The organism is Roseateles sp. L2-2, from assembly GCF_050613215.1.
Lineage (GTDB): Bacteria > Pseudomonadota > Gammaproteobacteria > Burkholderiales > Burkholderiaceae_C > Roseateles > Roseateles noduli.
Genome location: NZ_CP192509.1, coordinates 3,320,089 through 3,374,697, shown reverse-complemented (window position 1 = coordinate 3,374,697; position 54,609 = coordinate 3,320,089). Strand labels below are relative to the sequence as shown.

The 54,609-nt window shown below is 69.9% G+C and carries 57 protein-coding genes (2 of these 57 cut by a window edge); 37 read left to right on the top strand and 20 right to left on the bottom strand.

Annotated elements, in window-relative coordinates; genetic code table 11:
* On the bottom strand, positions 1 to 682 hold the 5' portion of the coding sequence (locus tag ACQZ13_RS15160; protein ID WP_431045758.1) for a response regulator. 8 nt of this gene lie to the left of the window's left edge; only the first 682 of its 690 coding nucleotides appear in the window; it begins with the start codon at positions 680 to 682; its stop codon lies beyond the left edge, outside the window.
* 376 nt (positions 683 to 1,058) lie between these two features.
* On the opposite strand from ACQZ13_RS15160, the gene ACQZ13_RS15155 reads away from it, so the two are divergent.
* Together ACQZ13_RS15155 and ACQZ13_RS15150 are read left to right on the top strand one after the other, a co-directional pair.
* The gene (locus tag ACQZ13_RS15155) at positions 1,059 to 1,886 is read left to right on the top strand and encodes a MipA/OmpV family protein (protein ID WP_431045756.1); all 828 of its coding nucleotides are present in this window, start codon (positions 1,059 to 1,061) and stop codon (positions 1,884 to 1,886) included.
* Between the two features lie 44 nt (positions 1,887 to 1,930).
* Complete coding sequence (locus tag ACQZ13_RS15150; RefSeq protein WP_431045754.1) at positions 1,931 to 3,130, top strand: sterol desaturase family protein; 1,200 nt, start codon at positions 1,931 to 1,933, stop codon at positions 3,128 to 3,130.
* 37 nt (positions 3,131 to 3,167) lie between these two features.
* Here the strand turns inward: ACQZ13_RS15150 and ACQZ13_RS15145 are convergent, their stop codons facing one another.
* On the bottom strand, positions 3,168 to 4,286 hold the full coding sequence (locus tag ACQZ13_RS15145) for a DUF4126 family protein (RefSeq protein WP_431045752.1): 1,119 nt from the start codon (positions 4,284 to 4,286) through the stop codon (positions 3,168 to 3,170).
* Positions 4,287 to 4,411: 125 nt separating this feature from the next.
* Positions 4,412 to 5,824 carry a PLP-dependent aminotransferase family protein gene (locus ACQZ13_RS15140; RefSeq protein ID WP_431045750.1) on the bottom strand — a complete coding sequence of 471 codons (1,413 nt, stop codon included), beginning with the start codon at positions 5,822 to 5,824 and terminating at the stop codon, positions 4,412 to 4,414.
* 119 nt (positions 5,825 to 5,943) lie between these two features.
* Here ACQZ13_RS15140 and ACQZ13_RS15135 point away from each other — a divergent pair, with 119 nt between their 5' ends.
* The gene (locus tag ACQZ13_RS15135; RefSeq protein WP_431045748.1) at positions 5,944 to 6,405 is read left to right on the top strand and encodes a carboxymuconolactone decarboxylase family protein; all 462 of its coding nucleotides are present in this window, start codon (positions 5,944 to 5,946) and stop codon (positions 6,403 to 6,405) included.
* Between the two features lie 28 nt (positions 6,406 to 6,433).
* Here the strand turns inward: ACQZ13_RS15135 and ACQZ13_RS15130 are convergent, their stop codons facing one another.
* Complete coding sequence (locus ACQZ13_RS15130) at positions 6,434 to 7,054, bottom strand: HD domain-containing protein (protein ID WP_431045746.1); 621 nt, start codon at positions 7,052 to 7,054, stop codon at positions 6,434 to 6,436.
* A gap of 48 nt (positions 7,055 to 7,102) precedes the next feature.
* Here ACQZ13_RS15130 and ACQZ13_RS15125 point away from each other — a divergent pair, with 48 nt between their 5' ends.
* Complete coding sequence (locus ACQZ13_RS15125; RefSeq protein ID WP_431045744.1) at positions 7,103 to 8,020, top strand: pyridoxal-phosphate dependent enzyme; 918 nt, start codon at positions 7,103 to 7,105, stop codon at positions 8,018 to 8,020.
* A gap of 117 nt (positions 8,021 to 8,137) precedes the next feature.
* Here ACQZ13_RS15125 and ACQZ13_RS15120 read toward each other — a convergent pair whose 3' ends face one another.
* From ACQZ13_RS15120 to ACQZ13_RS15085, 8 genes are all read right to left on the bottom strand, one after another.
* On the bottom strand, positions 8,138 to 8,359 hold the full coding sequence (locus tag ACQZ13_RS15120) for an AbrB family transcriptional regulator (RefSeq protein ID WP_431045742.1): 222 nt from the start codon (positions 8,357 to 8,359) through the stop codon (positions 8,138 to 8,140).
* Positions 8,352 to 8,561, bottom strand: a complete 210-nt coding sequence (locus ACQZ13_RS15115) for an AbrB/MazE/SpoVT family DNA-binding domain-containing protein (protein WP_431045740.1) — start codon at positions 8,559 to 8,561, stop codon at positions 8,352 to 8,354. The genes ACQZ13_RS15120 and ACQZ13_RS15115 overlap by 8 nt, the downstream gene beginning before the upstream one ends.
* 219 nt (positions 8,562 to 8,780) lie before the next feature.
* Positions 8,781 to 9,266, bottom strand: coding sequence for an Sbal_3080 family lipoprotein (locus tag ACQZ13_RS15110; RefSeq protein ID WP_431045738.1), 486 nt, complete (start codon positions 9,264 to 9,266; stop codon positions 8,781 to 8,783).
* 97 nt (positions 9,267 to 9,363) lie between these two features.
* The gene (locus ACQZ13_RS15105) at positions 9,364 to 12,546 is read right to left on the bottom strand and encodes an efflux RND transporter permease subunit (RefSeq protein WP_431045736.1); all 3,183 of its coding nucleotides are present in this window, start codon (positions 12,544 to 12,546) and stop codon (positions 9,364 to 9,366) included.
* Between the two features lie 10 nt (positions 12,547 to 12,556).
* A complete protein-coding gene (locus ACQZ13_RS15100) occupies positions 12,557 to 13,939 on the bottom strand; it encodes an efflux RND transporter periplasmic adaptor subunit (RefSeq protein ID WP_431045734.1) in 1,383 nt (460 codons plus the stop codon).
* An 8-nt stretch (positions 13,940 to 13,947) separates the two neighbouring features.
* Positions 13,948 to 15,255, bottom strand: coding sequence for a TolC family protein (locus tag ACQZ13_RS15095; RefSeq protein ID WP_431045732.1), 1,308 nt, complete (start codon positions 15,253 to 15,255; stop codon positions 13,948 to 13,950).
* Positions 15,256 to 15,382: 127 nt separating this feature from the next.
* Positions 15,383 to 15,766: a cation efflux protein, CzcI family gene (gene czcI, locus ACQZ13_RS15090; protein WP_431045730.1), complete on the bottom strand. Its 384-nt coding sequence runs from the start codon at positions 15,764 to 15,766 to the stop codon at positions 15,383 to 15,385.
* Between the two features lie 78 nt (positions 15,767 to 15,844).
* Entirely contained in the window at positions 15,845 to 16,999 is a 1,155-nt protein-coding gene (locus tag ACQZ13_RS15085; protein WP_431045728.1) for a beta family protein, read from the bottom strand.
* 301 nt (positions 17,000 to 17,300) lie between these two features.
* Here ACQZ13_RS15085 and ACQZ13_RS15080 point away from each other — a divergent pair, with 301 nt between their 5' ends.
* The gene (locus tag ACQZ13_RS15080; RefSeq protein ID WP_431045726.1) at positions 17,301 to 18,416 is read left to right on the top strand and encodes an alpha/beta fold hydrolase; all 1,116 of its coding nucleotides are present in this window, start codon (positions 17,301 to 17,303) and stop codon (positions 18,414 to 18,416) included.
* Between the two features lie 222 nt (positions 18,417 to 18,638).
* On the opposite strand, the gene ACQZ13_RS15075 is transcribed toward ACQZ13_RS15080, so the two are convergent.
* Positions 18,639 to 19,085, bottom strand: coding sequence for a DUF4148 domain-containing protein (locus ACQZ13_RS15075; RefSeq protein ID WP_431045724.1), 447 nt, complete (start codon positions 19,083 to 19,085; stop codon positions 18,639 to 18,641).
* A gap of 152 nt (positions 19,086 to 19,237) precedes the next feature.
* Here ACQZ13_RS15075 and ACQZ13_RS15070 point away from each other — a divergent pair, with 152 nt between their 5' ends.
* Both ACQZ13_RS15070 and ACQZ13_RS15065 read left to right on the top strand, forming a co-directional pair.
* Positions 19,238 to 20,089, top strand: coding sequence for an ATP-binding protein (locus ACQZ13_RS15070; RefSeq protein WP_431045722.1), 852 nt, complete (start codon positions 19,238 to 19,240; stop codon positions 20,087 to 20,089).
* Positions 20,086 to 21,420, top strand: a complete 1,335-nt coding sequence (locus tag ACQZ13_RS15065) for a 3-oxoacyl-ACP reductase (RefSeq protein WP_431045720.1) — start codon at positions 20,086 to 20,088, stop codon at positions 21,418 to 21,420. Before ACQZ13_RS15070 ends, ACQZ13_RS15065 begins: the two co-directional genes overlap by 4 nt.
* A 21-nt stretch (positions 21,421 to 21,441) precedes the next feature.
* Here ACQZ13_RS15065 and ACQZ13_RS15060 read toward each other — a convergent pair whose 3' ends face one another.
* On the bottom strand, positions 21,442 to 21,597 hold the full coding sequence (locus tag ACQZ13_RS15060) for a DUF3309 family protein (protein ID WP_067272324.1): 156 nt from the start codon (positions 21,595 to 21,597) through the stop codon (positions 21,442 to 21,444).
* 266 nt (positions 21,598 to 21,863) lie between these two features.
* On the opposite strand from ACQZ13_RS15060, the gene ACQZ13_RS15055 reads away from it, so the two are divergent.
* The 3 genes from ACQZ13_RS15055 to ACQZ13_RS15045 all read left to right on the top strand — a co-directional run bounded on the left by ACQZ13_RS15055 (position 21,864) and on the right by ACQZ13_RS15045 (position 24,864).
* Complete coding sequence (locus tag ACQZ13_RS15055) at positions 21,864 to 23,579, top strand: RecQ family ATP-dependent DNA helicase (protein WP_431045717.1); 1,716 nt, start codon at positions 21,864 to 21,866, stop codon at positions 23,577 to 23,579.
* Between the two features lie 82 nt (positions 23,580 to 23,661).
* Positions 23,662 to 24,279, top strand: coding sequence for a hypothetical protein (locus ACQZ13_RS15050; RefSeq protein ID WP_431045715.1), 618 nt, complete (start codon positions 23,662 to 23,664; stop codon positions 24,277 to 24,279).
* A 6-nt stretch (positions 24,280 to 24,285) separates the two neighbouring features.
* Positions 24,286 to 24,864, top strand: a complete 579-nt coding sequence (locus ACQZ13_RS15045; protein WP_431045713.1) for an RES family NAD+ phosphorylase — start codon at positions 24,286 to 24,288, stop codon at positions 24,862 to 24,864.
* Positions 24,865 to 24,866: 2 nt separating this feature from the next.
* On the opposite strand, the gene ACQZ13_RS15040 is transcribed toward ACQZ13_RS15045, so the two are convergent.
* Positions 24,867 to 25,757, bottom strand: coding sequence for a LysR family transcriptional regulator (locus ACQZ13_RS15040; RefSeq protein WP_431045711.1), 891 nt, complete (start codon positions 25,755 to 25,757; stop codon positions 24,867 to 24,869).
* A gap of 140 nt (positions 25,758 to 25,897) precedes the next feature.
* Here ACQZ13_RS15040 and ACQZ13_RS15035 point away from each other — a divergent pair, with 140 nt between their 5' ends.
* The 8 genes from ACQZ13_RS15035 (at position 25,898) to ACQZ13_RS15000 (ending at position 32,824) form a co-directional block, all read left to right on the top strand.
* The gene (locus ACQZ13_RS15035) at positions 25,898 to 26,593 is read left to right on the top strand and encodes a substrate-binding domain-containing protein (protein ID WP_431045709.1); all 696 of its coding nucleotides are present in this window, start codon (positions 25,898 to 25,900) and stop codon (positions 26,591 to 26,593) included.
* A gap of 79 nt (positions 26,594 to 26,672) precedes the next feature.
* Complete coding sequence (gene ligK / locus ACQZ13_RS15030) at positions 26,673 to 27,356, top strand: 4-carboxy-4-hydroxy-2-oxoadipate aldolase/oxaloacetate decarboxylase (RefSeq protein WP_431045707.1); 684 nt, start codon at positions 26,673 to 26,675, stop codon at positions 27,354 to 27,356.
* Between the two features lie 277 nt (positions 27,357 to 27,633).
* Positions 27,634 to 28,590, top strand: a complete 957-nt coding sequence (locus ACQZ13_RS15025; protein WP_431053252.1) for a Bug family tripartite tricarboxylate transporter substrate binding protein — start codon at positions 27,634 to 27,636, stop codon at positions 28,588 to 28,590.
* A gap of 2 nt (positions 28,591 to 28,592) precedes the next feature.
* Positions 28,593 to 29,570 carry a DUF1932 domain-containing protein gene (locus ACQZ13_RS15020; protein WP_431045705.1) on the top strand — a complete coding sequence of 326 codons (978 nt, stop codon included), beginning with the start codon at positions 28,593 to 28,595 and terminating at the stop codon, positions 29,568 to 29,570.
* A gap of 31 nt (positions 29,571 to 29,601) precedes the next feature.
* The gene (locus ACQZ13_RS15015) at positions 29,602 to 30,537 is read left to right on the top strand and encodes an amidohydrolase family protein (protein ID WP_431045703.1); all 936 of its coding nucleotides are present in this window, start codon (positions 29,602 to 29,604) and stop codon (positions 30,535 to 30,537) included.
* Between the two features lie 22 nt (positions 30,538 to 30,559).
* A complete protein-coding gene (gene ligA / locus ACQZ13_RS15010; RefSeq protein ID WP_431053250.1) occupies positions 30,560 to 30,958 on the top strand; it encodes a protocatechuate 4,5-dioxygenase subunit alpha in 399 nt (132 codons plus the stop codon).
* Positions 30,955 to 31,848: a class III extradiol dioxygenase subunit beta gene (locus tag ACQZ13_RS15005; RefSeq protein ID WP_431045701.1), complete on the top strand. Its 894-nt coding sequence runs from the start codon at positions 30,955 to 30,957 to the stop codon at positions 31,846 to 31,848. The genes ligA and ACQZ13_RS15005 overlap by 4 nt, the downstream gene beginning before the upstream one ends.
* 16 nt (positions 31,849 to 31,864) lie before the next feature.
* A complete protein-coding gene (locus ACQZ13_RS15000) occupies positions 31,865 to 32,824 on the top strand; it encodes a Gfo/Idh/MocA family oxidoreductase (protein WP_431045699.1) in 960 nt (319 codons plus the stop codon).
* A gap of 6 nt (positions 32,825 to 32,830) precedes the next feature.
* Here ACQZ13_RS15000 and ACQZ13_RS14995 read toward each other — a convergent pair whose 3' ends face one another.
* A complete protein-coding gene (locus ACQZ13_RS14995) occupies positions 32,831 to 33,343 on the bottom strand; it encodes a hypothetical protein (RefSeq protein ID WP_431045697.1) in 513 nt (170 codons plus the stop codon).
* Between the two features lie 187 nt (positions 33,344 to 33,530).
* On the opposite strand from ACQZ13_RS14995, the gene ACQZ13_RS14990 reads away from it, so the two are divergent.
* From ACQZ13_RS14990 to arsH, 16 genes are all read left to right on the top strand, one after another.
* The gene (locus ACQZ13_RS14990; RefSeq protein WP_431045695.1) at positions 33,531 to 35,693 is read left to right on the top strand and encodes a diguanylate cyclase domain-containing protein; all 2,163 of its coding nucleotides are present in this window, start codon (positions 33,531 to 33,533) and stop codon (positions 35,691 to 35,693) included.
* A gap of 24 nt (positions 35,694 to 35,717) precedes the next feature.
* Positions 35,718 to 35,900, top strand: a complete 183-nt coding sequence (locus ACQZ13_RS14985) for a DUF3606 domain-containing protein (RefSeq protein ID WP_088404346.1) — start codon at positions 35,718 to 35,720, stop codon at positions 35,898 to 35,900.
* 140 nt (positions 35,901 to 36,040) lie between these two features.
* On the top strand, positions 36,041 to 36,781 hold the full coding sequence (locus ACQZ13_RS14980) for a GntR family transcriptional regulator (RefSeq protein ID WP_431045692.1): 741 nt from the start codon (positions 36,041 to 36,043) through the stop codon (positions 36,779 to 36,781).
* 88 nt (positions 36,782 to 36,869) lie between these two features.
* Positions 36,870 to 37,844 (top strand): Bug family tripartite tricarboxylate transporter substrate binding protein, encoded by a 975-nt coding sequence (locus ACQZ13_RS14975; protein ID WP_431045690.1) that lies wholly within the window; start codon positions 36,870 to 36,872, stop codon positions 37,842 to 37,844.
* A 51-nt stretch (positions 37,845 to 37,895) separates the two neighbouring features.
* Positions 37,896 to 39,266 (top strand): MmgE/PrpD family protein, encoded by a 1,371-nt coding sequence (locus tag ACQZ13_RS14970; protein WP_431045688.1) that lies wholly within the window; start codon positions 37,896 to 37,898, stop codon positions 39,264 to 39,266.
* A 13-nt stretch (positions 39,267 to 39,279) separates the two neighbouring features.
* Positions 39,280 to 40,260: a zinc-binding dehydrogenase gene (locus tag ACQZ13_RS14965; protein WP_431045686.1), complete on the top strand. Its 981-nt coding sequence runs from the start codon at positions 39,280 to 39,282 to the stop codon at positions 40,258 to 40,260.
* A gap of 17 nt (positions 40,261 to 40,277) precedes the next feature.
* Entirely contained in the window at positions 40,278 to 41,159 is an 882-nt protein-coding gene (locus tag ACQZ13_RS14960) for an ABC transporter substrate-binding protein (RefSeq protein WP_431045684.1), read from the top strand.
* Between the two features lie 75 nt (positions 41,160 to 41,234).
* Positions 41,235 to 41,465 carry a DUF2789 domain-containing protein gene (locus ACQZ13_RS14955; RefSeq protein WP_431045682.1) on the top strand — a complete coding sequence of 77 codons (231 nt, stop codon included), beginning with the start codon at positions 41,235 to 41,237 and terminating at the stop codon, positions 41,463 to 41,465.
* A gap of 156 nt (positions 41,466 to 41,621) precedes the next feature.
* A complete protein-coding gene (locus tag ACQZ13_RS14950) occupies positions 41,622 to 43,322 on the top strand; it encodes a hypothetical protein (protein ID WP_431045680.1) in 1,701 nt (566 codons plus the stop codon).
* Between the two features lie 166 nt (positions 43,323 to 43,488).
* Positions 43,489 to 44,652, top strand: coding sequence for an alcohol dehydrogenase (gene yqhD / locus ACQZ13_RS14945; RefSeq protein WP_431045678.1), 1,164 nt, complete (start codon positions 43,489 to 43,491; stop codon positions 44,650 to 44,652).
* A gap of 9 nt (positions 44,653 to 44,661) precedes the next feature.
* Entirely contained in the window at positions 44,662 to 45,579 is a 918-nt protein-coding gene (locus ACQZ13_RS14940) for an AraC family transcriptional regulator (RefSeq protein ID WP_431045676.1), read from the top strand.
* Between the two features lie 194 nt (positions 45,580 to 45,773).
* The gene (locus ACQZ13_RS14935) at positions 45,774 to 46,184 is read left to right on the top strand and encodes a response regulator (protein ID WP_431045674.1); all 411 of its coding nucleotides are present in this window, start codon (positions 45,774 to 45,776) and stop codon (positions 46,182 to 46,184) included.
* Between the two features lie 165 nt (positions 46,185 to 46,349).
* Positions 46,350 to 46,700: an ArsR/SmtB family transcription factor gene (locus tag ACQZ13_RS14930; protein WP_431045672.1), complete on the top strand. Its 351-nt coding sequence runs from the start codon at positions 46,350 to 46,352 to the stop codon at positions 46,698 to 46,700.
* A 13-nt stretch (positions 46,701 to 46,713) separates the two neighbouring features.
* Positions 46,714 to 47,226: an arsenate reductase ArsC gene (locus ACQZ13_RS14925; protein ID WP_431045670.1), complete on the top strand. Its 513-nt coding sequence runs from the start codon at positions 46,714 to 46,716 to the stop codon at positions 47,224 to 47,226.
* Positions 47,227 to 47,230: 4 nt separating this feature from the next.
* Entirely contained in the window at positions 47,231 to 47,929 is a 699-nt protein-coding gene (locus ACQZ13_RS14920; RefSeq protein ID WP_431045668.1) for an aquaporin, read from the top strand.
* Positions 47,922 to 48,689 (top strand): arsenical resistance protein ArsH, encoded by a 768-nt coding sequence (gene arsH / locus ACQZ13_RS14915; protein ID WP_431045666.1) that lies wholly within the window; start codon positions 47,922 to 47,924, stop codon positions 48,687 to 48,689. The genes ACQZ13_RS14920 and arsH overlap by 8 nt, the downstream gene beginning before the upstream one ends.
* Positions 48,690 to 48,693: 4 nt before the next feature.
* On the opposite strand, the gene ACQZ13_RS14910 is transcribed toward arsH, so the two are convergent.
* Positions 48,694 to 49,545, bottom strand: coding sequence for a LysR family transcriptional regulator (locus ACQZ13_RS14910; RefSeq protein WP_431045663.1), 852 nt, complete (start codon positions 49,543 to 49,545; stop codon positions 48,694 to 48,696).
* A 132-nt stretch (positions 49,546 to 49,677) separates the two neighbouring features.
* Here ACQZ13_RS14910 and ACQZ13_RS14905 point away from each other — a divergent pair, with 132 nt between their 5' ends.
* Positions 49,678 to 49,812: a hypothetical protein gene (locus tag ACQZ13_RS14905; protein ID WP_431045661.1), complete on the top strand. Its 135-nt coding sequence runs from the start codon at positions 49,678 to 49,680 to the stop codon at positions 49,810 to 49,812.
* A 24-nt stretch (positions 49,813 to 49,836) separates the two neighbouring features.
* Here ACQZ13_RS14905 and msrA read toward each other — a convergent pair whose 3' ends face one another.
* From msrA to msrB, 3 genes are read right to left on the bottom strand one after another with little or no spacing between them, the layout of a single operon-like run.
* On the bottom strand, positions 49,837 to 50,610 hold the full coding sequence (gene msrA / locus ACQZ13_RS14900) for a peptide-methionine (S)-S-oxide reductase MsrA (RefSeq protein WP_431045659.1): 774 nt from the start codon (positions 50,608 to 50,610) through the stop codon (positions 49,837 to 49,839).
* A 30-nt stretch (positions 50,611 to 50,640) separates the two neighbouring features.
* Positions 50,641 to 52,560: a cytochrome c biogenesis protein DipZ gene (locus ACQZ13_RS14895; protein WP_431045657.1), complete on the bottom strand. Its 1,920-nt coding sequence runs from the start codon at positions 52,558 to 52,560 to the stop codon at positions 50,641 to 50,643.
* Between the two features lie 40 nt (positions 52,561 to 52,600).
* Positions 52,601 to 53,134, bottom strand: coding sequence for a peptide-methionine (R)-S-oxide reductase MsrB (msrB, locus tag ACQZ13_RS14890; RefSeq protein WP_431045655.1), 534 nt, complete (start codon positions 53,132 to 53,134; stop codon positions 52,601 to 52,603).
* Positions 53,135 to 53,311: 177 nt separating this feature from the next.
* On the opposite strand from msrB, the gene ACQZ13_RS14885 reads away from it, so the two are divergent.
* Positions 53,312 to 54,133 (top strand): response regulator transcription factor, encoded by an 822-nt coding sequence (locus tag ACQZ13_RS14885; protein WP_431045653.1) that lies wholly within the window; start codon positions 53,312 to 53,314, stop codon positions 54,131 to 54,133.
* A 2-nt stretch (positions 54,134 to 54,135) separates the two neighbouring features.
* A protein-coding gene (locus ACQZ13_RS14880; RefSeq protein WP_431053248.1) for a sensor histidine kinase crosses the window boundary here: on the top strand, positions 54,136 to 54,609 show its start. 1,125 nt of this gene lie beyond the right edge of the window; only the first 474 of its 1,599 coding nucleotides appear in the window; it begins with the start codon at positions 54,136 to 54,138; its stop codon lies off the right edge, out of view.

The window sequence follows — 54,609 nt, the reverse complement described above, 5'->3', positions numbered from 1 at the left end:
AGAGGCTGATCATGTGCGAGCGCGACTTGACGTCCAGCGCCAGCAGCAGCGAGGAGACGTAGTTCTTCACCGTGCCCAGCGAGAGCTGCGTCGAGTTGCTGATCTCCTGGTTGCTGCAGCCCGACAGCACCAGCTCCAGGATCTCCAGATGGCGCGGGCCGAGTTCGGCCACGCGGTCGTACATCGCCGACGACGGGAAACGCGGGAACAGCGTGCCCGACTGCGACTGGCGGTGGCGCTGGCCCTCGGCCAGCAGCGCGCGCAGCGTGCTGCGCATCTCGGCCATCATCGCGCCCTTGGGCAGGTAGCCCACCGCGCCCAGCGCCCGCGCCTGGCGGACGACGAATTCATCCTGCGTGCCGCTGAAGACGACGACGCGCGCCTCGGGATAGGCCTCCATGAACTGCCGCAGCCCTTGCAGGCCCTTGCAGTCCCCCAGGTTCAGGTCGAGCAGCACGGCATCCACCGCCCCGCCCTGCGCGTACGCCTGCAGACCTTCCTGCAGCGACGACGCCTCCAGCCAGTCGATGTCGATCTCGTCCAGCGACTGGTACAGCGTGCGGATCCCCGCCCTCACCAACTCGTGGTCGTCGACCAGCAGCACCCGCCGCTTCACCGCCGGCATCGCATAACCACCACTCCCAGCCGCCTCGAACGTGCGTGCAACGGACACTGCTTCCATAGGGCCTCCCTGTTTCGACTGACCGATGGGGTCTCCGGCTCGGTCGTCGTCACCCCTTACTGCACGCCGGAGAAGCTCCGCATGATAGGCCGATGGTCACTTGCGTCGCCCCCTCTTCAGGGGGAACCCTGAGGGGGTAGGCCGGAAACACTTGTGACGACATGTTGCGAAAGTAAGGCGTCAACGCTGTCAGGCGCCATCCCCATTTATAGGGCCTCGCGCCCCGCGGCTATCCCCCATGAGGTGGGATCTGCAAACGTACCCTGCACGGAGACGCGGGCGATCCCGCTGAGAGGGATGCTCCGCCGGACGACAGCCTCCAGCAAGGTCACGGAGGACCCCGGTCCCTAGAATTCCGTCCAGCTTCCGAGACCCAATGCACCCCGCCCTCCGATCTCCCTTTCTGCCGATCGCTCCGCTGCTGGTTGCCGGTCTGACGGCGGGATCGGTGTCCCTGCCGGCGGTGGCGGCGGGCAGCCTGGTGCTGATGGATGCGCCGCCCGCGCAGACGAGCTGGTCCGGCGGTGTCTCGACCCGCAGTTGGCCCTCCGCGCCCGGCAGCCGGGCCCGCAGCAACGACCTGCTGCCCGCCGTGGAAGTCCTGACCCCTGAAGGCGGCTTCGTCTCCACGGACCTGGGCATCGGCTGGAACCTGGTCCCTCTGCTGGCCGATGCGGACACCGCCAGGACCTGGCAGGCGGGCGCACGGCTGTGGCCGCAGTTCGGGCGACCATCCCGGGTCACCCCCAAGGGCATCGACCGGCTCGGCTCGCGTGTGACGACCGAGGCCTTCGCCAATGTGCAGGCCGCTTCGTGGTTGATGCTGCAGTCGGGCTTCTCCTGGGGTAGCGGCCGCCGCCACGACGGCCAGGTGCTCGAACTCGGACTGACCTCCGGGATCCCGATCGGCGACGACCTCATCGCCGTGACGCTGGGGGCCACCGCCGCCAACGGCGCGCACCTGCGCAGCAGCTACGGCATCGGCCCCGGCGAATCCCGCGCCAGCGGCCTGCCGGCCTGGCGTCCGCGCGCCGGGATGATGGACTGGAGCATCGCGCTCAGCGGCGAGCACAAGTTCTCCGAGCACTGGTCCGTCAGCGGTCAGTGGCTGGACGCGCGGCTGGTCGGGGAGGCGTCGCGCTCGCCGCTGACGACCTCCCGGACGCAGCAGACCTTCAGCGCCAGCCTCTGGTACCGCTTCTGAGGCAAGTCCTGCCCCATCCCGCCCGCCTCCCCCGCCGTCCCGCCATGCATCGCGTCCTCCTCATCGCCGTCCCGCTGTTCGGACTCCTGATCGCCTTCGAGTGGTTGTGGGGGCGGCTGAAGGGGCGCGACACCTACGGGCTGTCCGACTCGATCAGCAGCCTGAGCCAGGGACTGATGAGTCTGGCCGTCGCCGCGGTGACGCCGCTGTTCCAGAACGGCATGTACGCCTGGCTGCAGCCGCACCTGGCGCTGGTGCCCGGTTCGGTCTGGGACGGCTGGTGGGGCTGGGTCGTGGCGATCGTGGTCTACGACTTCTGCGACTACTGGCTGCACCGCGTCAGCCACGAGAGCGCCCTCTTCTGGGCGGCGCACACCGTCCACCATCAGAGCGAGCACTTCAACCTGACCACCGCCCTGCGCCAGGAGAGCTTCTACGCGGTGATGGGCTGGCCGTTCTTCCTGCCGATGGCGCTGCTGGGCATGCCGCTGGAACAGTACGTCGCGGCGGGGCTGTTCGTGCTGCTGTACCAGTTCTGGATCCACACCGAGCACGTCGGCCGGCTGGGCTGGCTGGACCGGGTGTTCTCGACGCCGTCCAACCATCGCGTCCACCATGCGGTCAATCCGGGCTACCTGGACAAGAACTACGGCGCGGTGCTCGTGCTCTGGGACCGGATGTTCGGGACCTTCGTGGAGGAGACCGAACCCTGCGTGTACGGCACGGTCAAGGCGTTGCACAGCTGGAATCCGATCCGGGCGGTCGGGCAGTTCTACGGAGAGCTCTTCGAGCGCGCCCGCGCCACGCCGCGCTGGTCAGACCGGGTCCGGGTGCTGTTCAAGTCTCCGGGCTGGGCACCGCCGGGAACGTCGACGATGTCGGAGCCGGACGGCGACCGGCTGCGCCAGCCGCGCTTCGATCCCGTGGTGAGCCGGCTGGACCGCTGGCGCGCGGTCAGTTTGCTGGCGATGACCGGCGCGGCGTCGGCGGTCTGGCTGGACGCCAGCGACGACATGAGCGAAGGCCGCAACCTGATCGCGGCCGCGGTGATCGCCGGCGGCCTCTACGCGGCGGGTGCGTTGCTGGCACGCGGCGCGGAGAGAGCCGGCGATCGCGACGGCCTCGACATCGAGGGCCGCGACATGGCGGGCAGCCGAAGCCGCCGCCGTCGCAGCCTGCGCGGTTGGGGCCTCTACCTCGGTGCGATGGCGCTCTGCGCCGCAATGATCGCCGTTCTGCTCTGATGCTCCGACGTCGCCCGTCCCCGGCGCGGATGCCCGTTCAGCTGTGCGGCCAACCCAGCACCGACAGCGCATCGTCGTAGGACTCGTCCGCGGCCGAAGCCGCTCGCGCGGCGTCAGCTTGGTTGCTCCCCAGTTGAGCCAGACACACCATCGTCGCGCCGCCGAAGGCGATCAGGTCCTCGACCGCCGCGACCGGGAAGTCATGACCGAGCGCGTCGGACAGCTTCTCGCGCAGCGTGTGGCCCGCGTAGGTGGCCACCACCGCGCCCATCGCGCCGGCGAATGCGGCCGGCCATGAGCGGCCGCCCGCCAGTGCCGCGCCTGAGATCGCCCCACTGACCGCGCGCGCCGCAAGCCCCGGCGGATCGGTGCGATCGGGCGTCGACGGCAGCTTGTCGACGACGAGCTCGCCGAGCGCCATCGGTGTCGTGACCGCCACGGCATGGGTGGAGCCCAGGAAGGCCAGCGGCGAATCCTTGACGTCGATCCAGCCGCACCTCGCGGCCCAGCTCGCGACGGTCAACGGCGCGCTGGTCCGCGGCCCGGCGGTGCTGCCCAGCAGGAAGGCCAGCATCAGCGTGCGCCTCGAATCGGCGGGCTTGGTCGCAACGACCGGCACGCCTTGCGCCTTCGCCTCCCGGACCACCTGGGCCCCTGCGCGCACGTGGCCGAAGAAGCGGCGGAACAGGTGCCGGGCCGATTCGGTGAACGCGCCGTAGACCAGATGCGAGACATAGGAATACGGATGCGACTGCAGCGGCGCCCGCGTGATCGGGTCGCCGAAGCGGAAGGCGGGCACCAGCGTCTCGTCGACGACGGTCGCCGCGGCGACGCCGAAGACCGTGCCGCATCCGGCGGTCACCCGCGGCTCGAGTTCGGCGGCGGCGCCGTAGAGACCGCCGACCAGCGACCCCATCGCGTAATGGACGCCTTCACCGGCGGCGGTGCGTCGGCGGCGAGGCAGACGACGGCCGGTGAGCTTGGCGAGCCGGTCGGCGGCGCGTTCGGTCGACGGCATGCCGCGCACGCCCGAGGTGATGCCGACCCGCTCCAGCCCCGCCTGGAAGGCGGTCATCGCGGCGGCGCCGATCAGGCCGCCCAGCAGTCCGGAGGCGGTGCCCACGCAGAGGTCGCGCGGTCGGTGGTCGATGTCCATGGCATTCCTGTCAAGGTCGAAGTGGAGCCGCCCTTGTGGCAAGGGTCGTTCCTCCCAGGATGACGGGATGCTTGCATGCGGTCGACGCCAGAAAAGGCGCATCGCCTGTGTTGACCAGGAAGGCCTCAGCGCGGCGTGTGCCGGGCGATCGCCTCCTGCAGGCGATCGCAGGCGCGGGCGATCTGGGCGCGCGGTGCGGTCGCGACGCTGAGCATCAGCCCGGACTGCGCCCGCTCCGGATCGGCAAACCAGACCGACAGCGGTGCCGGCGAGATGCCGAAGGCGAACAGCTCCCGCGCGATCGTCAGGTCCGACGCGCCCGGGGGCGTCCGCACGAGCACCGCCAGGGCCGCCGGCAAGGTCTCCAGACCGCGCGCGTGCAGCAGGTCCAGCAGGCCGTCGCGTTGCGCCTGGTACAGCCGTTTGGCGCGACGCAGGTGGCGCAGGTAGTGCCCGTCGCGCATGAAGGCCGCGATGGCGAGTTGGGCGGCCGGTCCCGGCGGCGGCGCCAGGCAGGCGGACACCTCCGCGAAGCGCGCCGCCATGGCCGCAGGCGTGACGATGAAGCCGAGCCGCAGCCGCGGGTCTATCGTCTTGCTGAAGGAACCGATGTGGATCACCCGCCCTTGCTGGTCCAGCGACGCCAGCGCCGGCGCGGCGCGCCCCTGCAGCTGCAGTTCGCTCAGGTAGTCGTCCTCGACGATCCAGCCGTCGGCGCTCGAGGCCCAGTCGAGCAGACGCAGCCGACGCTGCAGCGACATCGTCACGCCGAGCGGCGCCTGCTGCCCCGGCGTGACGACGGCGAGCCGGGCCTGCGGCGCGCGCCGCCAGGCGGCGTCGACATCGATGCCCTCCTCGTCCACCGGGACCGGGACCGGCGTCAGGCGGCCCAGCATCAGCGCCTGGCGCGTGAAGAAGAAGCCGGGTTCCTCCATCCACGCCGAGCCGCCGTCGAGCCCGAGCACGCGCAGCGTGATCCCGAGTCCCGCCGCATACCCGCCGGTGATGAGCACCTGCTCCGGCGAGCAGACCAGGCCGCGCGCCACGGCGAGGTAGCCGGCGATCTCGCGCCGCAGCTCGATCTCTCCGCGCGGATCCGGATACAGCGCGGCGCCGGTGGTCTCCGCCAGCAGCGCCCGCGCGCGTAACCGGTGCATCAGCTTGGAAGGCAGGCTCTCCCGCGAGGGAATGCCGGGCTGGAAGATCCCCGGTCCGGCGGTCAGTTCCCGGTACATCGAGATGAACGGCCCCGGATCGAGCGTCTGCTCATCGCGCCGCGCGGCGGCGGGCCGCTCCGCGACGCGCGTGCCGGCGGAGCGCGAGGCCTCGATCATCTGTGCGGCGGCCAGCTTCTCGTAGGCCACGCGCACGGTGCCGCGCGCGACGCCCAACTGCGCCGCCAGATCGATCCAGGACGGCAGCCGCATGCCGGGCAGCAGCGCTTGCTGTTCGATGGCGGTCGCGATGCCTCGATGGATCTGGTCGGTCAAGGGAACGGGCGACGACTTGTCGAGGGAAACCTTCAGCGACGCGCTCATCGTGGTACAGCGATTCCTTCGATTCTTGGGACTCTACTTTGCACCACGGCGGGAGAAGAATCCAGTCATCGATCCCCTTCCCCTCTCCTCCCGAACCCTTTCCCCCCAAGGAGCCCACCATGTCCCACCGTCTCGACTACAGCCAGATCGCCCCCGCCGGCGTCAAGGCGCTCGGCGGCGTCTACGGTTACGTCGCGCAGAGCGGCCTGCCGCCGGCGCTCGTCGAACTCGTCTTCCTGCGGATCTCGCAGATCAACAACTGTGCCTACTGCCTCGACATGCACACGCGCGACCTGCTGAAGAAGGGCGTGCCCGTCGAGAAGCTGGCGCTGGTGCAGGCCTGGCCGGAAGGCGGCGCGCTGTTCGACGCCCGCGAACGCGCGGCGCTGGCCTGGGCCGAGTCCGTCACGCGCGTCGCCACGACCGGCGTGCCTGACGCCGACTTCGCCGTCGTGAGCGCGGCGTTCAGCGAGAAGGAAGTCGTCGACCTCACGATCGCGATCGGCCTGATGAACACCTACAACCGGCTGGCCATCAGCTTCCGCAACGTGCCGCAGGCGGTCGTGGCCGCGGCGCGCTGATCAACCGATCACGCGTCGGGCGATCGCTTCAACCGATCGCCCGGCGCAGGTTCTCGCGGGCGCGGGCGTCCAGCCGCTCGCGCAGTGCGGGCGTGCTGTACAGCACCGGCCGATCGAGGAAGATCCTGAGGATCTGCTTGCGCTTGCGGCGGAACAGGAAGCCCGGCACGTAGGCGTACTCGTCGCGGATCTGGCGCTCGTATTCGTCGAAGCGCGGGCGTTCGGCGCCCAGGATCGCGAGATCGATGTCGACGAGCACCTGTTCGTCGACGCTGGCCGGCACACCGTCGTGCTTCGTCACCAGCACCAGTAGCCGGACACGGTCGGCGACCTCGCCTGTCGCGCCGGCGGCGAGCAGTGCCTCATGCGCCCAGTCGGCGCTGCGCTCCTCGTTGCCCGAGCCCTTCACGTCATAGATGGCGTCATGGAACCACAGGGCCATCTCGACCTCGGCGGGACGGTCGGCCAGACCGCCGAACTCGTCGAACAGCGCGAGGCATTCCTCGAGATGCTGACGGGTGTGGTACTTGCGTTGCGGCTCGGCGTAGCGGACGAGCAGCTCGTCGCGCAGCGCGTTCCCGTCGCCGCGGTCGGCACCGACGAGCGCGGACCACGCGCGCTGCCAGGATCGTTCGAAGAGAGCGTTCATGTGCGCTGGATGGTAGCGGCTGTCCGGCCCGCGGCTACGATCCTCGTCATGCCCATCCACATCACCACGCCGACCGTCGAGTCGGACGCATTCAGCACCCCGGACCAGCGCGTCTGGCTGAAGCTCGAAGCGCTCCAGCCCTGCGGGTCGTTCAAGCTGCGCGGCATCGGCCACGCCTGTGAAGTCCATGCGTCGCGCGGCGCGACGCGGCTGTTGTCGTCGTCGGGCGGCAATGCGGGCATCGCGGTGGCGTATGCGGGGCGCCGGCTCGGCCTGCCGGTTGTCGTGGTCGTTCCGGAGACCACGCGCGAATGGCCCAAGACCCTGATCCGCCGCCAGGGCGCGGAGGTCGTCGTCCACGGCAAGAGCTGGATGGAGGCCAACGATCACCTGATGTCGCTGCGACAGCCGACGGATGCCTTCATCCACCCGTTCGACGATCCGCTGCTGTGGGACGGCCACGCGTCGATGATCGCGGAGGCGGCGACGCAGGCGCCCAAGCCGGATGCGGTGGTGCTGTCGGTCGGCGGCGGTGGGCTGATGAGCGGCGTGTTGCAGGGCATGCACGCGGTCGGCTGGCAGGACGTGCCGCTGGTGGCGGTGGAGACGCACGGCGCCGATTCGCTGAATGCGGCGATCGCCGCGGGCGAGCTGGTGACGCTGGACGCGATCACGAGCCTGGCGACCTCGCTGGGCGCCAGGCGGGTCAGCGAGCGCGCTTTCGCGTGGACGAAGGAACATCCGGTCGTCGCCACGACGGTGACCGACGCCGAGGCCGTGCAGGCCTGCCTCGACGTGGCGAAGGAACACCGCGTCATCGTCGAACCGGCCTGCGGTGCCGCGGTCGCGGCGACGCTCAAGCGCGCAGTGCCGGCGCTGCAAGAGGCCAGGAACGTGCTGGTGATCCTCTGCGGTGGCGCCTGCGCGACCTACGAGGACCTGCTCGACTGGCGCGCTGGTCGCTGAATCACCGTCGTCTGCCCTTCTGCCTGTAGCGTTCCCGCAATCGAACGACTGCATCACATTGACGGTGATCGTCCTGAACGATGCACCGGATCAGGACGTTGGTATCGACGGCGCCCATCAGCGGAACGGACTCATCTCTTCGACGGATACCGTCTTGCCGTTGCGCGGCTTCAGCATTCCCGCCAGCGCCGCCAACGACGTCGTCTTGGCGCGAACATAGAGGGTATTGTCGCCGCGGGTGTACCAGACGAACGGAGTGCCAGGCTTTGCGCCCAATTCCTTCAAGATCTCCTCGGGCACCTGCAGGGTGCCTTGCTCGCTCAGAAACGTTTCATGCATTGCCATCTCCATTCAGTGAGTCACCGGAATTCGGCTGCGGCGACTCATCCGCCACCGGCCTTTTCGACTTCGCAACGACGTGGATGCTTCCGTCCTCCGTCAGCTTCCAGATGAAGCGCGTGCCGAGCCTGGCGCCGACGGCCTTCCGGATGTCCTCGGGAACGACGATCCGTCCGTTCATTTCCATCTTCGACATCGACACGCCACTCTCCTTGCGAAGCGATGCCGCCACTTTAGGAAAACGTCGCGTCGGGTGCCATGACTTGCACTTGTGGACATGGCGCCGATGGCACTCTCACGAGGCATCGCACACACGCGGATGAGTGGATCCGCGGAACGCCCCGGCCATCTCCCGACGCCCAAGGGGTGGCGGAGCGACGCAGCCGCTCCGCCTTCTGCCGACCCGGAGGTCAGCGGTCGATCATTGCGGCGCGGAAGCCGCCGTTGCAGCCGTCGCGGCCGTCGGTGCCACGGGCGCACCGGCGCTCCCGGGGAACAACTGGTCCACCAGCTCAACGACCTTCTTGTCGGCGTCGATGAACTTGCCCATGCTGCCGCTGCCGTGCGTGGCGTCGTACTTCGCCTCGCCGATCTGCTTGCCGGCGCTGAAGACGCGGATCTCGGCATACGCCATGTACAGCGCCAGGTCCCAGCGCCACGTGGCGTTGTAGGTGCTCGTCACCGCGCAGTCGGTGATCAAAGCCACCGTCGGCAAGGTCCGCACTTCATAGCCCTTGCTCGCCAGCGCGCGCTTGTAGCCGTCGCTGAACCCCTTGCGCACCACCGGGTTGTCGATCACGCAGATCACCCGGTCCTCCATGCGGACCTGCACCGGCGTCACGTTCTGATGGATCGCGCAGCCGCTCAGACCCACGGCCGCCAACGCGGCCACTCCCAACTTCTTCATGCTCCCTCCTGGAGACTCGTCTTCTTGAAGGCGCGATTCTAGAAACAAGGGGGCGCCCCTCCCGAGGCGCCCCCGCATCCGGACGTTCGGAAAAACCTCAGGTCGCGACAGGCGCCGCAGGCGTGTTGCCGACGTTGGTCCCGGCGCTTTCCTCCGCCTCGTCACGCCGGTAGACCCACCGGTACAGCACCGGCAGCACCAGCAGGGTCAGCGCCGTCGAGGACAGGATCCCGCCGATCACCACCGTCGCCAGCGGGCGCTGCACCTCGGCGCCCGTCCCCGTGGCGAGCGCCATCGGGACGAATCCGAGCGAGGCCACCAGCGCCGTCATGAGCACCGGGCGCAGCCGCGTCAACGCGCCTTCATGGATGGCCTCCTCCAACGGACGGCCCTGCTCCCTCAACTGGCGGATGAAGGAGATCATCACCAGCCCGTTCAGCACCGCCACGCCGCTGAGCGCGATGAACCCGACCGCCGCCGAGATCGACAGCGGAATCCCCCGCATCCACAGCGCCAGCACGCCGCCGGTCAACGCGAACGGGATGCCCGAGAACACCAGCAGCCCGTCCCGCGCGTTGCCGAACATCGCGAACAGCAGGACGAAGACCAGCCCCAGCGCCACCGGCACCACGACGCGCAGGCGCTCGCTGGCCGATTGCAGGTTCTCGAACTGGCCGCCCCAGCCCAGCCAGTAACCCGACGGCAGCGCGACCTGCGCCGCCACCGCCTGCTGCGCCTGCGCGACGAACGAGCCGAGGTCCCGTCCGCGCACGTTGGCGCTGACGACGACGCGCCGCTTGCCGTCCTCGCGGCTGACCTGGTTGGGGCCGGGCGCCAGCGCCAGCGTCGCGACTTCGGACAACGGGATGAAGCGCGTCGCTCCATCGCCGCCGCGCGGCAGCGGCACCGGCAGCCGCTCGATGGCCGCCAGGTCCGTGCGCAACGCCTCGGGCAGGCGCACGACGATGGAGAAGCGCCGGTCGCCCTCGAACAGCGTGCCGGCGTGCGCGCCGCCTGTCGCGGTCGCGACCAGCTGCTGCACGTCCTGCAGGTTCAGCCCGTGGCGGCCCGCCTTCTCGCGGTCGATGTCGACGGTGAGCATCGGCAGCCCGGTGGTCTGCTCGACGTTGACCTCCGCCGCGCCCTCCAGCCCGCCGAGCACCGCGGCGATCTTCGCCGCCGCCGCGTTCAGCTGATCCATGTCGTCGCCGAAGACCTTCACCGCCACGTCCGAGCGCACGCCCGAGATCAGCTCGTTGAAGCGCAGCTGGATCGGCTGCGAGAACTCGTAGTTCTGCCCCGGCAGCGTCGCCAGTTCCTCCTGCACCGCCGCGATCAGCGCGTCGCGCGTGCGGCGCGGCTCGGGCCACTGGTCCGTCGGCTTGAGCATCACGTAGGCGTCGGAGATGTTGGGCGGCATCGGGTCCGCCGCGATCTCGGCCGTGCCGGTGCGCGAGAACACGCGCTCGATCTCCGGGAACTTCTCCTTCAGCCGCGCCTCCATCTGCTGCTGCATCGCCACCGACTGCGACAGGCTGGTGCCCGGCAGCCGCAGCGCCTGCACCGCGAAGTCGCCTTCGTTGAGGCTGGGCACAAACTCGCTCCCCAACCGCGTCGCGAGCAAGGTCGACAACACCACCGCCACGACCGCGCCCGTGATGACCACCGGCCGCGCGCCCATGGCCCTGGCCAGCAGCGGCTCGTAGGCGCGGTGCGCCCAGGCCATCACGCGGCTTTCCTTCTCCTGGACCTTGTCGCCGATGAACAGCGCCACCGCCGCCGGCACGAAGGTGATCGACAGGATCATCGCGCCCAGCAGCGCCATCACCACGGTCACGGCCATCGGATGGAACATCCGCCCCTCCACGCCGGTGAGCGCGAAGATCGGCAGGTAGACCACCATGATGATCAGTTGCCCGAACAGCAGCGGTCGGCGCGCCTCCTGCGCCGCCGCGAAGACCTCGTGGAAGCGTTCCGCGCGCGTCAACGGTCGGCCCAGTCGCGACTGGGCATGCGCCAGACGCCGCACGCAGTTCTCGACGATCACGACCGCGCCGTCCACGATGATCCCGAAGTCCAGCGCGCCCAGGCTCATCAGGTTGGCGCTGACCTTCTGGCCGACCATGCCGGTGAAGGTGAACAGCATGGACAGCGGGATCACCAGCGCCGTCAGCACCGCCGCGCGCAGGTTACCCAGGAACAGGAACAGCACCGCGATCACCAGCACCGCACCTTCGACCAGGTTGCGCTTGACCGTGGCGATCGCCTTGTCCACCAGCACCGTGCGGTCGTAGACGGTGACGACGTGCACGCCCTTGGGCAGGGTCGTGGCGACCTCCTTCATCTTGCGGTCCACCGCCTGCGCGACGCTGCGGCTGTTCTCGCCGATCAGCATGAAGACGGTGCCCAGCACCACCTCGCGGCCGTTGTCGGTGGCCGCGCCGCTGCGCAGTTCCCTGCCGATGCCGACCTGGGCCACGTCGCGCACCCGAACCGGCACGCCGGCGTCGGTGCGCAGCACGACGTTGCCGATGTCGGCCAGGTCCCTCAGCTGGCCCGGCGCGCGGATCAGGTACTGCTCGCCGCGGCGCTCGATGTAGCCGGCGCCGACGTTGGCGTTGTTGCGCTCCAGCGCCTGGACCACCTCCGCCAGCGTCAGCCCGTGCGAGGACAGCCGCCCGGGATCGGGTGCGATCTCGAACTCCTTGGCGAAGCCGCCTATCGTGTTGACCTCGGTCACGCCGGGCACGTTGCGCAGCTGCGGCTTGACGACCCAGTCCTGGATCTCGCGCAGGTCGATCGGCGTGTAGGGCGAGCCGTCGGGCTTGCGCGCGCCCTCCTCGGCCTCGATGGTCCACTGGTAGATCTCGCCCAGGCCCGTGGACACCGGCCCCATCGCCGGCGTCAGGCCGTCGGGCAGGTGCTCGCGCGCGGCCTGCAGCCGCTCGTTGACCAGTTGCCGCGCGAAGTGGATGTCGGTGCCGTCGGCGAAGATCACCGTCACCTGCGACAGCCCGTAGCGCGACAGCGAGCGCGTCTGCTTCAGCCCCGGCAGGCCCGCCATTGCGGTCTCGACCGGGAAGGTCACGCGCTGCTCCGCCTCCAGCGGCGAGTAGCCCGGCGCGCCGGTGTTGATCTGCACCTGCACGTTGGTGATGTCGGGCACGGCGTCGATGGGCAGCTTCTGGTAGCTGAAGACGCCCAGCGCGGCCATGCCCAGGACGGCGAGGAGCACCAGCCATCGGTGCTCGATGGCGAATCGGATGATGCGTTCGAACATGCGGCCTCCGTCAGTGCGAATGCGTCGCCGAGCCCTTGCCGGCCTCGGACTTGACGACGAAGGCGTTGACCGCCGCGACCTTGGCCCCGGCCTTCAGGCCGTCGACGATCTCGATGCGGCGGCCGTCGCCGCGGCCGGTCTTCACCGGCGTCGCCGCGAAGCCCTCGGCGGTGCGCACGAACACGACCTGCCGCTCCTCGAAGACCTGCACCGCGTCGGCGGGCACGGTCACCGGCGCGGGCGCCTCGCCGGTCACGACGTCGATGTTGACGAACAGCCCGGGCCGCCAGGCGCGGTCCGGATTGGTCAGCGAGATGCGCGCCTGCGCGGTGCGGCTCTGGCCGCCGATCAGCGCGCCGACGTACGCGACGGTCCCTTCGGCCGACTGCTCGAAGGCGGCGGAGCGCACGACGGCGCGCTCGCCGACGCGCACCTTGGCCAGGTCGCCGGCGGGCACGTCCAGGCGCGCCCACACGGTGCGCAGGTCCGACAGCACGAAGACGCTGGCGTCCTCCTTCACCTGCTCGCCCAGCGTCAGGTGCTTCTCGACCACGACACCGTCGAACGGCGCGCGCAGCTCGAAACGCGTGAGCGCGCCGCCCAGAGTTCCTCCCGTCGTCGTTCCGGCCTTGGTCCCGGTCGCCGCGGCCGGCGAGGCGCCGATCGCGATCAGCTTCTGGCGCGCGTTCGCGACGGCGATCTCGGCCTCGCGCAGCGCCTGCTCGGCGATGTCGACGTCCTGTCTCGGAGAGATCTTCTCCTCCCACAGCTTGCGTTCGCGCTCGAAGGTCGTGCGCGCCAGCTGCTCGCGCCTCTGCGCGGCGAGCAGCTCGCTGCGCTGGTCCGACACCTGCGCGCTGGCGATGACTGCGAGCAGATCGCCCTTGCGCACGGACTGGCCGAGCGTCGCCGGCACCGACTCGACGACGCCGGCCACGCGCGGCACGACGTGCGCGGTGCGGTCCTCGTTGAAGCCGATCTCGCCGGGCAGGCGCGTCGTGGTCCGGATGGTCGCGGGACCAGCGGTCTCCAGCACGATCGCAGCGGACTTGATCTGCGCGTCGGTCATGGGAATGACTTCGGCTTCATCGGCGCCATGACCGTGGCCGTCTTCCTTCCCTTCCGGCTTGGCCGCCTTGGATTCGCCCGCGTGCTCGTCCTTGTGGTCGTCCGCCGCCTTCTTCTCGCCGTGCCCGTGGTCGTCATGGCCCTCTTCGGCATGCTCGCCGTGGTCGCCCTTGGCCGAGCTCGCGGGTCCGGAGGCCAGGATGGCCGCGCCGCCGGCCAACCCCATCGCCACCAGCACCGCGATCGCGATCAGTTGCCGCTTCGGCAGTCCGCGTCCCCAGGACGTCTTGTCGTCTTGCTTGCCGTCTTGCTTGTTGAAATTCATCGTCGTTCTCACGGTTGCTGGGCGGGGGCGCCGAGGCGGCGCTCGAGGTCGGCGTTGGCGCGGTGCGCCCGCGCGAGCGCGTCCAGCCATTGCATGCGCGCCTGCAGCCAGGTGCGCTGCGCGTCGAGCACCTCCAGGAAGCCGAACTTCCCGAGTTCGAAGCCGCGGGTCGCGGCGGTGTAGGCCTCGCGCGCGCCGGGCAGCACGGAGTGCTGCAGCGTGTCGACCTCGTCGGCGCGGGCGCGCAGTTCGCCCGCGGCGCTCAGCACCTCGGCGCGCACGCGCATGGCTTCGGCTTCGGCGAGCTGCTCGGCGGCCTGGCGACGCTTGAGCGCCTCGCGCTGCGCGCCCTGGTTGCGGTCGAACAGCGGGATCGGCATCGACACGCCGATCACCGCCTGGTTGCGGCCGATCTCCTGCGCGCGTTTGGCGCCGAGGGTCACCGTCACATCGGGGATCCGACGCGTGCGTTCGAGTTCGTAGGCGGCCTGGGCGCGTTCGACCTCCAGACGGGCGCGGCGCAGGCTGGGCGCGTCGGCCAGGCGCTGGGCGACCGCGGCTTCGGCGGGCAAGGCCGGCAGCGAATTCGCATCGCCGTCGAGCGTGCCGATCAGCGACTCGTCGATCCCGACCGCGGCCGCCAGCGCATGGCGCGCGGCGAGCCGGTCGGCCTGCGCCTGGCGCAGCTCGATGCGCGAGGTGGCCTCGGCGACCCGCGCGCGGGTCTCGTCGATCGGCGAGAGCTTGCCGGCGGACACGCGTCGTGCCGTCGCCTCGACGCCCCCGCCGGCGATGCGCAGCGACTCCTGCGCGGCGGTGACCCGCTCCTGCGCGACCAGCGCGGCGAAGAAGGCCTGGACCACGTCGGCGCGCAGCTCGGCGCGCAGCGCGTCGAGCTCGGCCTGCGAGATGTCGCGACCGCGCTGGGCGAGTGCCGTCCGCGCGGCGCGCTGGCCGCCGATCTCCAGCGGCTGGCTCAGCAGCACGGTCAGCGTGCGCGTCTCGCGGCGGGTGTCCTCCTGCTCGAGACCGAGCGAGGGGTTTGGCGGCAGCGCCGCCTGCTGGACGGCGCCGTCGGCGGCCTCGACCTCGAAGGTGGCCGCGCGCAGGCGGGGATGGCTCGTCAGCGCGCGCTCGATGGCGGCGCTCAGGGTCAAGGTCTGCGCCAGTGGATTCTCGGACGGGATCGCGGACGGGTTCGCGGGTGGAGGGGCTGGATGGGCGGAAGTGGACGGCGCGTCGGGCGCGGCCCGTGACGTCATCGGCATGAGGGAAAGCAGTGCCGCGCTGTACAGCGGCACCAGGAACTTGGGCATCGGGGACTCCGGCGTTGAGCCCGCCGCCGCGTGGGCGGCGGGGCAGGAAGAAGGTCAACGGGGAATCGGCGAGCGCCGCGCGCCTCGGCGCGGGCCGAGGCGATCTGAGGTCAGGAGCGTCCGCCGATCAGGCGGACTGCCAATTCGGGCGCTCGCGGCGGTCGGGACCGCGCGAGGACCAGACTTCGGACACGGAGGACGAGGTCACGGGATCCGCCATGACAGGCAGCACGATGGGCGTGCTCGCCACCGGCTGGCTGTGGCCCAGGTGGCAGAAGCCGCAGTCGTCGTCGACGCAGGTCAGCGCCTTGTCGGCGGCCTTCTCGACCTTCGCGGTGTCGGGTGCCACCTTGGCATCGGCAGCGTCGCCCGACGCCTCATGCCGATGTTCGTGATGCCCGATGTGATTCGCCGCCGGATCGGCTTCATGCGCGCAATAGGTCGCCGCCACCGCCCAGCTCAGCTGGAGCGGCAGCAGGATCAGCAGGAAGACGGTGAGCCAGCGGCGCATGGGGCGCGAGTATAGAGAGCCTCGCATGCCCTTCAGCGCCGAGCGGCTTCGCTGGCGCCTGTCGCCGGACGGCGGTTTTCACGAAGTCGAGGCGGGCGTCGAGGAAGACGGTGACGACGGCGATGACGGCGATGACGCTGCGGAGGAGCTCGACACCGTCGACCGCGCGCCGCAGGCTTCCAGCGCCATCTCGTCGACCTGCGTCGCCAGATGCAGATTGACGCGGATGGCGGTCCAGGCTTCCCGGGTGCGGGTGAAGATCCGCCCCTGCGCGGCTTCGCGGATCTCGTGCTCCCCCCACAGGTTGCGCTCGCCGAAGCACGGCGCCTCCGCGACGACGGCCTCCGCGGCCTCCCGGCCGGCATCGTCCGGATTCGCGCGCCGGCGCCGCTCGAAGTGCCACACACCCTGCCACGGGTAGTCGATGCGGACATGACCGGTGGGCAGTTCCGGACCGGGTTCGCTCGGCGTGTGGACCGCGCCGTGATCCCCGTAGCCCACCACGCCCAGTCCGCCCAGCCGCCGGTGCAGCTCGCGCTCCAGGATCGCCAGACGCCCCGACCGCGCGCTGTCGTCCGGCCCCGCCGTGCCCAGCCACTGCGCGGCGGCGGGGAAGCTGTTGCCCATCATCACGACCCGCATCCCCGGCCACCGCGTGCGCCAGCGCGCCAGCAGGTCGCGCCCGATGCCGGCGCAGCCGAGCAGCCATTCGCGCTCGGTCCCGAAGTCCAGCACGACCAGCGCACGGCGCGGGTCCTCCAACCCCTCCAGCGCGCGCTCGACGACCGCGGTCGACGGCGCCGCGCCGCGCAGGCGGAACACCACCCGGCCGCATTCGCGCTCGAGCGCGGCGGCCTGCAGCACGACGGCGCGCTCGCTGGCGCCGTCGGGCATCAGCACCACCGGCACCGCGTTGCGGAACGCCTGCGCGAACTCGCGCCAGGTCCGGAAACCCTGCGACGGATCGGCCAGCCGGCGCCAGGACAGCGCGTGGTCCAGCGGCACCCGCCCCAGGTCGATGCAATGCGGCAGTTCCTGCATCGCCTCGCCCGCCTGCTGCGCGGCGCGGCGGAAGTCCACCACGTCCGGCATCCGTTGCAGCGGGGACAAGGTGATCAGCGGCAGGATCCGGCGCTTGCGCGCGCGATCGAGCTCGCGCAGCGCGCGCAACTCGGCCGGCATCGTCTGCAGCGATGGAAAGTAGACGATCTCATCCAGCAAGACCCCGTTCATCGACACCTCCTGCGGGCTCGCGCCCCGAATGCGGACGCCCGGCGCGCCCGATCCGGGCAGGCTAGAAAGGAAGCGGCCGGAAAGATAGGGGCCGGTTTGATCGATGTCAGAGATCGGCGTTGTCAGGGCATGGATTCGCATGGATTCGCGTCGGCTCGCCTCGAATCGCGTTTTGTATGCCCCTGTATCCAGCCCCCGCCACGCGACACCGACATGCGAACGCACGGTGGCGTCGACAAGGCGGAGATACATCGAGGGCGTCCACTGCGGTTGTCGCCACCACACCCCACGGAGATCTCCGATGACCGACCGCCAAGACAAGAACGATCCGATCGATTCCTCGCTCCCGCGCCGCCAGTTCCTTCGACTGGGTGCGTCGTTGAGCGCGTCGTTGGGCGCAGCGAGCGCCGTGGGTGCACTGCCGCTGGCCGGGCTGCTGCCTGGTGCGGCGCTGGCCGCCCCTGGCGCCCCGGCTGCGGCCGCTCCGTCGGCCGGCGGCGCATCCATCGCGATCGCGCCCGGCTTCGGCACGCTCAAGCACGTCGATGCCGGCGATCTGCGCGTCGGCTATGTCGAGGCCGGTCCCGCGGACGGCCCGCCGGTGCTGCTGCTCCACGGCTGGCCCTACGACGCCCACACCTACGAGTCCGTCACGCCGCTGCTCGCGGCGGCCGGCTACCGCGTCATCGTCCCGTATGCCCGCGGCTACGGCACGACGCGTTTCCTGTCCGCCGACACGGCGCGCAACGGCCAGCAAGGCGCCCTGGCGCGCGACGCGATCGCGCTGCTGGACGCGCTGCGCATCCCGAAGGCCATCGTCGGCGGCTGCGACTGGGGCGCGCGCACGGCGGGCATCCTGGCCGCGCTGTGGCCGGAACGCTGCCAGGCGCTGGTGTCCGTCAGCGGCTACCTGCTGGTCAGCCGCCAGGTCAACGAGCAGCCGCTGCCGCCGGCCGCCGAGCTGCAATGGTGGTACCAGTACTACTTCGCCACGGAGCGCGGCCGGCTGGGCTACGAGAAGTACCGCGCCGAGTTCTCCCGGCTGATCTGGCAGCTGGCCTCGCCGCAATGGCGTTTCGACGACGCCACCTTCGCGCGCAGCGCCGCGGCGTTCGACAACCCGGACCACGTCGCGATCGTGGTCCACAACTACCGCTGGCGCCTGGGCCTGGCCGACGGCGAATCGCGCTTCGACGCGGTGGAGGCCCGCATCGGCGCCGCGCCGGAGATCACGATCCCCTCGATCACGCTCGAAGGCGACGCCAACGGCGCACCGCATCCGCCGTCGTCCGGCTACCGCCGCAAGTTCGCGGGCCGGTACGAGCACCGCGACCTGACCGGCGGCATCGGCCACAACCTGCCGCAGGAAGCGCCGAAGGCGTTCGCGCAGGCGATCCTGGACGTCACGCGCCTGTGAAGGTGGCATAGTCCCTGAGAGGCCTGAGAGGCCTTATAGGCCTGGATCGAGGTCCGGAAACGAAAGCGGGGTTCCCTCGTGGGAACCCCGTTGCTCGAAGTAGGACGACCGTCAATGCATGGTCAGGTCATCCGGCGTCCGTCGTCCGGTCCGTCAGGTCGGCACTGTCTCGCTCGGATCCGCGGGCGGATCGTTGCGGCCCGTGCCGGGCATCAGGAGCGATCAACGACGATACGTATGCGCCGCCTCGAGCTCCGGCGCATATCCCTGCTCGCTCCACATGCGGTCCAGCGACCCATCGGCGCGAGCCTGTTCCAGTTCATCCATCACCTGGGCACGTGTCTTGCCGCCTGCAGCCGGGGCGGCGAACTGCACCTGCGTACTCGTGTCGGCGGACATGCCCACTGTCACGTCGGCATCGGCCTGGTGATTCGAGTACTGCACGTCCATGCCCTTGGCTTCATCGAAGTCAGGGGCGTAGCTGTGTTCGCCCTGCAACTGGTCGAGGCTGCCGTCCATGCGGGCAGCTTCGATCTCCGCCATCACCTGGCCGCGGGACTTGGGACCGGACACGATCTCTTCCTCGACCTGCGCGAAGGCCGGCACGCTCAGCGCCACTGCCAGCGCCGCGGCGCCCATCGGAATGGAAAGCTTCTTGAAGTTGGTCATGGTCGAACTCCTTGGATTGAAAGTGATCCTGCACACGACATCGATCGGTCTGTCGACTGGCGATCGGACTGGCGATCGTTGCCGCTGCGTCGGCGCGCGTTTCAAACGCCTTGAGACCTACTCTAGGCGCAAGCGACCGACATGAGGCGGACATGCGGATGACCGTTTTGTCATCGTTGCGCAGCGCGGGCGGACTGCTTCGCGCGCTGCGGCAACGCGTCGACCAGTTGACCGCCATGCTGGAACGCCAGCGCCGGTCACAGGCGCAGGTGGAGGCCTTCAGCGCCAACGTCGCGCATGAACTGCGCACGCCGCTGGCGACCTTGATCACCGGCACCGAACTGACGATGCGCGACGACGACCTGCCGCCGCAGGCGCGGGAGCGGCTGGGCGCGAACCTCGAGGAACTGCGCCGCATGCAAGGCATCGTGGGCGACATGCTGTTCCTGTCGCGGGCCTACGGCGGGCACCGGGCGCGCCGCGAAGGGGTGGACAGCCTCGCCGCGCTGGCGGCCGAGGTGGCGTCGTACCACGATGCCGCGCTCGAAGAGGCCGGCCTGACGCTGCGCATCGACGGCGAGGCCGCCGGCGACTTCGACGCCGCGCTGCTCAAGCGCGCCTTGTCCAACCTGATCGGCAACGCGACACGCTACGCCGTCGCGGGCAGCGTGCTGCGCATCGGCATCGAGGGCCACCGCTCGGGACTGGTCCGGCTGTGGGTCGCCAACACGGGACCGGTCATCGCCGCGCAACGGCTGCCGCGCCTGTTCGACCGGTTCATGAGCACCGAGGCCGCGAGCGGCGGCGACCACCTCGGCCTGGGTCTGTCGATCGTCGATGCGATCGCTCGGATGCACGGCGGCGCACCGTTCGCGCGCTCCGACGAACGGGAAACGCGCATCGGGTTCACGTTGAGCGGCGGCATGTCCGGGCGCGCCTACACTGCGCGCCGTTCCCAGCCCTCGGCCGCGACGCTGCCGGCGTCGCCCACCCTGCCTCCATGACCGATCGCCTGCTCCACTTCGTCCAGCACCCGTTCGGACGCCGCGTCGCGCGGTGGTTCAATCTGCCGCAACCAGTGCCGTTGACGCGCCGGCAGGACGCCTGGGTCGAGGAGGAACTGATCGGCCGCCCCGTCCTCGCGATCGCGCCGGGCAGCAGCGCACCGCTGCCGTCGCTGCTGGCGGCCATCGTCGCGCAGGGCGGCACGCCCAGCGGAGACGGCCCCGTGCGCACGCTCGTGATCGACGCGACCGGCTGCCGCGACGTGGCGGCGCTGCGCGCGCTGTTCGAGCAGTCGCAGCTGGCGATGGTCCGCCTCGCGCCGGGCGGACGTGTCCTTGCATTGACCTCGGCCGGCGTCATGAGCGCGGCCGAAGCGGCCTGCCTGCACGCGGTCCAGGGCTTCGTCCGGGCGCTGGCCAAGGAAGTCGGGCGGCGCGGCGCGACGGCCAATGCGCTCGTGCTGCAGGAAGGCGCCGCCTCGATGGAATCGCTGGCGGGTGCCCTGCGATTCTTCGGCACGGACCGCGCCGCGTACGTGTCGGGACAGGTGCTGTCCTGGCGCAAGGACGTGGATCCGTCGCTGGCCCGATCCCTGGATGAGGGTCGCGCCCCGGTGGCTGTCGTCACCGGCGCGGCGGGCGGCATCGGCGCGGCCACGGCCCGGCGGCTGGCGCTCGACGGCATGCGCGTCCTGTGCGTCGACGTGCCCGCGGCGCGTCAGCCGCTGGAGGCGCTGGCGCGCGAGATCGGCGGCTCGCTGCTGGCCGCGGACCTGACCGCGCCGGGCGCCGTCGACGAACTGGTCGACGCCGTGCGACGCCTGCACGGCGTGGACGTGCTGGTGCACAACGCCGGCATCACGCGCGACCGGACGCTGGCGCGGATGTCGGCATCGGAATGGGATGCGGTGATGGCGGTGAACCTGTCGGCGATCCTGGCGATCGATGCGCGGCTGGACGAGGCCGGCCTGCTGAACGCCGGCGCGCGCGAGATCTGCCTGTCGTCGATCAGCGGCATCGCGGGGAATGCGGGGCAGAGCAACTACAGCGCCTCGAAGGCCGCGTTGATCGGCTATGTGGGCGCGCGGGCGGCGACGCTCGACGAACACGGCGGCACGATCAACGCGGTCGCACCCGGATTCATCGAGACCGCGATGACGCGCCGGATGCCGCTGATGGTGCGCGAGGCGGGCCGGCGCCTGAACGCGCTCAAGCAGGGCGGCACGCCGGCGGACGTGGCGGAGGCGATCGCCTTCCTGGCGTCGCCGGGGGCACACCCGCTCACCGGTCAGGTGCTGCGGGTGTGCGGGCAGTCGTTGCTGGGCGCGTGAGCGCCCGGCAGGTCTGCGGCGTCAGATGTATCCCAGCAGCAGCAGGACGATGAGGATCAGGACGACCAGGCCCAGGCCGCCGCTGGGGCCGTAGCCCCAGCTTCGGCTGTGGGGCCAGGACGGCAAGGCGCCGACGAGCAGCAGGATGAGGATGACGAGCAGGATGGTGCTGATCATGCGGATCTCCGGAATGTTGTGACGTGGGTCGGGCCCGTCGCGCGGCGCAAGGCGCCTGACGCGGGCGGCATGGGCTCCTTGTGGCAACCCCTGTGCCCGGTGTACGAACGCGGGGACAGGGCGACGTCGAACCACGGCCATCGGATGTCGATGCGTCCGACATCTCGTCCGACATCTCGTCGGACGGATCAGGCTCACCGCTTGCTCAAGGCGGGCGGGAACCTCCACCCTGCCCGCTTCGACACCTCATGCCCACGCGCCGCCCCGTGCCTTCAGAACGCCTTGTGCGCCAGCAACTCCGCCGCTTCGGACTGCGCGTCTGGCGCCCTGGTCAGAAGGACGTCGTCGATCGCGTGCTGCGCGGTCTGAACACGCTGGCGGTGATGCCCACCGGCGCCGGCAAGTCGCTGTGCTACCAGCTCCCGGCGGCGCTGCTGCCGGGGCGCACGGTCGTCGTCTCGCCGCTGATCGCGCTGATGAAGGACCAGTGCGAACGATTGAGCGCGCTCGGCATCCGCTGCGCGCAGGTGCACAGCGGACTCGATGCGGCGTCGCTCGCGGCGCAGGAAGCCGCGGCGCTCGATGGCAGCGCGCGGGTCGTCCTCCTGACGCCGGAGCGACTGGACGACGCCGACTGGGTCGAGCGTCTGGCGGAGCGTCCCACCGACCTGCTGGTCGTCGACGAGGCGCATTGCATCTCCGAATGGGGCCACGACTTCCGGCCGGCGTTCCTGCGCATCGGCCAGGCGCGGGAGCGGCTCGGCGGGCCGACCGTGCTCGCGCTCACGGCGACGGCGTCCGCGGAGGTCGTCGAGGACGTCGCGCGCCAGCTCGGCATCCCCGCTGCGGGCTGCCTGGTCGCCGGCACCTACCGTCCCAACCTCCACTACCGCGTCGAGCCGCTGGCGGACGACGAGGACAAGCTGCGGCGCCTGCTCGCGCTGGTCACCGGCGAGGACGCCGATGCCGGCGCCGGGGCGAGCGCCGCGCTGCCTTCGACGATCGTCTACACCGCCACGGTGAAGGCGGCGGAGGCGGTGCATGACGCGCTGCTCGGCGCGGGCGTCGTGTCGGCGCTGTATCACGGCCGCCTGCGCGCCGCGCAGCGCCACGAGGCGCAGGACCGATTCATGCGCGGCGAGGCGCGCGTGATGGTCGCGACCAACGCCTTCGGCCTGGGCATCGACAAGCCGGACATCCGGCGCATCGTCCACTACCAGGTGCCGGCGGGGCTCGACGTGTATTACCAGGAGTCCGGACGCGCCGGCCGCGACGGCGAGCGCGCCGACTGCACGCTGCTGTTCGTCGCGGGGGACCGGGCGGTGCAGCAGTTCTTCCTGAACGGCCGGTATCCGGCGCCGGCGGATGCCCAGGCCGTGACGGAGATCCTGCGCACCGCGGCGCCGGACGAGACCGGCTGGACGCTCGATGCGCTGCGGGAACGGCTCGGGCGGCCGCGCAACAAGCTCGAGGTGCTGACGGGCCTGCTGGTCCGCGAGGGCTGGTTGACCGAAGGCGGCGACGCGTTCGCGCTGGCCGATCCTCCGCCCGGCGACGTGGCGTCGCTGATGGCGGCGCTGGCCCGGTACGAAGCGAAAGCGGGCCAGGACCGGCGCCGGCTCGAACAGATGGTGTTCTACGCGCAGAGCGGCCTGTGCCGCTGGCGCGTGATGCTGGAGGCCTTCGACGAGGCGGCGGGTTTCGACCGCTGCCACGGCTGCGACAACTGCGAGCGTTTCGACGCGCATGAGCGTGAGTCCTCGTCGCGCGCCGATCAGGCAACACCTGACACCCCGGCGAAGGTGGCCGAGGCGGCGATCGTGTTCCAACCCGGCGATGTGGTTCGGGTCAAGCGTTACGGCGGCGGTGTGGTGGTCGAGGCCAGCGCGGACAGCGTGACGGTCGCTTTCGGCCAGGAAAAACGCAGCTTCCTGCCGCAGTACGTGAAGCGCGCGAAGCCGCCGACGGCCAAGGCGGCCTGAGCTCCCCCCAGAGCTCCCCCATTGGTCGGCCCCCTTCATGGCCCCACTCGGGGCGATGCGCGGCGCCGTGGCTTCAGGGAGCATGACCCTGTCGCGCAGAGATTTTTTGAGGCACGTCAACGGAACGCCGGATTTCTGTCGCGACACCCGCCGGCTGGCTTGCTTCGTGGCCGCATCGGCAGCAGCATTTCAGCCCTTCCGAGTTCTTGAAATGGATGTCGTGATGAAGCTTGTCGACCAGTTCCTGTCCACCCCCTCGCTGCCTTTGCCAATGCCGCGCCCGCTGCCCGGTTGTCCTGCCGTTCCCCCCCTGCCGCCGCACGATCCCGCCACCGCCCAGTTGCGCTGGGACAGGAGTCAGCGTGATCGGATCCTTGATCCGGATATGTTGTCGTTGGCTCAAGCTTGTGCAATGACCCAGTTGCCTGAGGACGAGATGCTGCAACTCGTCCAGACAGGACGCGCCATTGCGCTCGGCGAATCGCCCGGCGAGTATCGACTGCCCTTCTGGCAGTTCTTCGATCCGCTGTGGAGCTGCCTGCCCCAGATCAAGACGGCGTTGGGAACGGACTCCGCAAGTCACCTGCTCTCCTTCCTGGAAGAGTCGTCCGATTGCATGGCCGGCATGATGCCCAGGACTGCGGTGGAGCGCGGACACCTTTCACGTGTATTGGCCTTCGCCGCCTGGGACTACTCATGAATCTCGATGAAGATGTCCGATTTCCCTTCGATGGGGACCTTCCTCCTGCCCTCTGGTCAGGTGCTCTATCGCGTCCAGTCGCCTTCAATGGATGTGAGCAAAGTGGCGCGCGGCCCCGTGGTGCTCCATGCCGGGCCGGAGAAGTTCGGTCGTTTCGACCTCAGTGATCGACCCACCGCCTACTTCGCAACGCGTCCGCAGACGGCACTTCATGAAGCGGTTTATCGCAAGAACACGCACGAACTGAAGAACACCGCACTGGAAGGACGAGAGTTGATCGCGGTGGCGACCGCGGCGCCGCAGTCGCTGGCCGACTTGCGCCCCTATTCCGCCCACTTTCCTGTCCTTCAATCCGTACGGTTGAAGGAGACACAAGAGCTGACGAACGAGCTGTGCCAGGAGCGATTCGATGGACTCATCAGCCGCTCCGCGCAGCAGGATGGTCATGATTGCGTCATCCTGTTCGATCCGCCCGCAGACCTCTTTCGATTGCTGTGGCGTTCGCCCTTGTCGCATGCAGGAGGTCAGGGCCATCAATGGGTTCAAGTGGCCGACCGCGGCGCGCGAATTCCGTTCAAGGGTTGAGTCTATCGGGCGGCCACGCCCACCATCTTCATGATCACCCCCGCCGTCCGCTGCAGCAGCGGCGTCGCCCGTTTGCTGGTCGGCGTGACCAGGCACAGGGTGCTCTGGATGTCAGCCTTCGCGAACGGGGTCGTGACCAGACGCTCCGGCTTCTCGTAGATCTGCAGCGCGTCCTCGCCCAGCGCCGCATGGCCGATGCCGGCTGCGACGCAGTCCAGGATCGCCGGGACGCTCGCCACCTCCCAGCGCACGTCGAGCTGCACGCCCGCCATCGCGGCCGCCTGCTCCATCAGCGCGCGGAAGATGTGCCCCCGCTGCGGCATCACCAGCGCATACCGCGACAGCTGCGACAGCGTCGGCGGCCGCGCGGGCGCCTGGTCCTTGGGGCTCACCAGGCACAGGCGCTCGCGCCGCAGCGGCAGGATCTCCAGCGCCGGCACCGGCTCGGGGTTGTAGACCAGCGCCAGGTCCGTGCGCCCGGTCAGCAGCCATTCGGTCAGATGGACCGAGAAGCCCTCCATGATCGTCAGCCGCGCCTGCGGCATCTCCGCCTGGAAGGCCCGGATCAGCGCCAGCGTGTGCAGCCGCGCCAGCGTCGGCGGCATCGCGATCGTGATCTGCCCGACCGGCTCGCTGCGCCGCGCACGCAGGTCGTCCTTCGCGTGGCTGACCAGGTTCAGGATGTCCTGCCCGTGCTGCAGCAGCCGACGGCCCGCCTCGGTCAGTTCCACGCCGCGGCCGTTGCGCAGCAGCAGGGTCTCGTGCAGTTCCGTCTCCAGCGCCCGCACCTGCCGGCTCAGTGCCGGCTGCGCCACCCCCAGCACCATCGCGGCCTTGCTGAAGCTGCCGTGCTCGGCCACATGGACGAAAGTCTCCAGTTGCGTCAGGTTCATGCCCGCATGCTCTCACGAACCGGCATGGCCCTGCACCCGCGTCATGCCGGATCGGAATAGCAGCTAGTGGAACCCAGAACTGGATGGCCCGGGCCGACGGGACCAGAATCCGCCCCACTCGACCGCTTCCGGACCACCCCGTGATCGCACCCCTCGCCGGCCTCTCCTCCATGGCCACCCGCGCCCTGCTGGCGGACCTGTCCGCCGCGTACACCGCCGCGCACGGCCTGGAGATCCGGTTCGAATCCATAGGCGGCGTGGACGCCGCCAGACGCATCGAAGCAGGCGAGTCGGTGGACCTCGTCGTCCTGGCCGCCGATGCGATGGAACGGCAGCTGGGCGCCGGCCGCCTGCGCGCCGGATCGCTGCGGCCGATCGCCGATTCGCCGATGTTCATCGCCTCGCCGGAAGGCCATGCCCGTCCCGCCGTTGGCACCGCCGACGCTCTGCGTCGGGCTCTGCTCGGCGCGCGGGCCGTCGGCTACTCCACCGGTCCGAGCGGCCAGGCGCTGCTCAAGCTGCTCGACGACTGGGGCCTGCGCGACGCCCTCGCCGACCGCCTGCGTCAATCCCCCGCCGGCGTGCCCGTGGCCAAGATGGTCGCGCAGGGCGACGTCGACCTCGGCTTCCAGCAGTTGAGCGAACTCCTGGGGCACGGCGGATTGACGATCCTCGGCCCCATGCCGCCCGGACTGGAGATCGTCACCCGCTTCACCGCCGCCGTCGCCGCGACCAGCGCCGAACCCGCCACCGCGCAGCGCGTGGCCGACGATTTCGCCTCCTCCCGTCACGACGCGCTGCGACGCCGGCTGGGACTGGCTTCACCGGCCGCCTGAGCGCGCGCAGCACGCCCGTCGACGTCCGCGCCACCGTTATCCGATTCCCCGATCAGCTCTCCCGAAGAAGGATTCCGCCATGTACGAACTCGGTGTCGTCTACCGCAACATCACCCGCGCCGACCGCGTCGCCGCCGACGCGCTCGGCAGCTTCGGCGCCGCGACCGTCCATGAGGCGCTGGGCCGGCTCGGCCTGCTCAAGCCCTACATGCGGCCCATCCAGTCCGGCGTCGCGGTCTCGGGGACGGCCGTCACCGTGCTGCTGCAGCCCGGCGACAACTGGATGCTGCACGTCGCCGCCGAGCAGATCCGCGAAGGCGACATCGTCGTCGCAGGCGTCACTTCGGAATGCGGCGACGGCTACTTCGGCGACCTGCTCGCGACCTCGTTCAAGGCCCGCGGCGCCCGCGCGCTGATCATCGACGGCGGCGTGCGCGACGTGCGCACGCTCAACGAGATGGGCTTCCCCGTGTGGAGCAAGTGCATCTCCGCCAAGGGCACGATCAAGGCGACGCCGGGCTCGGTGAACATCCCGGTGGTCTGCGCCGGCGCGCTGGTCCATCCGGGAGACGTGATCGTCGCCGACGACGACGGCATCGTCTGCGTCCCGGCCGCGCTGGCGCGCCAGACGCTGGACGCCGCCGCCGCCCGCGAAGCCAACGAGGGCGCCAAGCGCGAGCAGTTCGCCGCCGGCGTGCTCGGCTTGGACATGTACAAGATGCGCGAGCCGCTGGCCAAGGCCGGCCTGCGATACATCGACTGAATTCCACTTTCCTCAGCAGACGCCCCGCAGTACCCGCAGTTCCGAACAGCAGTTCCCATCCACCCGAGCGCCCCGCCTTGCAGAGGGCGCCGACGACAAGAGATCGACGGAGACAACGACGATGACTGCCTTCACCTCCACGCCGCACGCAAGCACCGGAGTTCCGCACTGCCACCGCCGCTGGCCCTCACCCCTGCCTTCTCCCGCAAGCGGGAGAGGGAGCAAGACCGGGCGCACCGGGCAAGTCCTGACCCTTGCGGCCGTTCTGTTGACTGCGCTGCTGCCGCGTCTGGCCGCTGCCCAGGCCAGCGCGCCGGCCACGCCGGTCACTGACTGGCCGACCAAGCCCGTGCGCATCATCACGCCCTTCCCGGCCGGAGCCGGCCCGGAGACAGTGGCGCGGGTGGTCGCGGAGAAGCTCTCCAAGAAGTGGGGCAAGCCGGTGATCGTCGAGAACAAGCCCGGCGCCAACGGCTTCATCGCGATCGACGCCTTCAAGCGCGGCGCCACCGACGGCCACGACCTGATCCAGCTGGACAACGTCCACCTCGTCGTCTACCCGCATCTGTTCAAGAAGCTGCCCTACGACCCGGTGAAGGACTTCGATCCGATCGCGCCGCTGTTCAAGACCTACTTCTTCGTCGGCGTGCCGGCCAACAGCAAGTACAAGACCGTGGGCGACATCGTGGCCGACGCGAAGGCCCATCCCAACGCGCTGAATTACGGCTCCTGGTCGGTCGGCAACCCGGTGCATCTGGGCGCGGCGCAGCTCGAGGCGATGACGAAGACGCAGATGACGCACGTGGTCTACAAGGAGACCACGATGCTCTACACCGCCGTGGCCAACGGCGAGCTGAACTTCGCGCTCGGGTCGATGGCGACCGCCGGACCGCTGCAGCGCGCCGGCAAGATCCGCTTCATCGCGGTCACCGGACCGAAACGCCATCCGGCCTTCCCGGACCTGCCCACCGTCAGCGAATCCGGCGGCCCCGCCGGCTACGAGGTCACCGGCTGGACCACCATTGCCGCGCCGCGCGGGCTGCCCAAGGCGGTGCAGGAGAAGATCCAGCGCGACATCGAGGCCGCCCTGGCCGAGCCCGACATCCGCGAGCGCTACGCCACCTTCGGCTACGACGTGTTCCCGACGACGAAGGAGCAGTACCAGGCCTTCATCGCCAGCGAATCCGCCAAGTACGCCGACCTGATCAAGCGGCTCAACATCTCGCTGGACTGATCATGAACGCCGCAGTACCGCAGACACCGTCGTCGACGTCAGACACGTCGCCCGCGCCGCGCCAGGCGCTGCGCGTCGGGCTCGTCGGCTACGGCGAGGTCGGCCGGATCCTCGCCGAAGACCTGCGCGCCGCGGGCGTCGCCGTCGGCGCCTACGACCTGAAGCTGGAATCGCCGTCCAGCGACGCCGACACGATGCGCGAGCACGCGGTCGAGTTCGGCGTCGAACTCGGCGCCTCCGCGACGATGGTGGCGACGCCGGCCGACCTCGTGATCAGCGCGGTCACGGCCAGCCAGACGCTGGACGCCGCGCGCTCCGCAGCCGCCGGGCTGAGGCCGGGCACCTTCGTGCTCGACTTCAACTCGGCCTCGCCCAAGGTCAAGCGCGCCGCGGCCGACGCGGTGCATGCGGCCGACGGCCGCTACGTCGAAGGCGCCGTCATGACCAGCGTCCCGCCCTACCGCATCCGCGTGCCGCTGCTGCTCGGCGGTCCGCATGCGCCGGCGGCGGAGCCGCTGCTGCGGCAGTTGGGCTTCGCGCCCACGATCGGCAGTGCGGAGATCGGCGTCGTCAGCGCGACCAAGATGTGCCGCAGCGTGATGATCAAGGGGCTGGAGGCGATGGTCATCGAGAGCCTCACCTCGGCGCGCCATTACGGCGTCGAGGACGCGGTGCTCGCCTCGCTGAAGGAGACCTTCCCCGGCATCGACTGGGAGAAGCAGGCCGCCTACTTCTTCCAGCGCGTGATCCAGCACGGACGCCGCCGCAGCGAGGAGGTCCGCGAAGTCGCCGAGACCGTGCGCGACGCGGGCCTCACGCCGTGGAGCGCCGAAGGCACCGCCGAGCGCCAGGCCTGGATGGCCGACCTGACCGAGGACGGCGTCTTCGGCCGGCGCGGCGAGGCGGACTTCGGCCGCAGCCCGGACTGGCGCACGGAGGCCGACCGGCTCCTGGCACAGATCGCCAAACCCAAGTTCTGATCCAAGTTCTGATTTCGAAGAAGGACCCGCGATGACGCTCCCGACCTCCGGCGGTTTCGACAAGACCCCGGGCTGGCTCGACTGGTCCCAGGACCCGTCGACGCCGCGCTTCCAGTTGCCCGACGGCGCCGTCGACGCGCACTGCCATGTCTTCGGTCCCGGCGCCGAGTTCCCCTACGCCCCCGAGCGCAAGTACACGCCCTGCGACGCCGGCAAGGCGCAGCTGTTCGCGCTGCGCGACCGGCTCGGTTTCAGCCGCAACGTGATCGTGCAGGCCACCTGCCACGGCGCCGACAACCGCGCGATGGTCGACGCCTGCCGGGCCTCCGGCGGCCGCGCGCGCGGCGTCGCGACGGTGCGCCGCGGCATCACCGACGATCAGCTGAAGGACCTGCACGACGCCGGCGTGCGCGGTGTGCGCTTCAACTTCGTCAAGCGGCTGGTCGACTTCACGCCGCGCGACGAGCTGATGGAGATCGCGCAGCGCGTGAAGGCGCTGGGCTGGCACGTCGTCATCTACTTCGAGGCGCCGGACCTGCCCGAGCTGTGGGACTTCTTCAGCGCGCTGCCGACGACCGTCGTGGTCGACCACATGGGTCGGCCCGACGTCACGAAGCCGGTGGACGGGCCGGAGTTCGCGCTGTTCCTGCGCTTCCTGCGCGAACACCCCTTCGTCTGGAGCAAGGTGACCTGCCCGGAGCGCCTGTCCGTCGCCGGACCGCCCGCGCTGAACGGCGAGCCCGAGCCCTATCGCGACGTGATCCCCTTCGCGCGGCGCGTCGTCGAGGAGTTCCCCGACCGCGTGCTCTGGGGCACCGACTGGCCCCATCCCAATCTGAAGGACCATATGCCCGACGACGGCCTGCTGGTCGACGTGATCCCGCGCATCGCGCCGACCGCCGAGTTGCGGCAACGCCTGCTGGTGGACAACCCGATGCGGCTCTACTGGCCCGAGGCCATCCGCTGACCGATAGCCGATGGAGACCACCATGGCGATCCACAAGCCCTACCAGGACATCCCCGGCACCACCATCTTCGACGCCGACCAGGCGCGCAAGGGCTACTGGTTGAACCAGTTCTGCATGTCGCTGATGAAGGCCGAGAACCGCGCGCGCTTCAAGGCCGACGAGCGGGCCTACCTCGACGAATGGGCGATGACGGCGGCGCAGAAAGAGGCCGTGCTGGCGCGCGACCTCAACCAGTGCATCCGGCTGGGCGGCAACATCTACTTCCTGGCCAAGATCGGCGCGACCGACGGTCGCAGCTACCAGCAGATGGCCGCCGGCATGACCGGCATGAGCGAGGCCGACTACCGCGACATGATGCTGGCCGGCGGTCGCCGGCCCGACGGCACGCCGCGCGGCGGCAACAAGGACCACGACCGATGAGCACGCATGCGCGGATCACCGCATCCGTCTACACCTCCCACGTGCCGGCCATCGGCGTCGCGATGGACCAGGGCCGCACGCAGGACCCGTACTGGCAGCCGCTGTTCGCGGGTTACGAGCCCTCGCGCCGCTGGATGGACGCGAACCGGCCCGACGCGATCGTGCTGGTCTACAACGACCACGCCAACGCCTTCAGCCTGGACATGATCCCGACCTTCGCGCTGGGCACCGCGGAGCGCTACGAGCCCGCCGACGAAGGCTGGGGCCCGCGCGCCGTGCCGCCGGTCCACGGCCACGGCGAGCTCGCCGCGCACATCGCGCAGAGCGTGATCCAGCAGGACTTCGACCTGACGCTGATCAACCGCATGACGGTCGACCACGGTCTGACCGTGCCGCTGTCGCTGCTGTTCGGCGAGCAGTCGCCCGACGCGCCCGGCTGGCCGGTGCCGGTGATCCCGCTGGCGGTGAATGTCGTGCAGTACCCCGTGCCCTCGGGCCGGCGCTGCCTGCAGCTCGGCCAGGCGATCCGGCGCGCGGTCGAGAGCTTCGACGCGCCGCTGAACGTCCAGGTCTGGGGCACCGGCGGCATGAGCCACCAGTTGCAGGGACCGCGCGCCGGGCTGATCAACCGCGAGTGGGACAACGCCTGGATGGACCGCCTGATCGCGGATCCGCGCGGCCTGGCGGAGATGCCGCACCTGGACTACGTCCGCGAGGCGGGCTCCGAAGGCATCGAGCTGGTGATGTGGCTGATCGCGCGCGGCGCGATGGCCGATCTGGCCGATCCCGCCGAGGCGGCGGCTGCACCGTCGCCGCGCGTCGCGCATCGCTTCTATCACGTGCCCGCCTCCAACACCGCCGTGGGTCACCTGATCCTCGAGAACCCCTGAACCTCCGGAAGCCCCCATGACAGCACCGATCCGCATCGCATTGGCCGGCGCCGGCGCCTTCGGCCAGAAGCACCTCGACGCGCTGAAGCAGATCCACGGCGTGGAGGTGGTCTCGCTGATCAGCCGCGACCTCGACAAGACGCGCGAGACGGCCGCGAAGTACGGCATCGGCCACGCGACGACCGACCTCGACGAGGCGCTCGCCCGCGACGACGTCGACGCCGTGATCCTGTGCACGCCGACGCAGCTGCACGCATCGCAGGCGCTGGCCTGCCTGGACGCCGGCAAGCACGTGCAGGTGGAGATCCCGCTGTGCGACGTGCTCGCCGAGGGCGAGGCGGTCGTGCGCCGCCAGCGCGAGACCGGGCTGGTGGCGATGTGCGGCCACACGCGCCGCTTCAACCCGAGTCACCAATGGATCCGCCGCCGCATCGAGGCGGGCGACTTCAACATCCAGCAGATGGATGTCCAGACCTACTTCTTCCGCCGCACCAACACGAATGCGCTGGGCCAGGCGCGCAGCTGGACCGACCACCTGCTGTGGCACCACGCCGCGCACACGGTGGACCTCTTCGCCTGGCAGTGCGGCAGCCCGGTCGTGCGCGCGCACGCGCTGCAGGGGCCCATCCATCCGACGCTGGGCATCGCGATGGACATGAGCCTCCAGCTGCAGGCCGCCAACGGGGCGATCTGCACGCTGTCGCTGTCCTTCAACAACGAGGGGCCGCTGGGCACCTTCTTCCGCTACATCGGCGACACCGGCACCTACCTCGCGCGTTACGACGACCTCGTCACCGGACGGGACGAGACCGTCGACGTCAGCCGCGTCGCAGTCTCGATGAACGGCATCGAGCTGCAGGATCGCGAATTCGTCGCGGCGATCCGCGAACGCCGCGAGCCGGTCGCCAGCGTGGCGCAGGTGCTGCCCTGCTACCGGGTGCTGGCGGGACTGGAGAAGCAGCTGCGCGGCGGTTGAGGCGCCTCAGACCACCGCTTGCGATTGCGGCGGGCGCTGGGGGAAGAAGAGCGATTCCGGCGGGACGGGATAACCCAACGCGAGAACCCCGCAACCCATCGCATCATTGGCGGCATTCACATAGGTGAGGTGGCCTTCATCAAACTGGTCACTGGGGAGATCAAAGCGGGTTTCGCTGCAACCGAAGTTGACGCGAACGAGGTCGACGCTGTCGCGTTCTACAGAACGTCTGTCGAGGAGCTGATTGTCTCGGGACACCACTTCCAGAAGGATTTCGCCTCCGAAGTTGCGCGAGCGCACCTCCGAATCCGGGGCCAACTCCCCAAGATCGAAGACCCTGGGCTCGCTGCTGGCGGCAGGCCACAGCAGACCCGTCATCTGGCTCCATCCTTGCTGGAGCCCGCTCAGCAGCCAAGTCGACCAGTCCGCGGTGTCGCGCTCGTCGGTCGTCGGGGTCGTCGAGCTCCCGGATCCGGAAGCCACGGAGCGGGGCGCTTCAGTTTGAGCAATGACAGTCATCTCGATTCCTTTCAATCACCGGTCGGACCGGTTTTCAAGAGACAGGGACGGCGCGGGAAGTCCCCCGCGTCGGCGTGGCGCGGCTGCCGGATGGCCTCCGCCGCGACTGCCTTGGTGGGCCTCGCGCGATCGGGCGCTCGACCACCTCCGACGCGGTTAGGATGACCGCTTCGCCTGCCTGCCCCCGATGGACCGACCGCCCCTCTACGCCCCCCGCTCACTGACGCGACTGGCCCTGTGGCTCGCGGCGGGCAACTTCGTCATCGCCGCGGCGATCGTGGCGGCCACCTGGCTGGCCTTGCAGGCCGGGCGCGAGTCCGACCTCACCCGCGCCCGCGAGACCACCGAGAACCTGGCCGCCAGCCTCAGCATCGAGATCGGCGCCGAACTCAAGCAGGTCGACAACGCGCTGTCCACGCTGGCGCTGCAGGTCCGGCGCACGGGCGGCGACCCGGACCAGGTCCGTCGCGCGATCGAGCGCGCCCTGGCCGACCAGCGCAGCCTGCTGCCGCAGGTCGACGCGATCCGCATCACCGACGCGCGCGGGCAGGTGGTCTACGGACTGGCCGGCGAGGAAGGCGCGCTCAACGTCGGCGACCGCGACTACTTCCAGCGCGCCCGGGACGCCCGCGACGACGCGGTCGTCATCTCCGAGCCGCTGTTCGGCCGCGTGCTCCACAAGTGGGGCATCGCCGTCTCCCGCCGGCTGGAGCGCGAGGACGGCAGCTTCGCCGGCGTGGTCTACACGACGCTGTCGACCGAGCACTTCATCGAGAGCTTCAAGGGCCTGACCATAGGCGCGGAGGGCGCGATCTCGCTGCGCACCCGCAGCCAGCGCCTGATCGCGCGCTATTCGGCCACGGAGCCGCATTCGATACGCGGCATCGGCGACGTGATCGTGTCCGAGGACCTGATGCGCAAGATCGCCGCCAATCCGCATCAGGGCTGGTACATGACGCGGACCAAGCTCGACAACATCGAGCGCATCACCTGCTACCGCGAGGTGCGCGGCTATCCGCTGACCATCTTCACCGGCGCCAGCACCGCGGAGTTCCTGGCCGCCTGGCGCGGCGAGGTCGTGCAGCAGGCGGCGCTGGCCGGGGTGGTCATCCTGACGGTCCTGGGCTGCTCGGTGCTGGTCTTCCTGCAGCAGCGGCGCGACCGCCGCGCGGCGATCGGCCTGCAGCAGCTCGCGCTGGAGCAGGCGCTGATGCTGGACAACGACATGGTCGGCATGATGCGGCTGCGCGACCGCACGGTGGTCTGGAAGAACCGCGCGCTGGCCTCGCTGTTCGGTTACGCGCCCGGGGAGCTGCACGGCCAGACGACGCGGCCGCTGTACCTGGACGACGAGAGCTTCCGCGAGGTCGGCGACGCCGCCTATCCGGCGATCGCCGCGGGGCGCCGCTACCGCCGGCAACTGCGGATGCGGCGCAAGGACGGCACGCCGGTGTGGATCGACCTGAGCGGCGCGGCGGTGGCGGAGCGCGAATCGCTGTGGATGATGATCGACATCTCCGCGCTCAAGGAAAGCGAAGCCACCGCGCAGCATCTGGCGGTGCACGACGCGCTGACGGGCCTGCCCAACCGGGTCCGCTTCACCGAACGGCTGGCCGGCGCGATGACGCTGCTGGGCGAGCGCGTCGGGTTGGTGGCGGTGTGCTGGGTGGACCTGGACGGCTTCAAGGACCTGAACGACCAGTTCGGCCACGAGGCCGGCGACGTGGTGCTGCGGGTGGTCGCGCAGCGGCTGCTGGCCGGCGTGCGCGGGCACGACCTGGTGGCGCGCATGGGCGGCGACGAGTTCGCCATCCTGCTCACCGCGCTGCGCGCCGAGCACGAGGCCGAGCCGGCGCTGCGCCGCATGCTGGCCTCGGTGGCCGAGCCCATCCGGCTGCCCGACGGCGACCAGGCGACGGTCACCGCCAGCATCGGCATCGCGTTTGCCCCTCATCACGGCCGCCAGGCGGAGTCGTTGATGCGGCTCGCCGAAACGGCGATGACGACGGCCAAGCGCGCAGGCAAGCGCCGCTTCGTGTCGGCCAGCAGCCTGCCGGGGAATACCATGAACGCACCGAATTCGCCGTCGACCTCCGTCGGCCCTGACGCGCCCACGCCCGTGGACGCGATCGACACGCCCTCGGGTTCCGCTCCGGAGCCGGGGACCGAGTGGTCCAAGGACAAGGCGAAGGACGCCGCCAAGCCGTCGGCACCGCGCCCGCAGGACCCCGGCCCGCCGGCGGTGCCGGATCACTCGTTCGACGAATCGGTCGCCGGGGAGGAAGATCCGGGGGCCACGCTCGACGGCGAGGACAGCAGCCGCGTGCCGCCGTCGCGCCAGCCGCGCTGAGCTTGGCCGAGCCGGGAGATCGTCATGTCCGAGGAAACCTCCAGTCCGCACAACAGCGAACGCCATCGCGTGAACGTGCAGGACGACTATGAACTGCGGTATTGGGGCGAACGCTTCGGGGTCTCGCCGGAGTTGCTGCGGCATGCGGTCGACGCGGTCGGCACCAGCGCCAAGACCGTCGAGGAGTGGCTGCAGGCCCATCGCTGAGGCGCTAAGGCGCTAAGGCGCTAAGGCGCTGATGCGCTGATGCGCTGATGCGCTGATGCGCTGCGCCGCCATTCGCACCGTGACAGCCGGGCGCCCGATCGCCGCCTTGCCTGTTTCGTCTAATCGTATACGATAGACGAATGCTCCCCTGGATCAACGCCACCTCCCCCGACCTGCTCGCCGACGTGCGGGACACGTCGCTGGCCAAGCTCGTCCGCGACGAGGTCCTGAACGCGATCCTGCGCGGCGACCTGCCGCCCGGGCAGCGCATCAACGAACCCGATGTCGCGGCGCGCCTGCGCGTCTCCCGCGTCCCCGTGCGCGAGGCGCTGCGCGAGCTGGAAAGCACCGGCCTGGTCGCCGCCCGCAAGCACGCCGGCGTCTTCGTCCGCGTGCTCCAACCCAAGGAAGTCGCCAACCTCTATGAGCTGCGCAGCCTGCTCGACGGCCACGCCGGCCGTCGCGCCGCCACGCTCGACCGTCCCCGGCGCGACGCGCTCGTGAAGCGCCTGGAGACCCTCGGCCGCGAGATGAGGGCCAACGCCCGCCGTCGCGACGTCCAGGCGTACTACGCCGCCAACCTGGCCTTCCACTGGGCCATCGTCGAGGCCACCGACAACGAGCCGCTGACGCGCACCTACCAGGGCATCGTGCAGCAGCTGCATCTCTCGCGGCTGCGCAACCTGTCGCGCGACGTCGGCATGAAGGTGTCGATCGAGGAGCACGACCAGATCGTCGCCGCCCTCGACGACGGCGACGCCGCGCTGTGCCAGCGTCTGCAGGAGCACCACGTCAACGCGGCACACGATCGCCTGCGGGTGACGGAAGGCAAGACCGACGGCGACCGCCCGATCGATCACTCCGGCGACGGCATGAGCTAGGCCGCGACCGGGCGCGCGCCGGCGCACATCCCACCCAAGCAAGAACGAGGGCCATCACAAGAGCCCCGCTTCATCCGGAGACAAATCCATGACGAACCGACGATCCGTGCTGATCGCCGCTCCCGCGTTGCTGCTCGCCGCACGACGCTCCTGGGCGGCGGACACCTTCCCCAGCAAGCCGATCCGCTACATCGTGCCCGTCGCGGCGGGCGGCGGCAGCGACTTCATCGGCCGCGCGGTCTGCGAGCGCTGGGGCCACGCGCTCAACCAGACCTTCGTGGTCGACAACATGGGCGGGGGCGGCGGCGTGATCGCCACGCAGGCCACCGCCAAGGCGCCCGCGGACGGCTACACGCTGATGCAGGGCTACGTGGCCACGCACGGCACCAGTCCGGCCACGCGCAAGCTGCCCTACGACGCGGTCAAGGATTTCAGCCCCATCGGCATGATCGGCGGCACGCCCAACGTGCTGGTGGTCAACACCTCGGTGCCGGTCAACGACCTCAAGGGCTTCATCGAGTACTGCCGCAAGAACCCCGGCAAGCTGAGCTACGGCTCCTCGGGCGTGGGCTCGCTGACGCAGCTGGTGATGGAGCTGTTCAAGCAGCAGTCCGGCGTCTTCATGCTGCACGTGCCCTACCGCGGCATCGCGCCGGCCTTCACCGACCTGATGGGCGGACAGACCCACGCGATGTTCCCCGGCCTGGCCGCGGCGCTGCCGCACATCCGCTCCGGCCGCGTCAAGCCGCTGGCGGTCACCGGCACCGCGCGCAACCCGACGCTCAAGGACGTGCCCACGCTGATCGAGTCCGGCTTCAAGGGCTTCGACGCGATGCAGTGGTACGGCGTCGTCGGTCCGGCCGGCATCCCCCCGGCCGTCGTCAAGCAGCTCAACACCACGCTGAACACCATCCTCAAGGCACCGGACATGCGCGAGAAGCTGGCCGGTGAGGCCGTCGATCCGACGGCCATGAGCCCCGAGCAGTTCGGCCACCACATCCAGGCCGAAGTGGCCCGTTGGACCGCGCTGGCGCGCGACCGCAAGATCCAGGTCGACGACTGAGCCGCCGACCGGACAGCCCCTCCCCGACACGACTGAGAACGAGAGCACCTCATGGCACGCAACACCCAGGTCGCCGCCGACCACAACGCCCCGCCCATCACCCAGATCCTCGCCCGCTACGTGGCCACGCATCCGTCGCGCGGCTGGAGCGACGCGGTGGACCACGAGGCCCATCGCACCTTCATGAACTGGGCCGGCTGCGCCGTCGGCGCCGCCGGTCACGAGGCGATGCACGCGGCGCTGTCCGCCGTGCGGATGCTGGAACCGTCCGCGCAGGCCAGCGTCCTCGGCCGCGCCGAGAAGGTCGACATGGCCGGCGCCGCGCTGCTCAACGGCATCAGCTCGCACACCTTCGACTTCGACGACACCCACCTGAAGACCATCATCCATCCGGCGGGTCCGGTGGCCTCCGCCGCGCTCGCGCTGGCCGAGCACCTCGGCTTGTCCGGCCGGCAGCTGATCGACGCGATGGTGCTGGGCATCGACGTGTCCTGCCGCATGGGCAACCTGGTCTATCCGGAGCACTACGACCGCGGCTGGCACATCACCGGCTCCACCGGCACGCTGGGTGCCGCGGCGGCCTGCGCGCGGCTGCTCGGCCTGGACGAGCACAAGACCCAGATGGCGCTGGGCATCGCCGCTTCGCAGCCCGTGGGCCTGCGCGAGCAGTTCGGGACCATGACCAAGCCCTTCCACCCGGGCGGCGCGGCGCGCGCCGGGCTGCTGTCGGCGCTGCTCGCGAAACACGGCTACACGGCCAGCCCGCGCGCGTTGGAGGCGCCGCGCGGCTTCGCGCAGGTGGTGTCGACGAAGTACGCCTGGAACGAGGCCACCGACGAACTCGGCGAGCGCTTCGAGATCTCCTTCAACACCTACAAGCCCTTCGCCTGCGGCATCGTGATCCATCCGAGCATCGACGCCGCCGTGCAGCTGCGCGAGCAGGGCGTGAGGCCCGAGGACGTCGAGCGCATCGAGCTCAAGGTGCACTCGCTGGTGCTGGAGCTCACCGGCAAGAAGGAGCCCGCGGACGGCCTGCAGGGCAAGTTCAGCGTCTATCACGGCGTGTCGGCCGGGCTGATCTTCGGCCGCGCCGGCGAGCCGGAGTACGACGACGCGATCGTCAACCGCGAGGACGTCGTCGCGCTGCGCCGCAAGGTCGTGGCGACGGTGGACGACAGCATCGACGAGGCCTCGGTCGACATGACCGCCGTGCTGCGGGACGGCCGCCGCGTGCACGTGTTCGTGGAACACGCGATCGGCTCGCTGCACAAGCCCATGAGCGACGCGGCGCTCGAGGCGAAATTCCACTCGCAGTCGGACGTCGTCATCGGCGCCGCGCGCAGCGACGCGCTGATCGCGGCCTGCTGGCAGCTCGGCGGCCTGGCCGACGTGCGCGAACTGACCGCGCTGGCGCGTCCCTGAGAGGAATCCCACGATGCGCGGCTACACGCTCCAGCATCGGGCCGGTCATGCGGAGCTGCTGTTCCGCGACGACCTGCCCCGCCCTGCCCCCGGTCCCGGTCAACTGCTGGTCCGCGTCCGCGCGGCCGGGCTGAACCGCGGTGAACTCCTGGCCGGTCACGGCCCGCAAGGCGGCGGCCCCAAGCCGCTGGGCGCGGAGGCGGCCGGCGACGTGGTCGAAGTCGGCGCCGGCGTGCAGGGCTGGAAGATCGGTGATCGCGCCATGGGCCGCTGCACCGGCGGCTTCGCCGATTTCGCGCTGATCAGCGAAGCGGAGGCGCTGCACGTGCCGCCGGCGCTCGACTGGACCGAAGCCGGCGCGATCCCGCTGACCTTTCTGGTCGTCTACGACATGCTGGTGGTCCAGGGCCGCCTGAAGGCGGGCGAGACGCTGCTGGTGGCGGGCGGCAGCTCCGGCGTCGGCGTGACCGCACTGTCGGCGGCCAAGGCGATGGGCGCGCGGGTGATCGCCACCTCGGGCAGCGCCGCCAAGCTGACGCGGCTGATGACGCTGGGATTGGATCTCGGCCTCGAAACCCGCAAGCCCGACTTCGCCGCGGCGGTGCGCGAAGCCACCGAAGGCCGCGGCGCGGACCTGGCCATCGACACCGTCGGTGGCAGCGTCTTCGCCGAATGCGTGCGGTCGCTGGGCTTCCAGGGACGCCTGGCGATGGTCGGCTACGTGGACGGCGTCCTCACGGCCGAGCTCGACCTCGAAGCGCTGCATGCGCGGCGACTGCATCTGTTCGGCGTCTCGAACAAGCTCCGCACGCCGCAGCAGCGCGCGGAACCGGTGCCCGGCTTCCGGGCCGACTGGTTGCCCCTGTTCGCCGACGGCCGCCTGCGACCCGTCGTGGATCGCGTCTTCCCCTTCGAGGAACTGGCGCAGGCCAAGGCCTCGATGGAGCAGGCCGAGCATCTGGGCAAGATCGTGCTGGCGGGCAGCGCGGACTGATCACCAAGGAGAGGGCCATGAACGTCCAACGTCGAGAACTCTGTGCGGTGGGTGCCGCGTCGCTGCTGCTGAGCGCTTGCGCGTCGTCGACGTCGACGTCGATGGACGGCGCCGGCGGTGGATCGGACATCGGTTCGGCGGGCGCCGCAGGCTCTGCGGCGGCCCGGGCCGCGGCTGCCGAGCTGAGTGGCACCGGCAAGCTGCGCGCCGCGATCAACCTCGGCAATCCCATCCTGGCCAGCCGCGGCGCGGACGGCGAGTTGCGCGGCGTCTCCGTGGACCTCGCCCGCGAGGCGGCGCGGCGCCTGAACGTCGGCATCGAGCTGATCGCGTTCAACGCGGCGGGCAAGGTCGTCGAGGCGATCAAGGAGAAGCAGGTCGATCTGGCCTTCGTCGCCATCGACCCGTTGCGCGGCGCCGATACCGACTACACCGCGCCCTACGTGATCATCGAAGGCGCCTACCTGGTCCGCAACGATTCGCCGCTGCAACGCAACGAGGACGTGGACCGTACCGGCACGCGGATCGTCGTCGGCCGCGGCAGCGCCTACGACCTGTACCTGACCCGCGAGATCAAGTCCGCCACGCTGGTGCGCGCGCCGACGTCGCCGGCGGTGACCGACATGTTCATCGCCGACACGCTCGAGGTGGCCGCGGGCGTGCGTCAGCAGCTGGAGGCCGATGCGCGTCGCGTCGGCGGCGTGCGCCTGCTGCCGGGCCGCTTCATGGTGATCGAGCAGGCGATGGGCGTGCCCAAGGGGCGCGTCGCGGCGCAGCGCTGGCTCAGCGCCTTCGTCGAGGAGATGAAGGCCTCGGGCTTCGTGGCCGAAGCGCTTCGTCGGCATCGGATCGAAGGCGCGCTCGTGGCGCCGCTGCGCTCGGCCCGTCCCTCCCCTTGAATGGAAGCCTGTCCTACACCGTCGCTATCCTCCTGGCGTTAATCTCAAGCGCGACCGCATCTTGAAGGAGACCCCATGGAATCGCCCACCCACCAGTTCCACGATCTGTTCGACCAACTCGGCCTGCCCTCCTCCGAAGCCGACGTCCGGGAGTTCATCTCCGTGCACCGCCCGCTGCCCGGCGACGTGAAGATCACCGAGGCCCCGTTCTGGACCGAGCCCCAGAAGCGCCTGCTCAAGGAGCTGCTGCTGCAGGACGCGGACTGGGCGGAGGTCGTCGACCAGTTGAACGTGGCGCTGCACTGATCGCACGGCGCACCTCGGCGCACCTCGCCGCACCTGCCTGCCCTCCTCGGGAAAATCGCCCAGGCGATCTCCGACTTCCGCCGATGCGCGGGGCCGGTGACGCTGCCTATGGTTGAGTTCTGACGACCTGTTCCTCCGGCTCCGGGGGCTGCGCGCATGAACGACTCGACCAAACACCACGCCCGCCGCCCGGCGGTGCAACGGGAATCCGCCGCCGAGCCCGGCCAGAAAGTCGGCAGCCAAGCGGCGGCGAGGCCTTCCCGCGACTCCGTCGCCGGACTGCAGGCCGCCATCGCGGGCTCTCCGCGCATGCTGGCCCAGCGCCGTGCCATCGCATCGACCTTCGGCGTCGTGCAGGCCAAAGGGGCCGGCGGACCCAAGATCGGCTTCGCGTTCGCCCCGGGCGACGAGGCCGAGCGCGTCACCGGCAGGGAGCTGGTGACGCAGGCGTGGGAAGCCGCCCGTACCGCGCGCAAGGGGCTCAAGACGGGGTGGATGACGGCGAGCCTGGATGCCTCCGGCCTGAAGGGCGGGGCCAAGGCCGGCGACTATGCGGCCCATCTCGAGGGGATCGCCGACGAGGAGGCCCTGTTCCGCGCCGAGCTCAAGGGGAAGCCGGGCATCCTCTGCGCGGACGACGCCATGTCGATCAGCTACAAGACCGACACCATGGTGGCGGCCCTGGAGATCGCCACGTTGAAGGTCGGCGCCGACGCCTTCCACCCGAAGGCGAAGAAGGACGGCGACAAGGAGACGGCACGCGGACTCTTCGTGAAGGAAGGTCGGGAAGCGTCGACGTCCAGCGGCGGCGCTCCGAAGGAGTACGTTCAGGACAGCTCGGGCTCGGGGACGCTCACCCGGCGCTATGCCTACGTCGAGAAGAACTTCTACCAGATGATGGACTTCTTCAAGACGGGCACCATCACCGGGAGGTTCCAGCAGGCGCTCGCGGCGGCGGGGATGGAAGCTCCCGACGCCTCGATCGCCACGCCGAAAGCGCAGAAGATCCAGACGGAGCCGGCCCCCAAACTCACCACCGAGCAGATCGCCGTCGCCCACCAGTTCATGGGCAGCAGCTCAGAGCAGCGAGGCGTCAGCCTCACGTCCACGGAGAAGGTGGGCGGCACCATCGGCAATGAAGGCAAGAACTTCCGCGAGGCCGGCGGCTTCCGGCTCAAGGTCGACCTGGCCCTCGTTCCCCCGGACATCCGGCTGATCAATCACTACAGCCACGGCGGCATGCTGGACACCGACCTGGCCGCGGCCAAGGTCCAGGGCGTGTCGAACGACGTCGGCCACACCGGCAAGAACTACAAGTACGGCGCCAGCGTGACGAAGAATCGGGAGCTCTTCCTGGAGCGGCTCCGGCCTGAATGGGTCGTCGAGATCGAACACCACGGCGACGGAGGCTATGCCAGCGGCAACGGCTCCGGTTCCGGACCCGGCACCCGGACGGCGATCGCGGGCAGCGATTCCTTCCAGACGGCAGGGACCGCCTATTCGGCCTACTGGACGGCGTTCGACGCCACGCTGGCCGGCACGGAGGTCGCCCCTGACGCCGTGTCGCAGAAGGGCAAGGACAGCGCGACCCTCATGATGGACGGATACGCGTATGCCGGTACCGTCAACCTGACGACGGCAAGGCCGGTCTCGGGCGCGGCGGCCCATGCGGAGCTCAAGGACTTCGACGTCGGCGCCAAGGCAGCCAAGAAAGACGATTTCAACAAGAAAAAGCGCGCCTTCGCCCAGTGGCAGATCGGCTATGTATGGGGACGCGTCAAGACGACACGCTTCGCGAACTCGGGGGAATACGCCACCGCGATGTCGACGTTCTATGCACAGGCCAAGAAGGACTGAGCCTGCGCCCCGTGCGGTCGCCACCCGATCGCTTGCCCATTCATCGTCACGGCGGCAGGATTGGGCAAAACTCCGGCAGCTTCGTGCGTTGCCCGGATCCGGTCCGGGGCGAACAATCCGCTCCATCGACACGAATCCCCGTTCACCCCTTGCGGAGCCGACAGCCATGAACAACTTCAGCCTCAACACGCCCACCAAGATCCTCTTCGGGAAGGGCCAGATCGCCGGGATCGCCGGCGAGATCCCCGCGGACGCCCGCATCCTGATCACCTACGGCGGCGGCAGCATCAAGAAGAACGGCGTGCTCGACCAGGTCCGCGAAGCGCTGACCGGCCGCACCGTCTTCGAGTTCGGCGGCATCGAGCCCAACCCCACCTTCGAGACGCTGATGAAGGCCGTCGAGGTCGTCAAGGCCGAGAACGTCGACTTCCTGCTGGCGGTCGGCGGCGGCTCGGTCGCGGACGGCACGAAGTTCATCGCCGCGGCCGCGCAGTACGACGCCGCCAAGGACCCGTGGGAGATCCTCCTGACCCGCGGCTCCAAGGTCAAGAGCGCCGTGAAGATGGGCGTCGTGCTAACGCTGCCGGCCACCGGCTCGGAGTCCAACAACGGCGCCGTCGTCAGCCGCAAGGCCACCGGCGACAAGCTGCCGTTCTTCTCGGCGTACACGTATCCGGTGTTCGCGGTCCTGGATCCGGTCACCACCTACAGCCTGCCCGCGCGCCAGGTGGCCAACGGCGTCGTCGACGCCTTCGTCCACACGGTCGAGCAGTACCTGACCTACCCGGCCGAAGGGCGCATCCAGGACCGCTTCTCCGAAGGCATCCTGCTGACGCTGATCGAGGAAGGTCCGCGCGCGCTGGCCGAGCCGGAGAACTACGACGTCCGCGCCAATGTGATGTGGAGCGCGACGCAGGCCCTCAACGGCCTGATCGGCGCCGGCGTTCCGCAGGATTGGGCAACGCACATGATCGGCCACGAGCTGACGGCGATGCACGGCCTGGACCACGCGCAGACGCTGGCGGTCGTGCTGCCCTCGGTGCTCGAGTACAAGAAGGAGCAGAAGCGCGCCAAGCTGCTGCAGTACGCCGACCGCGTCTGGGGTCTGCGTGACGGCAGCGAGGAGCAGCGCATCGATGGCGCCATCGCGGCGACGCGCGCCTTCTTCGAACAGCTGGGCGTCGGCACGCGGCTGTCGGCCTACGGCCTGGACGGCAGCACCATCCCGGCGATGATCGCCAAGCTGGAGGAACACGGCGGCAAGGCGCTGGGCGAGCACCAGGACGTCCGTCTCGAGGACAGCCGGCGCATCCTCGAAGCCGCGCGTTGACCTGCCTCGATGGCCACCACCCTCAACGACAGCATCCGGCGACGGATCATCGACACCGCGACGCGCTACAAGTCGGGCTCGTTCTCGACGCCGTCGCCGGTGGACGGTGTGCGCATCCTGTATTCGGAGACGGCGCATCCGCGCACGCCGGTGCTGTACGAGCCCTCGATCGTCATCGTCGCGCAGGGCGCGAAGGTGGGGCACGTCGGCGAGAAGACCTTCCGCTACGACGCGGAGAACTATCTGCTGCTGACGGTCCCCCTGCCCTTCGAGTGCCAGACGATCGCGAGCAAGGCGGAGCCCTTCGTCGGCGTGTCCATCGACATCGACACCGCCGTGCTGCAGGAGCTGCTGATCGAACTGGAGGATGAACCCCTCGATCGCCCCGCGAGCCTGGACGCCGCCGGCGTCAACAGCGCGGCCTTCACCGAGGACGTGCTCTGCGCGATCGAGCGGCTGTTCGACGCGATGCACCGCCCGCGCGACGCGAAGGTGCTGGGCAAGCTCATCCTCAAGGAGATCATCTACCACGTGCTGTGCGGCGACAGCGGCGCGGCGCTGCAGGCGCTGGCCAACCGGCACACGCACTTCGCGCAGGTGACCAAGGCGCTGCAGCACATCGAATCCAACTTCGCCAAGCCGCTCAGCGTCGAGCAGCTGGCGGGGCTGGTGAACATGAGCGTGTCGGCCTTCCATCACAACTTCAAGGCGGTGACCAACACCTCGCCGCTGCAGTACGTGAAGAGCTACAAGCTGCACAAGGCGCGGCTGATCATGCTCAACGAAGGCGTGAAGGCCGGCGTCGCCGCGACCCGCGTGGGTTATGAGAGCCCGTCGCAGTTCAGCCGGGAGTTCAAGCGCTACTTCGGCGCCACGCCGGTGGACGAGGTGGCGAGGTTGCGGGCCTTCAGTCCGTCGGTGTCGTAGCAGGCGCGCTCAAGGCAAAGAGCGACGCGGAGGGCGACACAGAGGGTGACGTCGCGGGCGATGGCCTCGGCTGTCGGTGATTTGCTGACACGCAGTACGGGGCAAACCGGACGCGGGGCACCGAAGTCCGGAGATACCGCGCGAGGGGGGCCGGGGTCACACTGCCGCAACGCCATCGCACCGAGCCCAACGCCATGAAGATCCTCCTTGTCGACCCCTCCCCGTCGTGGATCGCCACCCTGCGCTATCGCCTCGCCGAGGTGCCGGGTGCCGTCGTCGTGGCCCAGTGCGCCTGTGAGGAGCACGCCGTGATCACCGCGGCGCTGTGCCAGCCCGACATCGTCATCTGCGACGTGGCCCTGAGCGAAGGCTCCGGCCTGAACACGGTGGCCCGCATGCGCAAGTCGGGCTTCCGCGGCGTGGCCTTCGCGATCAGCAACGCCGACGAGGCGCTGTTCGGACCACGCTGCATGGACGCCGGCCTGAACGCCTTCTACAGCCGTGAGTTCGAGCTGGACGCGCTGCTGGACACGCTGCGCGAGTTCTCGGACACGCCGCTGACGTTCAACCTCCCCAAGCTCCGACAGCTGGCCGTGGCGGCTTGAGGTCGCCGGGCTGAGCAGCGCGTCGCGCTGCGTTGCGTCCCCGCAGATCGAGGCGGCCCATCGCCTCGATCGCCCCTTGCTCCTCTTGATCGTCCAGCGCCGGCACCCGCCGTCACACCGGACATTGGCTTGCCCAACATTACAAGTTTTGTTGTAATGTCGATCATGGACAAGACGACTGCGCTGGCCGGCATAGGCGCCCTGGCACATCCAATCCGACTCGACGCGTTCCGTGCCCTCGTGGTGGCGGGCGAGCAAGGCCTGACGCCGGGGGCGCTCGTCGACATGCTCGGTGTCGCCTACGCCAAGCTGGGCTTCCATCTCAAGGACCTCAACGAAGCGGGACTGGTTACGTCGGAACAGGTCGGACGGAACGTGGTCTACCGGGCCGTCTACCCGCAGATGAACGCGCTGCTCGCGTACCTCACGGAGAACTGCTGCCAGGGCGCGCCCTGTGCCGTGGCGCCGGGATCGCTCCCGGCATCGCCGCCCACATCGAGCCGTTGCGGCTGCTGACCGGAGAACCGCCATGGCATCGACGTTCTGCAACGTGCTCATCCTGTGCACACACAACTCCGCCCGAAGCGTCCTCGCCGAGGGCATGCTCAATCACTGGGCGAGACGGCTCGACAAGGACCTGCGGGCTTTCAGCGCGGGCAGCGCGCCCAGCGGCCGCATCAACCCATTGGCGATCGACGCGTTGGCGACTGCCGGCGTCGAGACGACGGGTCTCCGGAGCAAGAGCTGGGACGAGTTCACCACTTCGGACGCTCCGCCGCTGTCCATCGTCATCACCGTGTGCGACAGCGCCGCGGCCGAGCAATGCCCGGTCTTCTTCGGCGGCGCCGGGCAACCGGTCAAGGTGCACTGGGGTTATCCGGATCCGTCCAATGCCGAAGGCGGCGACGCAGGGAAACGCCGCGCGTTCGAGCTGACACGGCAGGCCATCGGCTATCGCATGCTGCAGCTCGCGCAGCTGCCCCTGGCGACGATGAGCCGGGCGGAGCTCCGGCAGGCGCTGGGCGAGATCGCCCGGAGCTGACGCGATGACGCTGCCTCGCAAGCTGTTCGCCGAACTGCTGGGAACGGCGCTCCTGCTGACCATCGTGATCGGCTCCGGCGTGATGGCGGAGCGCCTGTGCGGCGGCAACATGGCCGTCGCGCTGCTCGCCAACGCGCTCGCCACCGTGGGCGGTCTGTACGTCCTCATAGAGGTGTTCGGCCCGGTCAGCGGCGCCCACTTCAATCCCGCCGTCAGTGCCGTCATGGCGTGGCGAGGCGAACTCACGAGAGGCGCGCTCCTGACCTACGTCGTTGCCCAGCTGATCGGCGCCGTCCTGGGCGCCTGGCTCGCCCACGCGATGTTCGACATGAGCCTGCTGCAGTTCTCCACCAAGGTGCGCGGCGGCGCGGGCCAATGGATCGCGGAAGGCGTCGCCACCTTCGGGCTGCTGCTCGTCATCCTGCGCGCGCCTCCGACGCGGGTGGCCGCCATGGTCGCGGCCTACATCGGCGCGGCGTACTGGTTCACGGCGTCGACATCCTTCGCCAATCCCGCCGCCGTCGTCGGTCGCCTGTTCAGCGACAGCTTCGCCGGCATCGCGCCTGCGAGCGCACCGGGCTTCATCGTCTCCGAGTTCATCGGCGCGGCCCTCGCGGTCGGCGCGCATCGACTGCTGTCATCGCCTGGCACCGCTGGCCGGAAAGCTTCCCTTCATCCACCGGATCCTGCACACCATGTCTGATCGCCTCTTCCCCGATGCCACGTTCCCGGCGCTGAACGAGGACCTGCTGGAGACCCCCTCGCGGGATCGGCTGACGGCGCCCGCGCCCTCACGCCACCCTCCGCGCATCCTGATGCTGTACGGCTCGCTCCGCGAGCGGTCGTACAGCCGCCTGTTGACCTTCGAGGCGGCGCGTCTGCTCGAACGCATGGGTGCGGAGGTCAGGATCTTCAACCCGACCGGCCTGCCTCTGCCGGACGATGCGCCCGACACGCATCCGAAGGTCCGCGAGTTGCGCGAGCTGGCCGCCTGGTCCGAGGGCATGGTGTGGTGCTCGCCCGAGCGGCACGGCGCGATGACCGGGATCATGAAGGCGCAGATCGACTGGATCCCGTTGTCGACCGGATCGGTACGCCCCACGCAGGGCAAGACGCTGGCCGTGATGCAGGTGTCGGGCGGCTCGCAGTCCTTCAACGCCGTCAACCAGCTGCGCGTGCTGGGTCGCTGGATGCGCATGCTGACCATCCCCAACCAATCGTCGGTGGCCAAGGCGTTCGCGGAGTTCACGGAGGACGGACGAATGAAGCCGTCCTCCTTCTACGACCGCGTGGTCGACGTGATGGAAGAGCTGGTCAAGTTCACGCTGTTGACGCGGGATCTCGGCCCCTCCCTGCTGAACCGCTACAGCGAGCGCAAGGAGACCGCGGCGGAACTGGCCACGCGCGTCGAGCTGGGCGCGGCGACCGGCTGCGGCTCGAAGTCATCCAGCTGCTGCACCTGAAGGCTCACTGCGCGCCCGCCCCGATGGCGTGCCGCAGCCCTTCCAACGCTGGCTCCACGACCGTCATGTCCGCCCCTTCCGCAAACGCCGCATAGGCCGGATAGAGGAACTCCGGCGCGCCGCGGATGCGGCGCAGCTTGCCGCTCTCCAGGTGCTTGCGCACCACCGCCAGGCGGAAGTAGCCGGAGCCTCCAGCGGCCAGAACGTATTCGCGCCCCAGCGGACCCAGGCCGGCGGACACGCCCGCGTGCCCCATCTCGGGGAAGGCCAGCGCGTGTTGCGCCGCGAATTCCGGGCCCCAGTCGACGTAGACATAGTCCTCGGGATCGAGCTTCTGCCCGCGCTTGCGCGTCGTGACAAGCACAAGCTTCTCTTCGAGCAGCAACTCGATGCGCAGCCCCGGCCGCTGCTGCGGCGCGTAGACCACGGCGACGTCCAGGGTCCCCGACGCCACGCGATCGATCAGGTCGGCCGGGAAGCCGACTTCGGTGCGCAGGGCCAGATGCGGCGCCGACGTGCGCATCCACAGCAGCCAGTCGAGCAGCAGCGGATCCCAGAGACTCAGCTCGCAGCCGATGGTCATCACCGATTCACGACCCGGCGGCAGTGCCACCTGGTGACGCGCGCGCTCCCACACCTGCACCAGCATCGAGGCGTAGCGCGTGAACTGCTCGCCCGCGGGCGTCAGGGTCGCACCGGCCTTGTTGCGGACGAACAGCACGGTGCCGAGCTGTTCCTCCAAGGTCCGCACCCGCGCGCTCACCGCCGTCTGCGTGACGTGCAGGGTCTCAGCAGCGCGGACGAAACTGCCCGCGGCCACGATCTCGAGAAAGGTGCGCGCCAGCGTGATGTCCACCGGAGTCCTCGTCGTTGCGAATGAATGCAACTATTCTGCACTCAAGCAGCAATAAGACTCGCTTTACCTGCATCCAACGCTGATCGACGATGGCGGCATCGACATGCCCATCAGAGGCGACAGGAGCCCGTCATGAGATCCGCAACGACGCACGCCATCCACACCCGCCGCGCAGCGCCGGTCCGGCAGCAGGCGATCCCTTCATGGCTGGACAAGCTGCTGACCTGGCTCTTCAGCGGCCTGCGCGACGACGCGTACATCCACTGAGTCGCCCCACCGCTGCCCGCGCCGTCACGGCGTGCGCGTCAGCACCGCCTTCGCCCGCCAGCGCTGCGGGAACAGCTGCCGGAGCTGATCCACCTTCGGCAGATCGTTGATCACGATGTACGGTTCGCGCGGGTTGAGTTCCAGGTAATCCTGGTGATAGCCCTCCGCAGGATAGAACGCCTTGCCCGCCTCGATCTTCGTCGCCAACGCCTTCGGGAACGAGCGCGCGCTGTCCAGCTGCGCGATGTAGGCCTGCGCCACGCGCGCCTGCTCGGCATCGCGCGGGAAGATCGCCGAACGGTACTGCGGTCCGGTGTCCGGTCCCTGGCGATCGAGCTCCGTGGGGTCGTGCGCGACCGAGAAGAAGATCTGCAGCAACGCGCCGTAACTGACCTGGCGCGGGTCGTAGGTGATCTCCACCGCCTCCGCGTGGCCCGTCATGCCGCTGCCCACCATCTCGTAATGCGCGGTGCCCGCGTTGCCGCCGGCATAGCCCGACACCACGCGCGTCACGCCCGTCACGTGCTGGAACACGCCCTGCACGCCCCAGAAGCAGCCGCCCGCGAAGACCGCGGTCTCCGTGGTCCTGCCGGTGACGGCGGCGACGTCCGAGGTCGGCGCCGCGATCACGGTCGCATTGGCCGGGCGCCCCAGCGCCAATCGCTGACTCCAGAGGAACACGAGCGGCACCGACAGCGCGCCCAGCAGCAGCAGGCGCCGGCGGCTCGCTGCCTTCGAGGCCTTCAACGCCTCCGAAGCCGACAGGCCGGCTGCACGTGAGGGGTCAGGGTTGATCATGGTCATCCTTTCATGGCCGCGAGGGCCGATTCAACCGAAGGTGAAGGCGTAGGCGAGCACGCCGGGGTCGAGGAACTCGATGCTGAAGTCGCGGTCCTTCAACGGGCCGTCGCCCTGCCGGATCAGCTGGTACAGGCGCTGGCCGCCGACGGTGCCGTTGCCGTCGGCATCGACGTCGATGCCATGGGCGTTGCCCGGTCGCTGACCGTCCAGCGTGACGCGAAATCTCACGGTCTTGCCGGTCGGCGCACCCAGCACCAGGTGCAGGTCCCGCGCATGGAAGCGGTAGACCACCCTCGCCTGCGGCTTGAGCGCGGTCGCCTGCTGCGGCCCGACGCGCCACTGCCCGTCCAGCGCCCAGTCGTTGAGCGCCAGCTGCGCGGGCGCCGCATAGGCCGCCGGCTGGTCGCGCACGGCAGCCGGCTTGGCCACGAAGCGTTCGGCACGCTCGTAGCCGACGTAGGTCTCGGGGGACCCGACTTCCTGGCTGCCGGCGGCCGATTCAACACCCTGGGCCTTCACGTCGACCATGCCGCCGTCCATCGGGGCGCTGCCGTTCTCGCGCAGCAGCTGCTGGATGACCGCCTCCGACTTCGCATACTCGCCCTCGCCGAAATGCTGGAAGCGCACGCGCCCCTGCCCGTCGATGAAGTAATGCGCCGGCCAGTAGCGGTTGGCGAAAGCGCGCCAGATCGCGAAGTTGTTGTCGACGGCGATCGGATACGTCACGCCCAGGTCGCGCGCGGCCTTGCGGACGTTGTCGACGTCGCGCTCGAAGGCGAACTCCGGCGCGTGCACGCCGATGACCACCAGCCCCTGGTCGCGGTACTTCTCCGCCCAGGCTTTCACGTAGGGCAAGGACCGCAGGCAATTGATGCAGGAGTAGGTCCAGAAGTCGATCAGCACGACCTTGCCGCGCAGCGACTCCGCCGTCAGCGGCTTGGAGTTCAGCCACTCGACGGCGCCGCCGAGCGACGGCAGTCCGCCCAGGTCCGGCAACGCGCCCGCGCCGCCATGACCGGCCGACATCATCATGGCCCCGCCGGATCCACCGGATCCGCCCGAGCCCTCGGCGGCACCGGTCATGGCGCCCGACATCGCACCGGTCATCGCCCCTTGCATGGCACCCTGCATCGCGTTCTTCGGTGCCATCGCCGTGTCGGTGCCCGCGGCAGCCATCATGGCCGACTGCCGCGCAGGCGCCATCGCAGTCGGCGACGTTTCAGTCTGGAGGCGTTCCAGCAGGCGCTGCTCGAAACCGCCCGTGGACGCGATCGACAACTGCGACAGGGCCCCGGTGTCCAGGCCGAACGTGATGGCCGCGACGCCCGCCAGCATCGCGACGCCCAGGCCGCGACGCAACCACTCGCCGCTGCCCAGGTGGCGCTTCATGGCGGCGAACACACGTTGCCCCGCCAGCAGCGCGACCGCCAGCGAGGTCGCGGCGCCCAGGCCGTAGGCCAGCAGCAGCAGGCTGGTGTGGAGACCCGCACCCTGCAGCGCCGCCGTGGTCAGGACGAGGCCGAGGATGGGGCCCGCGCACGGCGCCCACAGCAGTCCGGTCGCGACGCCGAGCACGAACGAGGACCACGGCCCGCCGCGTCCCGACGTCGACGATTGCGCGCGCGACGACAGGCGATCGCCTACCGCGACGAACGGACGCGCGACGGCATCCGCCAGTCGCGGCCACAGCAGCGCCAGCGCGAAGACCGCCATCAGCACGAGCGCCGCCGCACGCCCCGCCTGGTTGGCGCGGACCACCCAGCCGCCGCCGACCGCGGCCAGCGTGGCCACCAGCGTGAACATCAAGGCCATGCCCGCGAGCATCGGCAGCACCGAGCGCGTGAACGGCTGCCCGGCGCGCGCGAAGACGAACGGCAGCACCGGCAGGATGCAGGGGCCGACGATGGTCAGCACGCCGCCGAGGTAGGTCAGGAGAAGCAGCAGCATTGGGAGGTTCGGAGTCTGAAGATCGTTGAGGTGCGACGCGTCACGCCGTCGCCGCGGCGAAGGTCATCGCCACGCCGTTCATGCAGTAGCGCAGCCCGGTGGGACGCGGCCCGTCGTCGAACACGTGGCCCAGATGTCCGCCGCAGCGCCGGCAATGCACTTCCATGCGCGCCATGCCCAGCGTCGAATCGGTGCGTATCCCCACCGCTTCCGGCAGGGGCTGCCAGAAGCTCGGCCAGCCGGTGCCGCTGTCGAATTTCGTCGTCGACGAGAACAGCGGCAGCGCACAGCCCGCGCAGGCGAAGATGCCGCGCCGGTGCTCATCGTTGAGCGGGCTGCTGTACGGGCGCTCGGTGCCTTCGTGGCGCAGGACCGCATAACCGGCCGGCGACAGCTTGGCCCGCCACTCGGCGTCGGTGAAGACGACCTCGAAACGTTCCGCCGTCGAGGCCGCCTGCGCCGCGGGCAGCAGGCCCGGCGCGGCCGCCGACGGCCAATGGCGCGCGGCGGCGCCGACGAGGACGGCTCCGGCGGCCGTGCCGCCCAGGACGAGGAATCGGCGTCGTGTGCTCATGGCGGTGCTCCTGCTCCAGGTCCCTTCCACAGGGACGATGGCCGTCAGCGTACGCAGCGGACCTCCCGAAGTCCTCACGCAAAGTTCAAATAAATGTGAGAACTCCGGGCCGCCGCCGCGGCCGGTCCAGCGGAGAGAATGGCCGCCATGGTCAGCGATCCTTCCAAACAGCCGTCCATGCCGCCCTCCCAGGCCGCATCCGCGTCCCTGCATCCGCCCAAGCGTCTGCTGCTGGTAGAGGACGATGCGCACATCGCGGAACTGCTGGCGCTGCATCTTCGCGATGAGCGCTACGAGGTCGTGCATTGCGCCGACGGCCATGAGGGCCTGCGCCTGGCCGAGCAAGGCGGCTGGGACCTGCTGGTGCTGGACGTGATGCTGCCCGGCGTGGACGGCCTCGAGATCTGCCGCCGCGCGCGGGCGATGCCGCACTACGTGCCCATCGTGATCATCAGCGCGCGGGGCGGCGAGCTGCATCGCATCCTCGGCCTGGAGCTGGGCGCGGACGATTACCTGGCCAAGCCGTTCTCTGTGCTGGAGCTGGTCGCGCGCGTGAAGGCGCTGCTGCGCCGTGCCGAGGCGATGTCCCGCAGCGCGCGGCAGGACGCCGGCAGCGTGGCCCTGGAGGGCCTGGTCATCGAACCCGTCGCGCGGCTCGCGCAGCTGGACGGTCGCACCCTCGAGCTCACGCCGCGCGAATTCGACCTCCTCTTCTTCTTCGCCCGGCAGCCCGGCCAGGTGTTCTCGCGGCTGGACCTGCTCAACGCCGTCTGGGGCTACAACCACGAAGGCTACGAGCACACGGTCAACACGCACATCAACCGGCTGCGCGCCAAGATCGAGTCCGACCCCTCGAACCCGGCGCGCATCCTCACCGTCTGGGGCCGCGGCTACAAGATGGCGCCGCCGGCCGGAGCCGCCGCAGCCACACTCTCCACGCCTTCCACGCCTTCCACGCTGCCCACGCCGCCCGCCTCCTCCGGAAAGACCGGCGCGTGACGATGCGCCTGAACCTGAACCTCACCCAGCGGCTCGCGCTGGTCTTCGCGGGTCTGCTGCTGTTGTGCTCCGGCGCCTCCGCCTGGCTGCAGGTGCGCTCCAGCCGGATGCACGAGCAGGAGGTGGTGCAAGGCCTGTCCCGCCAGCTCGCCGCGCACATCGCGGCGCAGGCGCCGTTGATGGACGAGCGCGGCCCGATGCCCGGCGCGGTGCGGCGGCTCTTCGGCCAGCTGATGGCGGTGAATCCCAGCGTGGAGGTCTACCTGCTCGACACCGAAGGCCGCGTCGTGGAGCACGCGGCGCCGCAAGGCCGGCTGGTGCGGGAGCGGGTCGACCTCGATCCGATCCGCCGTTTCCTCGACCGCGCGCCGCTGCCGATCACCGGCGACGATCCGCGCAGCACCGCCCGCAAGGTCTTCAGCGCGGCGCCGCTGCGCGTGGGCGACCGCGACGCGGGCTTCGTCTACGTCGTGCTG

Coding starts and splice junctions, on each gene's coding strand:
- ACQZ13_RS15155 (WP_431045756.1), top strand. CDS start 1,059: ATGCACCCCGCCCTCCGATCTCCCTTTCTGCCGATCGCTCCGCTGCTG.
- ACQZ13_RS15150 (WP_431045754.1), top strand. CDS start 1,931: ATGCATCGCGTCCTCCTCATCGCCGTCCCGCTGTTCGGACTCCTGATC.
- ACQZ13_RS15145 (WP_431045752.1), bottom strand. CDS start 4,286: ATGGACATCGACCACCGACCGCGCGACCTCTGCGTGGGCACCGCCTCC.
- ACQZ13_RS15140 (WP_431045750.1), bottom strand. CDS start 5,824: ATGAGCGCGTCGCTGAAGGTTTCCCTCGACAAGTCGTCGCCCGTTCCC.
- ACQZ13_RS15135 (WP_431045748.1), top strand. CDS start 5,944: ATGTCCCACCGTCTCGACTACAGCCAGATCGCCCCCGCCGGCGTCAAG.
- ACQZ13_RS15130 (WP_431045746.1), bottom strand. CDS start 7,054: ATGAACGCTCTCTTCGAACGATCCTGGCAGCGCGCGTGGTCCGCGCTC.
- ACQZ13_RS15125 (WP_431045744.1), top strand. CDS start 7,103: ATGCCCATCCACATCACCACGCCGACCGTCGAGTCGGACGCATTCAGC.
- ACQZ13_RS15120 (WP_431045742.1), bottom strand. CDS start 8,359: ATGCATGAAACGTTTCTGAGCGAGCAAGGCACCCTGCAGGTGCCCGAG.
- ACQZ13_RS15110 (WP_431045738.1), bottom strand. CDS start 9,266: ATGAAGAAGTTGGGAGTGGCCGCGTTGGCGGCCGTGGGTCTGAGCGGC.
- ACQZ13_RS15105 (WP_431045736.1), bottom strand. CDS start 12,546: ATGTTCGAACGCATCATCCGATTCGCCATCGAGCACCGATGGCTGGTG.
- ACQZ13_RS15100 (WP_431045734.1), bottom strand. CDS start 13,939: ATGAATTTCAACAAGCAAGACGGCAAGCAAGACGACAAGACGTCCTGG.
- ACQZ13_RS15095 (WP_431045732.1), bottom strand. CDS start 15,255: ATGCCCAAGTTCCTGGTGCCGCTGTACAGCGCGGCACTGCTTTCCCTC.
- czcI (WP_431045730.1), bottom strand. CDS start 15,766: ATGCGCCGCTGGCTCACCGTCTTCCTGCTGATCCTGCTGCCGCTCCAG.
- ACQZ13_RS15085 (WP_431045728.1), bottom strand. CDS start 16,999: ATGAACGGGGTCTTGCTGGATGAGATCGTCTACTTTCCATCGCTGCAG.
- ACQZ13_RS15080 (WP_431045726.1), top strand. CDS start 17,301: ATGACCGACCGCCAAGACAAGAACGATCCGATCGATTCCTCGCTCCCG.
- ACQZ13_RS15075 (WP_431045724.1), bottom strand. CDS start 19,085: ATGACCAACTTCAAGAAGCTTTCCATTCCGATGGGCGCCGCGGCGCTG.
- ACQZ13_RS15070 (WP_431045722.1), top strand. CDS start 19,238: ATGCGGATGACCGTTTTGTCATCGTTGCGCAGCGCGGGCGGACTGCTT.
- ACQZ13_RS15065 (WP_431045720.1), top strand. CDS start 20,086: ATGACCGATCGCCTGCTCCACTTCGTCCAGCACCCGTTCGGACGCCGC.
- ACQZ13_RS15060 (WP_067272324.1), bottom strand. CDS start 21,597: ATGATCAGCACCATCCTGCTCGTCATCCTCATCCTGCTGCTCGTCGGC.
- ACQZ13_RS15050 (WP_431045715.1), top strand. CDS start 23,662: ATGACCCTGTCGCGCAGAGATTTTTTGAGGCACGTCAACGGAACGCCG.
- ACQZ13_RS15045 (WP_431045713.1), top strand. CDS start 24,286: ATGAAGATGTCCGATTTCCCTTCGATGGGGACCTTCCTCCTGCCCTCT.
- ACQZ13_RS15040 (WP_431045711.1), bottom strand. CDS start 25,757: ATGAACCTGACGCAACTGGAGACTTTCGTCCATGTGGCCGAGCACGGC.
- ligK (WP_431045707.1), top strand. CDS start 26,673: ATGTACGAACTCGGTGTCGTCTACCGCAACATCACCCGCGCCGACCGC.
- ACQZ13_RS15020 (WP_431045705.1), top strand. CDS start 28,593: ATGAACGCCGCAGTACCGCAGACACCGTCGTCGACGTCAGACACGTCG.
- ACQZ13_RS15015 (WP_431045703.1), top strand. CDS start 29,602: ATGACGCTCCCGACCTCCGGCGGTTTCGACAAGACCCCGGGCTGGCTC.
- ligA (WP_431053250.1), top strand. CDS start 30,560: ATGGCGATCCACAAGCCCTACCAGGACATCCCCGGCACCACCATCTTC.
- ACQZ13_RS15005 (WP_431045701.1), top strand. CDS start 30,955: ATGAGCACGCATGCGCGGATCACCGCATCCGTCTACACCTCCCACGTG.
- ACQZ13_RS15000 (WP_431045699.1), top strand. CDS start 31,865: ATGACAGCACCGATCCGCATCGCATTGGCCGGCGCCGGCGCCTTCGGC.
- ACQZ13_RS14995 (WP_431045697.1), bottom strand. CDS start 33,343: ATGACTGTCATTGCTCAAACTGAAGCGCCCCGCTCCGTGGCTTCCGGA.
- ACQZ13_RS14990 (WP_431045695.1), top strand. CDS start 33,531: ATGGACCGACCGCCCCTCTACGCCCCCCGCTCACTGACGCGACTGGCC.
- ACQZ13_RS14985 (WP_088404346.1), top strand. CDS start 35,718: ATGTCCGAGGAAACCTCCAGTCCGCACAACAGCGAACGCCATCGCGTG.
- ACQZ13_RS14980 (WP_431045692.1), top strand. CDS start 36,041: ATGCTCCCCTGGATCAACGCCACCTCCCCCGACCTGCTCGCCGACGTG.
- ACQZ13_RS14975 (WP_431045690.1), top strand. CDS start 36,870: ATGACGAACCGACGATCCGTGCTGATCGCCGCTCCCGCGTTGCTGCTC.
- ACQZ13_RS14970 (WP_431045688.1), top strand. CDS start 37,896: ATGGCACGCAACACCCAGGTCGCCGCCGACCACAACGCCCCGCCCATC.
- ACQZ13_RS14965 (WP_431045686.1), top strand. CDS start 39,280: ATGCGCGGCTACACGCTCCAGCATCGGGCCGGTCATGCGGAGCTGCTG.
- ACQZ13_RS14960 (WP_431045684.1), top strand. CDS start 40,278: ATGAACGTCCAACGTCGAGAACTCTGTGCGGTGGGTGCCGCGTCGCTG.
- ACQZ13_RS14955 (WP_431045682.1), top strand. CDS start 41,235: ATGGAATCGCCCACCCACCAGTTCCACGATCTGTTCGACCAACTCGGC.
- ACQZ13_RS14950 (WP_431045680.1), top strand. CDS start 41,622: ATGAACGACTCGACCAAACACCACGCCCGCCGCCCGGCGGTGCAACGG.
- yqhD (WP_431045678.1), top strand. CDS start 43,489: ATGAACAACTTCAGCCTCAACACGCCCACCAAGATCCTCTTCGGGAAG.
- ACQZ13_RS14940 (WP_431045676.1), top strand. CDS start 44,662: ATGGCCACCACCCTCAACGACAGCATCCGGCGACGGATCATCGACACC.
- ACQZ13_RS14935 (WP_431045674.1), top strand. CDS start 45,774: ATGAAGATCCTCCTTGTCGACCCCTCCCCGTCGTGGATCGCCACCCTG.
- ACQZ13_RS14930 (WP_431045672.1), top strand. CDS start 46,350: ATGGACAAGACGACTGCGCTGGCCGGCATAGGCGCCCTGGCACATCCA.
- ACQZ13_RS14925 (WP_431045670.1), top strand. CDS start 46,714: ATGGCATCGACGTTCTGCAACGTGCTCATCCTGTGCACACACAACTCC.
- ACQZ13_RS14920 (WP_431045668.1), top strand. CDS start 47,231: ATGACGCTGCCTCGCAAGCTGTTCGCCGAACTGCTGGGAACGGCGCTC.
- arsH (WP_431045666.1), top strand. CDS start 47,922: ATGTCTGATCGCCTCTTCCCCGATGCCACGTTCCCGGCGCTGAACGAG.
- ACQZ13_RS14905 (WP_431045661.1), top strand. CDS start 49,678: ATGAGATCCGCAACGACGCACGCCATCCACACCCGCCGCGCAGCGCCG.
- msrA (WP_431045659.1), bottom strand. CDS start 50,610: ATGATCAACCCTGACCCCTCACGTGCAGCCGGCCTGTCGGCTTCGGAG.
- ACQZ13_RS14895 (WP_431045657.1), bottom strand. CDS start 52,560: ATGCTGCTGCTTCTCCTGACCTACCTCGGCGGCGTGCTGACCATCGTC.
- msrB (WP_431045655.1), bottom strand. CDS start 53,134: ATGAGCACACGACGCCGATTCCTCGTCCTGGGCGGCACGGCCGCCGGA.
- ACQZ13_RS14885 (WP_431045653.1), top strand. CDS start 53,312: ATGCCGCCCTCCCAGGCCGCATCCGCGTCCCTGCATCCGCCCAAGCGT.